The organism is Catenulispora sp. EB89, assembly GCF_041261445.1.
Classification (GTDB): Bacteria; Actinomycetota; Actinomycetes; order Streptomycetales; family Catenulisporaceae; genus Catenulispora.
This window is the reverse complement of the sequence record NZ_JBGCCU010000006.1, coordinates 1-57,671: the sequence shown is the minus strand read 5'-3', so window position 1 is coordinate 57,671 and position 57,671 is coordinate 1. Positions and strand designations below refer to the sequence as shown.

44 protein-coding genes and 1 pseudogene (1 of these 45 running past the window's edge) are annotated in these 57,671 nt (G+C 68.5%); 23 read left to right on the top strand and 22 right to left on the bottom strand.

The genetic code is table 11. From position 1 onward, the window contains the following. The 6 genes in view from mftF to mftA are tightly spaced (at most 59 nt apart) and all read right to left on the bottom strand, a layout consistent with a single transcriptional unit that may run on beyond the window. A protein-coding gene (mftF, locus tag ABH920_RS14940) for a mycofactocin biosynthesis glycosyltransferase MftF (protein ID WP_370349563.1) crosses the window boundary here: on the bottom strand, positions 1-962 show its 5' portion. The gene continues 481 nt to the left of window position 1, outside the view; the window shows 962 of its 1,443 coding nt (coding positions 1-962); the start codon lies at positions 960-962; its stop codon lies off the left edge, out of view. Next, a complete protein-coding gene (gene mftE, locus ABH920_RS14935) occupies positions 949-1,698 on the bottom strand; it encodes a mycofactocin biosynthesis peptidyl-dipeptidase MftE (RefSeq protein WP_370349562.1) in 750 nt (249 codons plus the stop codon). Before mftE ends, mftF begins: the two co-directional genes overlap by 14 nt. A 59-nt stretch (positions 1,699-1,757) precedes the next feature. Then, entirely contained in the window at positions 1,758-2,939 is a 1,182-nt protein-coding gene (gene mftD, locus ABH920_RS14930) for a pre-mycofactocin synthase MftD (RefSeq protein ID WP_370349561.1), read from the bottom strand. 58 nt (positions 2,940-2,997) lie between these two features. Further along, the gene (mftC, locus tag ABH920_RS14925) at positions 2,998-4,248 is read right to left on the bottom strand and encodes a mycofactocin radical SAM maturase (protein ID WP_370349560.1); all 1,251 of its coding nucleotides are present in this window, start codon (positions 4,246-4,248) and stop codon (positions 2,998-3,000) included. After that, positions 4,245-4,526 carry a mycofactocin biosynthesis chaperone MftB gene (gene mftB, locus ABH920_RS14920; RefSeq protein WP_370349559.1) on the bottom strand — a complete coding sequence of 94 codons (282 nt, stop codon included), beginning with the start codon at positions 4,524-4,526 and terminating at the stop codon, positions 4,245-4,247. The genes mftC and mftB overlap by 4 nt, the downstream gene beginning before the upstream one ends. A 9-nt stretch (positions 4,527-4,535) precedes the next feature. Beyond that, positions 4,536-4,682: a mycofactocin precursor MftA gene (gene mftA / locus ABH920_RS14915; RefSeq protein WP_370349558.1), complete on the bottom strand. Its 147-nt coding sequence runs from the start codon at positions 4,680-4,682 to the stop codon at positions 4,536-4,538. 1,524 nt (positions 4,683-6,206) lie between these two features. Between mftA and ABH920_RS14910 the strand changes: the two genes are divergently transcribed. The 3 genes from ABH920_RS14910 to ABH920_RS14900 all read left to right on the top strand — a co-directional run bounded on the left by ABH920_RS14910 (position 6,207) and on the right by ABH920_RS14900 (position 10,122). Continuing rightward, complete coding sequence (locus ABH920_RS14910; RefSeq protein ID WP_370349557.1) at positions 6,207-6,845, top strand: integrase core domain-containing protein; 639 nt, start codon at positions 6,207-6,209, stop codon at positions 6,843-6,845. Positions 6,846-7,369: 524 nt separating this feature from the next. Beyond that, entirely contained in the window at positions 7,370-7,729 is a 360-nt protein-coding gene (locus tag ABH920_RS14905; RefSeq protein ID WP_370349556.1) for a hypothetical protein, read from the top strand. Beyond that, positions 7,726-10,122 (top strand): tetratricopeptide repeat protein, encoded by a 2,397-nt coding sequence (locus ABH920_RS14900; protein ID WP_370349555.1) that lies wholly within the window; start codon positions 7,726-7,728, stop codon positions 10,120-10,122. The genes ABH920_RS14905 and ABH920_RS14900 overlap by 4 nt, the downstream gene beginning before the upstream one ends. Before the next feature lie 315 nt (positions 10,123-10,437). Here the strand turns inward: ABH920_RS14900 and ABH920_RS14895 are convergent, their stop codons facing one another. Further along, a complete protein-coding gene (locus tag ABH920_RS14895) occupies positions 10,438-15,117 on the bottom strand; it encodes a hypothetical protein (RefSeq protein ID WP_370349554.1) in 4,680 nt (1,559 codons plus the stop codon). 293 nt (positions 15,118-15,410) lie between these two features. On the opposite strand from ABH920_RS14895, the gene ABH920_RS14890 reads away from it, so the two are divergent. From ABH920_RS14890 to ABH920_RS14875, 4 genes are all read left to right on the top strand, one after another. After that, positions 15,411-22,139 (top strand): RHS repeat domain-containing protein, encoded by a 6,729-nt coding sequence (locus ABH920_RS14890; RefSeq protein ID WP_370349553.1) that lies wholly within the window; start codon positions 15,411-15,413, stop codon positions 22,137-22,139. A 97-nt stretch (positions 22,140-22,236) separates the two neighbouring features. Beyond that, positions 22,237-23,145 carry a hypothetical protein gene (locus ABH920_RS14885; protein ID WP_370349552.1) on the top strand — a complete coding sequence of 303 codons (909 nt, stop codon included), beginning with the start codon at positions 22,237-22,239 and terminating at the stop codon, positions 23,143-23,145. 735 nt (positions 23,146-23,880) lie between these two features. After that, complete coding sequence (locus ABH920_RS14880) at positions 23,881-24,048, top strand: hypothetical protein (protein WP_370349551.1); 168 nt, start codon at positions 23,881-23,883, stop codon at positions 24,046-24,048. Positions 24,049-24,205: 157 nt separating this feature from the next. Continuing rightward, positions 24,206-24,730, top strand: a complete 525-nt coding sequence (locus ABH920_RS14875) for a hypothetical protein (RefSeq protein ID WP_370349550.1) — start codon at positions 24,206-24,208, stop codon at positions 24,728-24,730. A 495-nt stretch (positions 24,731-25,225) separates the two neighbouring features. Here the strand turns inward: ABH920_RS14875 and ABH920_RS14870 are convergent, their stop codons facing one another. Next, the gene (locus ABH920_RS14870) at positions 25,226-25,696 is read right to left on the bottom strand and encodes an integrase core domain-containing protein (protein ID WP_370349549.1); all 471 of its coding nucleotides are present in this window, start codon (positions 25,694-25,696) and stop codon (positions 25,226-25,228) included. Between ABH920_RS14870 and ABH920_RS14865 the strand changes: the two genes are divergently transcribed. Further along, positions 25,577-25,939 (top strand): hypothetical protein, encoded by a 363-nt coding sequence (locus ABH920_RS14865; protein ID WP_370349879.1) that lies wholly within the window; start codon positions 25,577-25,579, stop codon positions 25,937-25,939. The two genes, ABH920_RS14870 and ABH920_RS14865, sit on opposite strands and share 120 nt — an antisense overlap. Before the next feature lie 327 nt (positions 25,940-26,266). Here ABH920_RS14865 and ABH920_RS14860 read toward each other — a convergent pair whose 3' ends face one another. Both ABH920_RS14860 and ABH920_RS14855 read right to left on the bottom strand, forming a co-directional pair. Continuing rightward, complete coding sequence (locus ABH920_RS14860; RefSeq protein ID WP_370349548.1) at positions 26,267-26,440, bottom strand: hypothetical protein; 174 nt, start codon at positions 26,438-26,440, stop codon at positions 26,267-26,269. Positions 26,441-26,788: 348 nt separating this feature from the next. After that, positions 26,789-27,268, bottom strand: coding sequence for an integrase core domain-containing protein (locus ABH920_RS14855; protein WP_370349878.1), 480 nt, complete (start codon positions 27,266-27,268; stop codon positions 26,789-26,791). A gap of 989 nt (positions 27,269-28,257) precedes the next feature. Here ABH920_RS14855 and ABH920_RS14850 point away from each other — a divergent pair. Beyond that, the gene (locus tag ABH920_RS14850; protein WP_370349547.1) at positions 28,258-29,145 is read left to right on the top strand and encodes a hypothetical protein; all 888 of its coding nucleotides are present in this window, start codon (positions 28,258-28,260) and stop codon (positions 29,143-29,145) included. Between the two features lie 400 nt (positions 29,146-29,545). Here ABH920_RS14850 and ABH920_RS14845 read toward each other — a convergent pair whose 3' ends face one another. From ABH920_RS14845 to ABH920_RS14820, 6 genes are all read right to left on the bottom strand, one after another. Further along, positions 29,546-30,652 (bottom strand): SPFH domain-containing protein, encoded by a 1,107-nt coding sequence (locus tag ABH920_RS14845; protein ID WP_370349546.1) that lies wholly within the window; start codon positions 30,650-30,652, stop codon positions 29,546-29,548. Positions 30,653-30,655: 3 nt separating this feature from the next. Next, positions 30,656-32,893, bottom strand: a complete 2,238-nt coding sequence (locus ABH920_RS14840; protein ID WP_370349545.1) for a hypothetical protein — start codon at positions 32,891-32,893, stop codon at positions 30,656-30,658. Beyond that, positions 32,890-33,651 carry a hypothetical protein gene (locus ABH920_RS14835; protein ID WP_370349544.1) on the bottom strand — a complete coding sequence of 254 codons (762 nt, stop codon included), beginning with the start codon at positions 33,649-33,651 and terminating at the stop codon, positions 32,890-32,892. The genes ABH920_RS14840 and ABH920_RS14835 overlap by 4 nt, the downstream gene beginning before the upstream one ends. Positions 33,652-33,680: 29 nt before the next feature. Next, complete coding sequence (locus ABH920_RS14830; RefSeq protein ID WP_370349542.1) at positions 33,681-34,184, bottom strand: Pycsar system effector family protein; 504 nt, start codon at positions 34,182-34,184, stop codon at positions 33,681-33,683. A gap of 84 nt (positions 34,185-34,268) precedes the next feature. After that, on the bottom strand, positions 34,269-34,928 hold the full coding sequence (locus tag ABH920_RS14825) for a Crp/Fnr family transcriptional regulator (RefSeq protein WP_370349541.1): 660 nt from the start codon (positions 34,926-34,928) through the stop codon (positions 34,269-34,271). A 19-nt stretch (positions 34,929-34,947) separates the two neighbouring features. Continuing rightward, positions 34,948-35,517, bottom strand: a complete 570-nt coding sequence (locus ABH920_RS14820) for a hypothetical protein (protein ID WP_370349540.1) — start codon at positions 35,515-35,517, stop codon at positions 34,948-34,950. A 184-nt stretch (positions 35,518-35,701) separates the two neighbouring features. Here ABH920_RS14820 and ABH920_RS14815 point away from each other — a divergent pair, with 184 nt between their 5' ends. The 11 genes from ABH920_RS14815 to ABH920_RS14765 all read left to right on the top strand — a co-directional run bounded on the left by ABH920_RS14815 (position 35,702) and on the right by ABH920_RS14765 (position 50,394). After that, the gene (locus ABH920_RS14815; protein WP_370349539.1) at positions 35,702-36,424 is read left to right on the top strand and encodes a Crp/Fnr family transcriptional regulator; all 723 of its coding nucleotides are present in this window, start codon (positions 35,702-35,704) and stop codon (positions 36,422-36,424) included. A 516-nt stretch (positions 36,425-36,940) separates the two neighbouring features. Continuing rightward, the gene (locus tag ABH920_RS14810; protein WP_370349538.1) at positions 36,941-37,339 is read left to right on the top strand and encodes a GntR family transcriptional regulator; all 399 of its coding nucleotides are present in this window, start codon (positions 36,941-36,943) and stop codon (positions 37,337-37,339) included. Next, positions 37,336-38,235 carry an ABC transporter ATP-binding protein gene (locus ABH920_RS14805; protein ID WP_370349537.1) on the top strand — a complete coding sequence of 300 codons (900 nt, stop codon included), beginning with the start codon at positions 37,336-37,338 and terminating at the stop codon, positions 38,233-38,235. Before ABH920_RS14810 ends, ABH920_RS14805 begins: the two co-directional genes overlap by 4 nt. After that, positions 38,232-39,275 carry an ABC transporter permease subunit gene (locus ABH920_RS14800; protein ID WP_370349536.1) on the top strand — a complete coding sequence of 348 codons (1,044 nt, stop codon included), beginning with the start codon at positions 38,232-38,234 and terminating at the stop codon, positions 39,273-39,275. Before ABH920_RS14805 ends, ABH920_RS14800 begins: the two co-directional genes overlap by 4 nt. Positions 39,276-40,196: 921 nt before the next feature. Next, on the top strand, positions 40,197-42,263 hold the full coding sequence (locus tag ABH920_RS14795) for a ricin-type beta-trefoil lectin domain protein (protein WP_370349535.1): 2,067 nt from the start codon (positions 40,197-40,199) through the stop codon (positions 42,261-42,263). Between the two features lie 208 nt (positions 42,264-42,471). Then, positions 42,472-43,887: an ABC transporter substrate-binding protein gene (locus ABH920_RS14790; RefSeq protein ID WP_370349534.1), complete on the top strand. Its 1,416-nt coding sequence runs from the start codon at positions 42,472-42,474 to the stop codon at positions 43,885-43,887. A gap of 108 nt (positions 43,888-43,995) precedes the next feature. Beyond that, positions 43,996-45,039 (top strand): carbohydrate ABC transporter permease, encoded by a 1,044-nt coding sequence (locus tag ABH920_RS14785; protein WP_370349533.1) that lies wholly within the window; start codon positions 43,996-43,998, stop codon positions 45,037-45,039. Continuing rightward, a complete protein-coding gene (locus ABH920_RS14780; RefSeq protein WP_370349532.1) occupies positions 45,036-46,019 on the top strand; it encodes a carbohydrate ABC transporter permease in 984 nt (327 codons plus the stop codon). Before ABH920_RS14785 ends, ABH920_RS14780 begins: the two co-directional genes overlap by 4 nt. Positions 46,020-46,077: 58 nt before the next feature. After that, on the top strand, positions 46,078-48,141 hold the full coding sequence (locus ABH920_RS14775) for a glycoside hydrolase family 2 protein (RefSeq protein ID WP_370349531.1): 2,064 nt from the start codon (positions 46,078-46,080) through the stop codon (positions 48,139-48,141). Positions 48,142-48,224: 83 nt separating this feature from the next. After that, positions 48,225-49,277, top strand: coding sequence for a LacI family DNA-binding transcriptional regulator (locus ABH920_RS14770; RefSeq protein WP_370349530.1), 1,053 nt, complete (start codon positions 48,225-48,227; stop codon positions 49,275-49,277). 199 nt (positions 49,278-49,476) lie between these two features. Further along, a complete protein-coding gene (locus tag ABH920_RS14765; RefSeq protein WP_370349529.1) occupies positions 49,477-50,394 on the top strand; it encodes a DUF72 domain-containing protein in 918 nt (305 codons plus the stop codon). Positions 50,395-50,501: 107 nt separating this feature from the next. On the opposite strand, the gene ABH920_RS14760 is transcribed toward ABH920_RS14765, so the two are convergent. From ABH920_RS14760 to ABH920_RS14740, 5 genes are all read right to left on the bottom strand, one after another. Next, on the bottom strand, positions 50,502-50,969 hold the full coding sequence (locus ABH920_RS14760) for a VOC family protein (protein WP_370349528.1): 468 nt from the start codon (positions 50,967-50,969) through the stop codon (positions 50,502-50,504). A 107-nt stretch (positions 50,970-51,076) separates the two neighbouring features. Further along, positions 51,077-51,835 (bottom strand): class I SAM-dependent methyltransferase, encoded by a 759-nt coding sequence (locus tag ABH920_RS14755; protein WP_370349527.1) that lies wholly within the window; start codon positions 51,833-51,835, stop codon positions 51,077-51,079. A 267-nt stretch (positions 51,836-52,102) separates the two neighbouring features. Next, positions 52,103-52,774, bottom strand: a complete 672-nt coding sequence (locus ABH920_RS14750; RefSeq protein WP_370349526.1) for an HAD family hydrolase — start codon at positions 52,772-52,774, stop codon at positions 52,103-52,105. Positions 52,775-52,781: 7 nt separating this feature from the next. After that, entirely contained in the window at positions 52,782-53,747 is a 966-nt protein-coding gene (locus ABH920_RS14745; protein WP_370349525.1) for an LLM class F420-dependent oxidoreductase, read from the bottom strand. 248 nt (positions 53,748-53,995) lie between these two features. Continuing rightward, entirely contained in the window at positions 53,996-54,487 is a 492-nt protein-coding gene (locus ABH920_RS14740; RefSeq protein ID WP_370349524.1) for an SRPBCC family protein, read from the bottom strand. 482 nt (positions 54,488-54,969) lie between these two features. On the opposite strand from ABH920_RS14740, the gene ABH920_RS14735 reads away from it, so the two are divergent. Both ABH920_RS14735 and ABH920_RS14730 read left to right on the top strand, forming a co-directional pair. Then, positions 54,970-55,209 carry a hypothetical protein gene (locus ABH920_RS14735; protein ID WP_370349523.1) on the top strand — a complete coding sequence of 80 codons (240 nt, stop codon included), beginning with the start codon at positions 54,970-54,972 and terminating at the stop codon, positions 55,207-55,209. Between the two features lie 132 nt (positions 55,210-55,341). Then, a pseudogene (locus tag ABH920_RS14730) lies at positions 55,342-55,518 on the top strand (winged helix-turn-helix domain-containing protein); the annotation flags it as partial. 46 nt (positions 55,519-55,564) lie between these two features. Here the strand turns inward: ABH920_RS14730 and ABH920_RS14725 are convergent. Then, positions 55,565-56,821 (bottom strand): alpha/beta hydrolase family protein, encoded by a 1,257-nt coding sequence (locus ABH920_RS14725; protein WP_370349522.1) that lies wholly within the window; start codon positions 56,819-56,821, stop codon positions 55,565-55,567. 132 nt (positions 56,822-56,953) lie between these two features. Between ABH920_RS14725 and ABH920_RS14720 the strand changes: the two genes are divergently transcribed. Next, a complete protein-coding gene (locus tag ABH920_RS14720) occupies positions 56,954-57,511 on the top strand; it encodes a MarR family winged helix-turn-helix transcriptional regulator (protein ID WP_370349521.1) in 558 nt (185 codons plus the stop codon). The last annotated feature ends 160 nt before the right edge of the window (positions 57,512-57,671 follow it).

Sequence of the window (57,671 nt, the reverse complement as noted above, 5' to 3'; positions counted from 1 at the left end):
GCGGGCGCGATGTTCTGTGGATGGCGCGTGGCCAGGGGGTGGGCACCGGTGCCGTAGAAGGCTTTGCGCCGAAACCAGGAACCGAGGCCGGTCCGGTGTTCGTGCGCGGCGGTGGCTCCCGGCTCGTACCTGATCCGCCACCCGTCCCGGACCGCACGCCAGCACAGGTCGACGTCCTCGCCCACCCGCATCCGCTCGTCGAAGCCGCCGAGTCCGGTGAGTGCCCCGACCCGGGCGACCATGCAGGCGCTGGGGACCCAGGAGACCGGCGTGCCGGGGAAGACGGCGGCGGGGAACGCGCCCAGGTCGAGGGACGAGCGGATGCTCTCGTAACGGACCAGCCAGCCGGAGGCTCGCGTGGTGGCCAGCGCGACGATCCTGGGCGTCGCCAGGACGACGAGGGGGTCGGCGAAGTGCCGCAGCAGGGTGGGGACGGTGTCGGCCGACACCACGACGTCGCAGTCGACGAACACCACATAGGGGGTGGTGACCTGCCCCAGCCCGACGTTGCGGGCGCCGGCCGGTCCGACGTTGACGGTGAGCGGCACCAGCTGCGCGCCGTGCGCGGCCGCGACGGCGGCGACGGCCTCGGGGCGCCGGGAGGCGTCGTCCACGACGATCACCGGGTAGCCGTCGGGGATGCTCGCCAGGAGCCGGTCGAGTTGCCCGGCGCGGTCGTACGCCGGGATCACGTACGTGCAGCCGGGACCGTCTGCGCCGCCCGGAGGGTGCGGCGGCAGGGCCTCGACCGCCGGATGGGCCAGGCCGGTGCTCAGCAGGCGGTCTGCCAGGACCGCGCCCGCCCGGTTTCGGACGTGGAGCGTGCGTCCGTCCAACAGCGGAACCGCCCGAGGGCTGAGCCGGATCAGCCGGGTGCGGTAGCCGCCGAGGAGGGCCCGCCCGCCGTCGAGGACCCGGGTGCGCCGGTCGAGGGTGACTACGAAGCCGTCAGGAAGCGTCATGCGCGTGCCGTTCTCCCAGCGGTACGGGACCGACGAGGCAGCCCCCTGAGTCCGTTCCGCCTTCCGCGATGCGGTGGGCGAGGGCGGACACCATGGTCTCGAACACGGCGCGTCCCTTCTCGGGGGTGGCTCCGGCAGGGTCGCCGAGCACGCCGGAGGGCGACACCGCCCGGACGCCCCGGGACACCAGCTCGGGCATGATCTCGGCGAGGGGCCGGGTGTCCCCGGCGACCGCCGCGGACAGCCGGACGTCGTCGGGGGCCAGATACAGCATCAGGGAGGTCTCGGTCTGTCCGGCGTGCGCGTCGCCCCCCGGGATGTCGCAGCCCAGCCACGATACCTCGTGGCCCTCGGCCCGCAGCCGGCCGACGACCGGGACGAGGGTGGGCACGTTGCCGCCGTGGCCGTTCACGAAGACGATCCGGTCCGCCCACAGAGCCAGCGAGCGCACGGTCTCCACCAGGACCAGGCGCAGCGCCTCGTGCCCGATGGAGACCGTCCCGGGAAAACCGGCGTGCTCGCCGCTGGCGCCGTACGCGATGGTGGGCGCCAGTAGTACTGGATGCCGCGGTTGCTCTGTCATGAGCAGCTTGGCCGCGGCCACGGCCAGCCGGTGGGCGATGACGCTGTCCGTGTTCAGCGGCAGATGCGGGCCGTGCTGCTCGGTCGAGCCGATCGGAACCAGCACCAGCGCGCCGACCGGGACCTCCGGCCAGACCATGCGGTCCAGTTCCATGGGCGGTTCCATGGGGGTGGCCTGTTCGGGAGGGGGCGCTGACATCGTCGGCCAGCCGGTCACCGCGCCGCGCCGGCGGCGAGGCGGAAGCCGTCGGGGACGACCAGGTCGTCCGGGCCGAGTTCGTGGACTGAGGAGTGACCGAGCCCGAGCACCGCCGAGTCGAGCCCGCCGCGCAGGATGTCCAGGACGTTCTCCACGCCCGCCTGCCCGTTGGCGGCCAGGCCCCACAGGTAGGCGCGGCCGATCAGGACCGCACGCGCCCCGAGCGCCAGCGCCTTGGCGACGTCCCCGCCGCGCCGTACGCCGCCGTCGAGGAGGACCTCGATCTGGTCGCCGACCGCGTCGGCGATCGCGGGCAGCAGTCGGATGGTGGCCGGTGTGGTGTCCAGGTTGTTCCCGCCGTGGTTGGAGACCGAGATGGCGCTCACGCCGGCGTCGACGGCCCGCCTGGCGTCATCGACGCGCGTCACTCCCTTGAGCAGGAATGGGCCGCCCCATTCCGTACGCATCCACTTGACGTCCTCCCAGGTTGGCGGCGGGGTCTGCATCCACTCGTAGTAGGCACCGAAGAACGTGGGGGCCGCTCCGCCGGGCGGCCGGAGATTGGGGACGGTCAGGTCGGGGATGTGGCGGGCCTTGGCGAAGTTCCACATCCAGCGCGGGCGGGGCAGGATGTCGGGTGCGAACCTGATCGCGGTCCTGAAGTCGATCTTCTCTGGGATGGCCGGGCTGCCCCAGTCCCGGCCGTGAGAGAAGGACCAGTCCAGGGTGACGATCAGGGCCTTGGCACCCGCGGCCCGCACCCGCTCCATGCGCTGCACCATCGCCTCACGCGTCCCGGTCCAGTACATCTGGTAGAAGAGGTTCGCGTTGGCGTCGCAGACCTCTTCGACCGGCTTGCCGGCGAACGAGCTCAGCCCCATGATCACATCGCGGTTGGCGGCCGCGCGGGCTACCGCGACCTCGCCGTCGGGATGGACGGCCTGCACGCCGGTCGGCGATATCAGCACCGGAAGGGAGGTCGGCACCCCGAGCACGGTCGTGGACAGGTCACGGTCGGCGTGATGGCCCACCACCCGGGGGGCGAAGCCCAGATCGGCGAAGGCTTCGAGGTTGTTGGCGATCGTGCGGCCCCGTTCCGAGCCGGCCACGAGCGCACCGTAGACGCTGCTCGGCAGATACTTCTTGGCACGGCGCTGCGCCTCGGCGACGGTTTCGAACCAGGGAATCCTGCCCATGCGGCGGTACTTCCTTCAAGGGGACGTCACGAAGAGGGGATGTTCCGCAGCGCACGTGTCACCCGAGGCGCACCCCGGCCAGCGGGTTCTCTGCGCAGGCGCTGACCGGCGGGTGGGCCACGTCTGGGCGACGGGTGAGCGTGAGGTCCACCGGGCCCTGCCGCCGAGCGGGGGAGACGCGGTGGGAGTGATCGCCGGAGGGCCTGGGGAGATCACCGCCGTTGGCCGGACGCTGAGCCAGCAGCTGCTCGCCGTACCCCTGGACGCATTCGGGGTCGGGGCCGTCCAGTGGCAGCCCGGTGAAGAACTTCGCCGCCATGCAACCGCCCTTGCAGGTGTCGTAGAACGTACAGGAGGCGCAAGCGCCGCCGGTCTGCGGCTCCCGCAGGCTGCGGAACAGTTCCGACTCCCGCCACACGTGGGCGAACCCCCCGCGCTCGCGGACGTTGCCGGCGAGGAACTCGTCGTGGATCGCGAACGGGCAGGCGTACACGTCGCCGACCGGGTCGATCAGGCACACCACGCGACCGGCACCGCACAGGTTCAGGCCCGGCAAAGCCTGTCCGTACGCGGAAAGGTGGAAGAAGGAGTCGCCAGTGAGCACCTGATCGCCATGCGACACCAGCCAGTCGTACAGCTGTCGCTGTTGCTCCGGCAAAGGGCGCAGCTCGTCCCAGACGTCCGCGCCGCGTCCGGAGGGGCGCAGCCTGGTCAGCCGCAGCTGGGCGCCGTAGCGGTCGGCGATGGCCTTGAAGGCGTCCATCTGCGGGATGTTGTGCCGGGTGCACACCACGGAGAGCTTGAAGTTCTTCATCCCGGCGGCGGCCAGGTTGCCCATCGCGCGCACCGCCGTGTCATACGACCCGGGGCCGCGCACCGCATCGTTGACGTCGGCGGTGGCGCCGTCGAGGGAGATCTGCACGTCCACGTAGTCGTTACGGGCCAGTCGCCGGGCGACTTCGGGGGTGATGCGCACGCCGTTGGTGGAGAACTTGACGCCCACGCGGTGGGCGGTGGCGTAGTCGAGCAGCTCAAAAAAGTCGGGGCGCACCGTGGGCTCGCCGCCGCCGATGTTGACGTAGAAGACCTGCATGGCCTCCAGCTCGTCGATGACCGCCTTGGCCTGCGCTGTGCTCAACTCGCGCGGGTCGCGCCGGCCGGAGCTGGACAGGCAGTGGGTGCACGACAAGTTGCAGGCGTAAGTGAGTTCCCAGGTCAGGCAGATCGGTGCGTCCAGGCCGTGCTCGAAGAGGTCGACCAACCGCGGCACGGGCTGCGCGGGCCTGGATGTCTGCGGTGCCGTGGTCATGGTTCCTGAGTCCTTTCGACGACCATCGACGACTGGGCGAGCGCGGCCAAGGCCCGCCCGTAGCGGGGCAGATCGGCGTCGCCGACACCGACGGCCGAGCAGGCCGCCCGCGCGGAGGAGGATTCCGCGAGCGTCTGGACGATCGCCAGCAGCGTGCGGTCCTTCAGAAAGGACAGCTTGCGGGTGCCGAAGTGATACAGCAGCGCACCGAAAGGCTCTGGCCGCACCGAGACCTGCGGGTGCAGGTCCCAGGCACGGTCCAGGTCCAGCGAGGTCATGGACACGGTCTAGTAGACGCCGCACATGCCATCGATCGAGACCTCCTCGACCAGCGCATCGCCCTCGAAAAGCAGCACGTCGGCCTCGTCGACCGCGTCGGGCGACGTGGCGTCGGCGGTGTCCTGCCCGGTTTGGACTGAGTCTGTCTCGTTCACGGATTCTCCCCGGTGGATGCGGACGTACACGCACGTGGACGCCGGCTTTGGATGTACACGGACAGAAACGAATGCGGACGCGGCCACGGGGCGCACGACCCAGGACCCGTGCAGCGGGTCGCAGGGCAGGAGCATGACAGAGCCCGAGGCGCACGATCTGCCCTCAGCCGTACCGCACTCGTCTCAGTGTATTGGCATGCCGTGCCAAAAGGAAGGTGCTGCTTTTCGCGGTGCCGCCGTCGCCCAGGCCGGAAGCATGTCCGCGAGTGGCGCGCGAGGTGGGGGCATGGAACCCCGGATATCGGATACGAGAGACACTTGGATCGTGGGGCTCAGGTGGCCAGGAGCTCCTGGCGCATGGCGTGAAGCAGCATCCGCCGGAGTTCAAGGCTGAGGCGGTGGCGTTGTATCGGTCCAGACTCGAGGTGACGATCGCGCAGATCGTGGCGTTTGACTCAGTCCTGCCGCTGTGTCATCTGGCCTGGCATTCATCTGCCAGTGCCGAAATTGGAACATCCGGGAGACGCTGCTCGATCTCGTGAGCTTCTCCAGAGAGCGCAACTTAACCAGCTGGAAGAAGGTACGGCAGGAACTCTTGCGGGACGGCGTTGACCAACTCACCCTGGAATTCCTCCGCTCGCATGGGCCGCAGGAATGGTGGGGCGAATGGTCGCCTAGCCCACCGCGGCGCAAAAGGCAGCGCGAGCAAGAACTAGCTGCCAAAGTCGAATCGCTCGAGACAGAGCTGGACATGCTCAAAGAGCAGCTAACTTCGCAGCAAATAAGCAGCACAACGATACAAAAACCAGAGACCTAACATCGCCGCCCGCCGGTAGATCGTCTGGACTACCGACCTCGAATCGGAATGCCCAAACGTGTCAGCCGTCCCCGACTCCGGTGACGACGAACGGCGTTCCGGCCCGTGAATCGAGCAGCAAGCCGCCATTATTTCGCGAGGTCCTTCTAGCAAGAGTGAGATATGCGAACACGGCCGCGCACCGGGGCTCGAATCCTATAGGGCCCGGAAATACGATTGCGCCTGTGACCTGGGCACATGCGGCCTTCGATTGTCGAGCTGTGATCCTGGCTCGATGTTCCTGTCTGTTGCGTACCGTGTAACGCGCCGTGTCCTGAGTTCCGTGGCGGTCTTGCTCCGCTGTGAGGTATCCAAGGACGCCGAACTGCTCGTTCTCCGGCATGAGAATGCGGTCCTGCGCCGTCAGATTGTCAGGGTCCGCTACGAGCCGGCCGACCGGTTCTGGTTCGCGGCACTGTCCTCGCTGATCCCGCGCCGCCGCTGGGCCGAGGTGTTCCCGGTCAGCCCGGCGACACTGCTGGCCTGGCACCACCGGCTCGTCGCGCGCAAGTGGGACTACAGCGCCCGCCGGAGGCCTGGCAGGCCACCGACCGCAGCGGCGGTCAAGAAGCTCGTGCTCACGATGGCGAAGGACAATCCGACGTGGGGCCATCGCCGGATCCTCCGGCGAACTGGTCAAGCTCGGCCACCGGATCGCATCCTCGACGGTGTGGGAGATCCTGCACGCGGCCGGAATCGATCCGGCCCCGCCGCGTTCGGGCCCGACGTGGAAGCAGTTCCTCACCGCCCAAGCCCACGGCATCCTGGCGATCGACTTCGTGCATGTGGACACGATCGGGCTGAAGCGACTCTATGCCCTGATCCTTATCGAGCACGGGACCCGTCAGGCCCATCTGGCCGGGGTGACCGCGAACCCGACCGGGGAGTGCACCACCCAGTCCGCCCGCAATGTCCTGATGAACCTCGCCGAGCGCGGCAAGGAGTTCAAGTTCCTGATCCGGGACCGTGACACCAAGTTCACCGACGGGTTCGACACGGTGTTCGCAGACGAGGGGATCCGGGTCTTGAAGAGCCCGCTGCGGGCACCAAGGGCGAATGCGATCTGCGAGGGGGTCATCGGGGAACTACGCCGCGAACTGCACGACCGGATGCTGGTAGTCAACGAAGAGCACTTGCGCCGGACGTTGACGACCTACCTGGTTCACCGGAACGAAGCCAGGCCGCATCGCGGGCTCGGCCAGTTGACCCCGGTGCAGGCCGAGACCGGGCCGCCGGCTCCGGTCAACCTCGCGGACTACCGGATCCGCCGAAAGGCCGTCCTCGGCGGACTCACCCACGAGTACTAGATCGCCTCCTGACCGCACCCCACGCTCCCCACCAGAGAACCGGAGATCAACCCCAGATTCGTATTTCCGAGCCCTACAAGGTCAGACGCAACAGCACAACACAACCGGCCATCATGCCCGAGACGTCGCTGCGGCCACAGGACGAGATTCGGTGCCGGGATCACAACAATCTTACCAAGCCCGCATATGGGGCTGACCTGCACGGACGAGGTATTCGGCAGACACGGGTCAGCCTTCGATGCTCCTAGGCGAACGCGCGCGGCTAGGGCCTGCGGCTCGCCCGCCGGAACATCAGGAACGGACAGATGATCGCAAACGAAGACCCGCGAAACGAATGATCAAATACTTGATAGTCCTGAGTCATCCAGGTTGACAGGGAACCACCTGTTGAATGACACGGCCGGATCTGTCCCGAACATTTCAACTACGCCGCAGTAAAAGATCCGAATGGCGGGAATCCCGCATAGAGATCGAACAGCTCGATGTGGATTTCGATCAAGTAACAGCATGCGAGAATCAAAGGTATGGGTCGTGCAGCAAAGGCGCTGGCAGCCATCAGCCTCATTATTATCGGAGCGGGACTGGCCGTCTTTTTATGGCATCAGGGGCTGGAGCGCGCAAGCTTCTGGGCAAGCGTGCTCGCACTCTTCCCGACGATCATCACTGCGATTGCCGGCGTCTGGGCCGTACGGCTCGCCATCCCTGACCGCCGACGATCCGCAGACCAGGAGCCGGGTTCCGCCAGCGGCTACCGCGAACCCGGGGAACCGTCCAGCCGTAAAACGGTTATCCACGTCAAGGCCAAGAGAGATTCCTACGCTGCGGACACGATGAACGTTTACCAGGGGCGCCCCGAGGAGCCGGAGGCGGGTGAGTCAAAGTGACCGGCAGCAGCTCGCGATCACATGAAGACGCGAGCGATATTCACATTCACGCCGAACGCGACGCCATTGTCGCCGACGTAATGCACCTCCATGTGCCGCCGCCCGCGCCACTGCCAGTACCCCGCGAACTCCCGCTCGACGTATCCGGGTTCATTGGCCGCACCACCGAACTCGAACTTCTGGACCAGCTGCTCGCTGCCGACCATGACAAAGGCGCCCCAGCGGTTGTCATCACGGCTGTGTCGGGCACCCCCGGCGTCGGCAAGACCGCTCTCGCCATCCATTGGGCGCACCAAGCCAACGATCGTTTCCCCGACGGCGTCCTGTATACGGACCTGCGCGGATACGACTCGAATGATCCCGCATCGCCCGCTGAGGTCCTGGCGGCCTTCCTGCGCAGCCTCGGGCTGACCGGCAACCGGATTCCCGATGAGGTGGATGAACGCAGCGCACGATTCCGCTCGATGCTGCACGGTCGACGCATGCTCGTGATCTTGGACAACGCGCATGACGTCGAGCAGGTCCGCCCGCTTCTTCCCGGCGCCGTATCCTGTCGGGTCATCGTCACCAGCAGAGACGACCTCAGTGCCCTGGGCGCGGGGCACGGCGCGAAACAAGTCGACCTGGACCTGCTGCCGACGGCCGACGCGGTGCAGCTGCTCCGCACGGTGATCGGTGAAGAGCGGGCCCAGGCGGAACCCGACGCCGTCGAGCTCCTGGCCGAATACTGCGTCCGGCTGCCGCTGGCGTTGCGCATCGCGGCGCAGCTCGCAGTGCGGCACCCGGCAGTCGCCTTGACCAGGTTCACGAGCGAACTCGCCGACGAACAACGCCGGCTGAGCCGTCTCAAGGCCGGCGGAGACACACGCATGACGGTCCAGTCCGTCTTCTCCTGGTCGTACCGCTATCTCTCGCCGATCGAGGCGCAGGCGTTCCGTCTTCTGGGTCTGCATCCGGGCCGCGGATTCGACGCGTTCAGCGTGTCCGCGCTTCTGGAAACCGGCACCGAGGACGGCCGGGATCTGACCGAGACCCTGAGCGACGCAAATCTGGTCCAGGAGACGAGAGCGGGCCGATTCCTCATGCACGATCTGCTTCGGGCCTACGCCAGCCGGTTGGCCGCCGAGTTCGACTCCTTCGACGCTCGGAAGGCGGCACGACAGCGCCTGTTCGACTACTACCTGCACACCGCCACGGCAGCGACCGTCATGCTCTTCCCCCATGAGCGGCGCCGATTGGCGGATCCGCCGTCCTCGGCTGATCCGGCGCCCCGCTTTGCCGGTCCCGCGGAGGCGAAGGCATGGTTCGACGCCGAACGCCCCAATCTCTTGGCGATCAGTGCTCACTCGGAAGAATACGGCTGGTCGTCAGGCGAGGAAGAGCTGGCCACCGCGGTCCGCCGGTACCTGGAGACCGGAGCGCATTACACGGAAGCTCTCACCATCCACGGCAACGCTCTGGAGTGCGCGCGTCAGCGCGACGACAGAGAAGCTGAAGCACACGAACTCAACAGCCTGGCGGTCATCAAACTGCGCCAAGGCCGCCTGCCCGAATCCCGCGACCTCAACCTCCAGGCCCTGGCGATCTTCGAGGAACTCAGGGACCGGGTCGCGCAGGGCGCTGTTCTCACCAACCTGGGCAGCGTCGAGCTGCGCCTGGGCAACGGGGCCACGGCGGTCGACCACAACCGGCGGTCCCTCGCGCTGCGCCGTGAGATGTCGGACCGCCTGGGAGAAGGCCATGCTCTCAACAACCTGGGTTTCGTCTTCATCCGTCTCGGGCTGCTCGAGGAGGCTCTTGACGAGCTCCAACAGGCGCTGGTGATCTTCCGCGAGCTCAAGGTCCCCACCGATGAGACCATCACCCTGGGAAATCTGGGCACTGTCCATCGCGAATTGGGACGCTACGACGAAGCCCAGTCGAACTTGCAAGCGGCACTCGAGATAAGTCGGGAGACCGACGATCGCGCCTCCGAGGGCGACGTGCTCAAGGACATGGGACTCCTCCTCCACGATATGGGCCGCGATGACGAAGCTGTGGTCCACCTGGAGCGGGCCTTGACCTTGAGCCGAGAGGTCGGGGACCAGAACGGGGAACTCGAGGCACACAACGGGCTCGGCGAAGTGCTGCTGCGGCAGCATCTCCATGAGCAGGCCTGGTCCCATTTCGCCGCCGCGCTCCCGATGGCAGCCGGCTCAGGCGCGCGGTACGAACAGGCCCGAGCTCTCGCAGGGCTCGGGCATATACTGCGCGCGACCGATCGCATCCCCGAGGCCCGGCGGCACCTGCAGCAGGCCCTCGAGATCTATGTCGGCCTCGACGTGCCCGAGGCCGACCGGATTCGCACCTACCTCGCCGATCTCGACGGAAGCGAGGCCTCGGCAAAGCCCTGACTTCGCGGGCCACACCGCCCCCGTCCCTCACCGCTGGAACTGCGCGGCCTGCATCGAATACAGCACGCTGTACCCGCCACCGGCAGCCATCAGCTCCTTGTGGCTGCCGGTCTCTACGACGCGGCCGTAGTCGAGCACGTAGATGTGGTCGGTCTGGCGGGTGGAGTTCAGGCGGTGATTTTCTAGGTCGTATCGATCACACCCGTGTTGTTGTCTCGCTCTCCTGAAGAGAGGTGCCCTGTGGTGGTCAGAAACTCGACCAGTACAGGCCCTCACCGGATCCGGTGAGGGCCACGGCCTTACTTACTGTCAACGTCAGCCGCGTACACCGCCCGTCGGGGAGATCACCATCGGCTGAACGGCGACCGTGCTCGTCGGCGCCGGCGGCGAGACGGTGTTCGTCAGGTACTGCTGCGCCAGGGCGCTGTAGTACGAGTCGTCCGGGTTGCCGTTGTAGAGGTCCGCCGTGTTGACGGTGGTTCCCAGGTCGGTCCCGTTGTTGCTGACTGCCGCGGCGAAGTCGATCGCGCCGTCTGCGTTGCCGTTCGCGTAGCTGCCGCTGGTGGCCTTGGTCAGGATCCAGGCGTTGACCGCCTCGCGCACATTCTCCTGAGCGGAGGTCAGCGCTGTGGCGTTGGGCGGGATCGTCGCGACGTAGACGGTGAGGAGGCCGGCCGCGTTGTTGATGTTGACGTTGTAGTCGGTCGCGTCGTCGGTGTAAGCGTGCCGGACCTGCTCGCTGAGGGCGGACAGCTTGTTCTCGATCGTCGTCGCGTCGCCTCCGGCCAGGATGTCGCTCATGCCGGTGGAGATCAGCACTGTGCGGACGTTCGTGTTGTCCAGGATGTTCCGGTCCGCCGGGTTCAACGCGGTTGGCGGCGAGGTGTTCGTCGTGCTGGTCGACAGCGCGGGCAGCAGGTTGTTCGACGCGTTCCAGCTGTTGGTGCCCTCGCTGAGGACGCCGTAGGGAACGACGCCGCCGTTCCCCGCGGCCAGCTTGCCGGCCAGCACGTCGGACAGGTGGTGCTGGCCGTCGCCGCTCGCCGAGTCCGAGTTGACCGTCTGGTCGCCGTAGAGCACCAGCGAGCCGAGGGTCGCCCCGTCAGAGGTGACGTCGATCCCGGACAGCCAGTCCAGATTGGTGATGGTCGCGGTGAACGGCGTCCCGGAGGCGTCCGCCGCCTGGTCCGAGCCGGCCGTCGCGGTCCAGCTGGTGTTCTGAGCGGAGCCGTGGCCGACGACGTCGCCGTCCGAGGCGCTCAGGTGTAGCGACACCAGCAGCGTTTCCTGGCCCGTGGTGGGGAAGTTCAGCGAGTCGCTGACCGCCTCGCCGCCGGCCGGGATGGTGACCGTCTTGCCCGCGTTGAACAGCACCGGCGTCGGCGTGCCGACGGGCACCGCACCCGAGCTCTGCTGGGCCACTGTGACGTCGTCGAAGGACACCGGCACGCTGCCGAGCGCGTTCGACAGGTGGAGCCGCAGGCTGGTCCCGGCGACCGAGATGTGGACCGGCATGCGCACCGTCTGGGCGCCGAGGCTGCCCAAGTGGCTGTCCTGAGCCGCGGCGAAGGTGCCGGTCCAGTTCTGCGCGTCGGAGGTGTCAGTGTACGAAGACGCGCGGATGCCGATCGCCAGGATGTGCAGCGCCGGCTGGCCCGGCAGCGTCTTGTTGGTCACCACCGGCAGGCTCACACTCGCGATCGCCTGTCCCGGACAGGTCAGCGGCACGCTCACCGCGAACACCTGCGGCGAGGTGCTGTCCTGGCCGCTGGGGTTGTTCCGGTTCGCGAAACCGATGACGTGCTGCGCCGCGCTACCGGCGGTCCAGTCCGGGACGTCGTCGATGGTGAAGGGCTGAGAGACGGAGCTGTTGCAGGCGTTCGCATAGGTGATGGTGCCGCTGGCCCCGGTGACCGCGCCGTTGGTGCCGAAAGCCAGGAACTCCACGGCGTTCCCGCTGTTCGAGTAGGTGCTCGGCACGTTCACGGTCTGCCCGGACGACAGGATGTTGTCCGCCTTGCCGATCGCGTAGTTCGGCAGCGTCATCGGCGCGCCGTTGACCGTGATCGAGGCGCCTGGCTTCCATCCGGCGGTGGTGAGCTGCGAGGAGGAGAAGCTCTCCCCGTAGCCGTCGGCGTCCGCGGCCAGGTGGTTCGAGTCGTCGCTGATCGCAGTGTTGTCCTGGCAGCTGCTCAGGTCGGTGATCGTGCAGGTGGCGCTCATCGGTGCCAGCCGCAGCACGTCGATGCCGTTCTGGTAGCCGGTCGAGGCGCTGTTCTTCCCGGTGACCGTGAGCGTCAGGGTGTGGATACCCGCGTTGAGCTGAACCGCGGCGCCCGCCGCGTTCTTGACCGGGCCGTAGTCGTGGTACGACGTGGTCACCGTCGAGGCGTAGGCGTCGTATCCGGTCACCAGGGTGTCCTGGGTCGACGCGCCCTGATCCAGCGTCAGCGTGTACTGGCCGTAGTCCGTGCCCGACGTGAGGTTCGCGCCGATGTCCCAGTAGCCCGTGGACGGGACGTTGAAACTGTACGTCACCGTGTCACCGACCGCGATGTGGCCGGATCCGTTGGCCAGCATCACCTGGTTGCCGTCGGCGAACCGGATGTTGCAGCAGGTGCCCTGGACCAGGACCTCGCCGCCGCCGGTGAGCGTCGCGTGTGCCGCCGGCACCGCGACGGTGTTGCCGTTGCAGGCATTGACCGCGCAGCCGTTGGCCAACTGGTCGCCGTAGGCGTAGCTGGGGGAGGTGAGGCCGGCATAGAACAGGTAGGTGGCCTCAGTCGCCGAGGTGTTGCCGGCCTGGTCGACCGCCTTGGCGTACAGCCGATGCGGACCGACCGTCAGTGGGCTGAAGGAAACGGTCGCGACGCCGCCGCTGATCGGTGCCCAGTAGTCCTTGGCCCGGGTGATGGCCCCGTTGCTCCAGGTCGGCGGTGGGCTGGTCTGCGACCACGCGGTCGAGCCGAGGTCGCCGTCCAGGGAGAAGATGAACCCTGCGACGTTGTCCACGCCGTGCGTGGTGAGGGTGAAGTTACCGGTGTCGGTGTACGAGGCGCCGAACTGGTTGGCCGGGAACTGCGCCGACTCCACCGAAGGCGTCGGCGGTTGCGAGGTGTCGACCGTGAACACCTGCCAGGGTGACCAGGCCGTCCACATGCCGCCGCTCTCGCTCTCGATCACACCGCGCCACGCGTAGGTGCCGTCCGGCAGGCCGCTGTGCGTGAACGCGCCGCCGCTGGCCGAGTACGCGGAGAACATGCTGTTCGCCACGTTGGTGGTGTTGGTGTTGTTGGCCCAGTTCCAGATCTCGTAGCCGCTGCGGACGTTCTCGCCGTCGCTGTCACCGCCGGTGACCAGCATGGTCACGTTCGTGGAGTTGACGAAGGTGCCGCCGGGCCCGGTGACTTTGGGCGTGGTGGTGTAGGTCGAGTTCAGGTAGGGGGCCCGGTAGTAGGTCACGGACCACGACGTCTTGGTCGGGTCGATGCGCTTCCACTGCAGCTCGTTGGACTCGTCGGCCGCGTCGACCTCGAAGTCGCGCTTGCCGCCGCCGGCCGCGGTCACCGCGGCGGAGGTGACGGTGAACGCCACCGTCCCCGCTGCGCAGCCGGAGGTGCCGTGGCCGGCGCACGTGTTCACCGCGGTGACGTAGGTGGAAGCCGAACCGGACGGCTTGTTCGACCAGTCGAGGTTCGACGGGAAGTCCGGGTCCAGCCAGATCTGCACCGGTTCCGTCGCCGAATCGGACGACCAGGTGAAGTACGGATAGAACGTCGCGGCGGTGACGTTCGCGCCCTGGAAGCCGCTGTCGTTCATCTCGAAGTACGAGCGGGAGACCGAGCCGCACCAGCTGCCGCAGCCGGACCAGTTGTCCAGGCCGAGGTCGGCATCGGTGCCGCTGGTCCACTTGCCGCCGTTGGAGTTGATCGAGGCCCAGGCCACCACCGAGGGGTTGCCGGACCAGGCCGGGTCGATGAACTCCGGGAACGAGCTCGCCGGGCTGGACAGCAGCGCGTGGCTCGGGGTGACCGTCAGGCCGCCGCCGTCGAAGGTGACGCCGAGCGGGGCCACGTGCGCCGCCGAGCCGGGCTGCCGAAAGTCGGAGCCGATGCCGGCCGGTGCCGCGGCATGGGCGTCCGCGGCCTGGCCCGCGGACTTCACGGCGGGGGCGGCGGTCGAGGAGTCCCACATCGTGGGGGTGTCGGTCTTGAAGACCGTGGTGCCCTTGGCGTCGACCGCGGCCTCGGTTCCGTCGGGTGCCGTGGTGAGCGTCAGGCCCTTGGTGGCGATGCCGAAGTGCAGCTGAGCCAGGCCTGGATCGGCGGCGGCCGCCGCGGTCTTGACGATCAGCACCTCGCCGAAGCCGTCCGGCCGGGCGGTCATCGCCAGGTCGACACCCGGCAGCACCTCGGGATAGGTGGCGGTGTCCCCGACGACCGTGGGTGCCGGCAGGGTGCCCGGCCAGCTGATGGCGATCTGGCCGCCGGCCCGCGTCATGGTGACCAGCGGTGTCGAACCGCCGCCGGAGAAGGCGACGTCCGCGTCGGTGGCGCCGGGGGTGAAGGTGCCGTCGGCGCGGCGGGCCAGCACCGTGTTCACCGCGACCCATTTCGAGCCCTGACGGACGCGCACCGGGGATGCGTACTGGGTGGCGGTGAAGGTGCCGTCGGCATTCGCCAGCGTCTGAGAGGTCTCGTCGGTCAGCGCGTCCACCACGACCGGCCTGCCGGCGGCCTTCGCCTGGGCGGAGGCCGACCGCTCGGCGCTGAGCACCGCGGGGTCGGCCTTGGCGGTGGGCGAGTCGCCGCTGGGCCGGGTGCCGGTGGCCGCGGCGACGGACGGGGTCGACGCCGACGGCGGGTCGGCGGTCTGCGCCGCCCACGCGGCGGTCGGCAGCAGCGTGGCGGACAACGCGGCGGCGCCGGCCACGGCGCTCGCGCGTATCAGTCCAAGATGGCGGTCTCGGCGGCGTGCGCGCGCAGAGCTGGTCATGGGTTCCCGTTTCTTTTCCAAAAGCAGGAGGCACCGTCGGAGACGGAGATTTGTGTCACGGCATTCTGGCCGAAGACCGGCCCCGCGCAATAGTGCCGCCGGAGCCTTTTCCAAGTCGGCCCCGAAGCCGCCGAATCCCGGCTTGATACCAGTTCAGACCCAACAAGGATGGAGGGTCCGAATTCTCCTAGGTGATCGCCGGGCTCGATCACGATACTGTCACTTCGAAAAATGCGGGGCGGGTCTCCGCGGCGGTCGGACAGATGCACCATTCAGGAGAAAAGGAAACCAGAGTGCTGTCAATTCGACAGAAGGGCCGCCGCCTGTCGCGGGGGCTCGCCGTGGGCACCGTGGCCGTGGCGCTGGTCGCCACGCTCGGTGGTCCCCAGGCTGCTTGGGCGGCCAAAGCCAAACCAGTCCCGCACGCGCCCCCGTCACCCGCCGAGAAGCAGATCCCGCACGCGCTCGCGGTCCCCGGGAAAAGTGCGCCGGCCAAGGCTTTCGCGAAATACGACCCGGGCGTCGCCTCCACGCTGCCCGGCGCCGGAACCGCGACCGTCGACCTGACGACCGACCCGTCGACCCCGGCCGGTGCCGCTGCCGCTGCCGCGACCGGCATGACCGCGGCACGCGTCGCCGCCGTCGCCAAGACCACCGGCGGCACGGTGCACCCGGCCGGCTCGCTGCCGATCTCCATCATCGCGGCCGCTCCCGCCGCCGTCCGTTCCGCAGCGACAGTAGCCGCCGGCACCTCCGCCTCGGCGACCTCGCCGGTGCTGTCGAAGGTGACGGTCAGCCTGGCCGACCAGCAGACCGCGCAGGCGGCCGGCATCCACGGCGTCCTGTTCGGCCTCGCCCCGGCCGACGTGAACTCCGGCTCGGGCCGGGCCACGGTCTCCGTCGACGACTCCTCGTTCAAGGCCGCGTTCGGCGGCGACTACGGCGCCCGGCTGCACCTCGTCGAGCTGCCCGGCTGCGCGCTGACCACTCCGCAGCTGGCGCAGTGCGAGCAGCAGACCCCGCTGGCGCCTGTCGGCGGAGACGCCCTGACTGCCGTGGTCACCGTCGGCCAGAGCACCGGCGGCAACCGGTCGGCGGCCATGGCCGACGCCGCGTCCACCGGCAGCCACATGGTCGTCCTGGCGGCGACCTCCTCGCCGGACGGATCCGCGGGTACCTACTCCGCGAGCACCCTGAGCCCGGCCGGCACCTGGGCGGCCGGCGGCAACACCGGCGGTTTCACCTACTCCTACCCGATCCAGGTTCCCGCGGCGATCGCCGGCGGAACGCCCACCGTGTCCCTGTCGTACGACTCGTCCTCCCAGGACGGCCGGACCGCCGGGACCAACAACCAGTCGTCTTGGCTCGGAGACGGCTGGAGTTCGGCCGACTCCTACATCGAGCGGTCGTACAAGTCCTGCAGTGACGACTCCGGCTCCGGGGCACCGCAGTACTCCGGCGACCAGTGCTGGGCCGGCCAGGACCTCACGCTCTCGCTCAACGGCCAGTCCACCGAGATCGTGTACGACGACACCACCAAGACCTTCCACGCGCAGGCCGACTCCGCCTTCGAGAAGATCGAGCAGCTGACCGACTGCACCAACGGCACCTACAACAACGAGTGCTGGCGCGTGACCGAGGACGGCGTCCAGTACTACTTCGGCCTCAACCACCTGCCCGGGTACACCGGCGCGGCCGGCCAGGCGACCCAGTCGGCCTGGACGGTCCCGGTCTACGGCGCCCACTCCGGCGACCCGTGCAACGCCTCGACGTTCGCGGCCTCCTCCTGCCTGCAGGGCTGGCGCTGGAACCTCGACTACACCGTCGACCTCCACAACAACGCGACGGCGTACTACTACCAGCCGGAGACCAACTACTACGGCGCGGACATGAAGAACACCGCGGTGCAGTACACGCGCGGCGGCTATCTCACCCGCATCGACTACGGCATCACCGCCTCGACGGTCTACTCGGGCACGGCGCCCGAGCAGATCGTCTTCGGCACCGACGAGCGCTGCATATCCGGCACCCCCAGCGGGAACACCTGCGCGGACTCGCAGTTCACCACCGCGAACGCCGCCTACTGGCCGGACGTGCCGATCGACCTGAACTGCGCCTCCGGCTCGAACTGCACGAACCACGGCCCCTCGTTCTGGAGCCGCAAGCGTCTGACCTCGATCACCACGCAGATCCAGGTCGCCGGCAAGACCCAGCAGATCGACAAGTACGCCTTCTCCCAGTCCTTCCCCGACGGCGGCGACCACGCGCCGACGCTGTGGCTGGACAGCATCCAGCGCACCGGCCTGGACACCTCCGGCGGCGGCACCGGCTCGGTGACGAACCCGGCGACCTCCTTCGACCCGCCGCTCCAGCTCGCGAACCGGGTCGGCACCATCGCCAACCTGCCGGTGATGTACCACGACCGGATCCAGGACATCAGCACCGAGACCGGCGCGCAGATCACGGTCGCCTACAACCCGGCCACCTGCACGCCGAGCACCGTGCCGACCGACCCCTCGACGAACACAGCATCCTGCTACCCGGTCTACTGGACCCCGCAGGGCTCGCCGAACCCCGAACTGGACTGGTTCCAGAAGTACACCGTCCACTCGGTGCTGACGCAGGACCTGCACAACGCCAACCAGGACGGCACCTACCCCGAGCTGCTCACCACCTACGCCTATGACGGCGGCGCGGCCTGGCACTACGACGACAACGAGATCGTCAAGGCGGCGAACCGCACCTACGGCCAGTTCCGCGGCTACCAGACGGTCGAGACCCGGACCGGCGACCCCGCGGTCTTCCACATGACCAACGGTGCCAAGGTCAACGACCAGCTCACGCTGACGAAGACCACGTACTTCCGCGGCATGGACTCCGACACGCCGTCCGGGAGCGGCGGCACCGCCGTCAGCCTGACGTCGCAGGACACCAAGCACACGGTCAAGGACAGCAACGCGCTGGCCGGCCAGATCTTCGAGAAGGACACCTACACCGCCGACGGCGGCACGCTCGACACCGCGAGCGTCACGCTGCCGGTGGTCATCGGTCCCACGGCGTCCCGCGCCCGGACCGGTCTGCCCCCGCTGACCGCGCAGATGGTCCACAGCGGCAACGTCTACACCAGTGAGGCCGTCTCCTACGGCCAGCGCAACACCGAGTCCGACGTCTTCTACAACACCACCCTCGGCCAGGCCACCACCGGCATGCCGATCCAGAGCGACGACCGCGGCGAGCCCGGCGCGGCCGGCAACGTCGCGCGCTGCACCTGGACCCGGTACGTCGAGAACACCGCCGAGACCCTCGTCCTGCCCGCCGAGTCGATCACCACGGCCCAGGACTGCTCCTCGGCGGGAGCGACACCGTCCGGCACGCTCATCTCCGACACCCGTACCTCCTACGACGGCAACGCCTTCACCTGGGACGGCGCCAGCGGCGGCACCGCCCCGACCAAGGGCGAGGCGACCACCAGCGAACAGGCCTCGGCCTCGGCCAACGGGGTCGCCACCGCCTACCTCGTCGCCGCACGCACCAGCTACGACGGCTACGGCCGGACACACGTGGTAACCCGCACACCGAACTCCACCGCGCCGGGCGGGGCGTCGTTGGCGCAGACCACGACCACCACCTACACCCCGGCCACCGGGGCGCTGCCGACCACCGTCAGCACTCAGACGCAGGTGACCGCCGGGACGACCCCGACCTACCAGACGGTCACCACGACCATGGACGCGGGCCGCGCCCTGCCGGTCGAGAAGATCGACGCGGCCGGACTGAAGACCGACCTCACCTACGACCCGATGGGCCGGCTCACCGCCGTCTGGGAGCCGAACGAGTCGAAGGCCGCGTCGCAGAGCGCGAACCTGACGTACAGCTACGCGATGTCGAACACCGGCCCCACGGTCATCACGACGAACAAGCTGCTGGACAACGGCACCTACGCCGCCAGCGAGACCCTGTACGACGCGATGGACCGGGTCCGGCAGACCCAGTCGGCCGGCGAGAACAACACCACGACGGTCGTGGACACCCAGTACGACTCGCACGGCTGGACCGTCCTGACCAACAACGGCTACAGCGTCTCCGGCGCGCCGGCCGCGGCACTGATCTCGGTGGCCCAGAACAGCCTTCCGGACACCACGATCACCGACCACGACGGGATGGGCCGGGCCGACCTGGTCAGCAACGAACACGACGGCGCCACCCCGGCCGGTGCGACCACGACCACGGTCTACACCGGCGACACCACGACTACCGTGCCGCGCACCGGCGGCGTGGTCACCCGCTCGGTCACCGACGCGCGCGGGCAGCAGACCGAGCTGGACCAGTACACGACCGCCCCAACCGTCGCCGGCAGCGCCGCCGCGGGGTACACCGCCACCGGCGGGACGCCCAGCGCGACCAAGTACACGTACACCCCGGACGGCAAGCAGAGCGGTATCACCGGCCCGGACGGCTCGGCCTGGTCCTTCGCCTACGACCAGCTCGGCCGCAAGACCCAGCAGAGCGACCCGGACGCCGGAACCGTCAAGTACGGCTACGACGACGCCGGCGACCTGGTTTCGAGCACCGACGCCCGCGGCATCGAGCTCGACTACACCTACGACCTGCTCGACCGCAAGCTCACCGAGACCGACAAGCACCTCGGCGGGTTCCAGGTCGCCGGCTGGGTGTACGACACCCTCCAGGTCGGGAAGCTGACCTCGTCCACGAGCTACGTCCAGGGCGTCACCGGCGACTACACCATCGCCGCCACCGGATACACCAGCCTGGGCCGCTCGACGGGGACGAAGGTCACCCTGCCGGCATCCGAGGCGCCGCTGCCGACCAGCTACACGACCTCGTTCTCGTACTCGACGAACGACCAGGCGCTGACCGGCCAGGTCGACCCGCGCACCATGGGCATGGCCGGGGAGAACATCACCTACGGCCGCGACGCCCTGGGCAACCCGACCAGCACCACCAGCTCGGCCGGCACGTACGTCAGCGGCACGGTCTACACCGACTACGCCGAGCCGAGCCAGGTCACCTACGGTCCCTCGACCAACCCGGCCTGGGCGACGTACACCTACGACGACCAGACACGCCGGCTCACCGACCTGCTCGTCAGCCGTACCCAGGCACCCGGTCCGGCCGTCGACGACACGTCGTACACCTACGACGAGTCCGGCAACCCGCTCTCCGAGACTGACAAGCAGTCCGAGACCGGCCAGACCGTCACCGACACCCAGTGCTTCACCTATGACGCGCTGGACCGGCTGACCCAGGCCTGGACGGCCGCCGGCACCTGCCCGGCCGAGGGGACGAACCCGACGTCGGCGACGGTGGCCTCGGGCACCGGCGCGTACTGGCAGACCTACGGCTACGACGCGATCAGCAACCGCACCTCGGAAACCGATCACGCGGTCAACGGCGCGACGGCGGACACCACCACCGGATACACCGACTCCTGCACCGGCACCGCGGCCCAGTGCCCGAACGGCACGCAGCCGCACACGCTGACCAAGACCAGCACCACCGGCCCGGCCGGCAGCGGCAGCACGGCGTTCGGCTACGACGCGCTCGGCGACCTGACCAGCCGCACGCCGAGCACCGGCGCCGCGCAGTCCCTGGTCTGGGACGACGAGGGGCGGCTGTCCTCGGCGACGCAGGGCACGAGCGTCACCAAGTACGTCTACGACGCCGACGGCAACGAGCTGCTGCGGCGCGACCCGGGCCAGACCACGCTGTTCGCCGGCGACACCCAGATCGTCGTCAACACCTCGGTCACCCCGAACGTGCTGCTCGGCGCCATCCGCACCTACACCACCGGGGGAACGCCCGGTACCGCCGTGGCCATCCGGTCGAGCCTGCCCGGCGGCGGGCTGGACTACCTGTTCACCGACCCGCACGACACCGCCACGCTGTTGATCGACGCGACCACGCAGGCGGCTTCCCGCAAGGAGTACACGCCGTTCGGGCAGCTGCGGGCCACCACTGGCGCGACCTGGATCGACCCGTCCCGCGGGTTCCTCGGCAAGGCGGTGGCCACGGCCACCGGCTACACCGACGTCGGTGCCCGCAAGTACGACCCGGTCCTGGGCCGGTTCATCAGCGCCGACCCGGTGTTGGAGACCGCCAGCCCGCAGCAGCTGGGCGGCTACGCGTACTGCGGCGACAACCCGGTCACCAACTCCGACCCCAGCGGTTTGATGCTGATGATGGACGGCGGGGGCGGCGGGGGCGGAGGCGGCTCGACGTCCTCGTCCTCGTCGGGCGACGGCTCGGAGACCGACGAGCCGACAACCTACGACGACCCCGGCAGTAGTAGCGAGCCCTGGTACAAGATCTGGTCGCCGCGGCACGACACCGCGGTCGGGATGGCGCAGGAGTGGCTCCAGGCGCAGAACCCGAACGACACGGTCGACGTCAACGTCCGGATCGACGGCGGCTCGGCCAAGGGCAACGGAAACGTCGGCTGGGCCGACATCGTCGAGTGGGGCCCGGACAAGGTCCAGGTCTGGGAGGTGAAGAACGGCGGCGGTGCCGCCGAGGCGGCCGGTCCCGCGCAGCTCGACCGCTACATGCAGCAGCTGGCCGAGATGATGGACGCCCACGGCGACCACCGCGCGGTGGTCACCGGCGGCGACATCCCCGAGCTCGGCCCGAAGCCGAACATCGGCAACCCCTCCGAGCTGATCACCTGCCGGTCCTCCTCGACCGAGCCGGGGATCATCACCTACTCCACCACCAAGCTCAAGCCCGGCGATCCGGTTCCGGACCCCGTTCCGGTCCCGGTGCCCAACCCGGCCCCGGCCCCGGCCGGCCAGAAGGTCAACCGCCCGAGCTGGGTCACCGTGAAGCCGCTGTGGTCCCCGACCCCGGGGCTGGTCCCGCAGGCCCCGGCGCCGGGCAGCACCGGCAACGGCTTCCAGGTCACGCCGAACGAGCAGGAAGGCGTCGTCGCGGGCGGAGCCGTGGCGGCCGGCGGCGTCACGATCTGGGAGCTGCTTGGGGCTCTGGGGGTGATCGCGCTAGCGTAGCGCCGACCACGCCGGTCACCCCGGTGACGGTGGTGACCGGCATGCTCCCGGAACCGGCTCGACGAGCCACTGGCGAGGAAAGAGACAGGCGTTCGGTATGGGTGCTCTACGTGTCAGGTTCGAACTCGACATCGAGGACCCGGGTGCCGAGCGCCTGTCCCATCTGGTCGGCACCTGGCTGGACGGCGGCAGCACCGCCGTCGCCGCCCAGCACCGCCGACGCCTCGACGAAGGGCCGGAGCTGTCCCGCAAGGCGTTCACGTCCGCCATCCCGTGCGGCCCGGCCTTCGGGGCATGGGGACTGCTGGCCCTGGAACGCACCACCGCGCCGAGGAAAAGCCTGCGCATCCCGACGACCGCCGCCGTACGGTCCCTCCCCGGCCGCGTCGACGACGCACTCACCAGCGCCCGCATCGCCCTCTACACCCTCGACGCACAGGGCTACCCGGAAACCAGCCACATCGACATGTGGGTGATCCGCAACCCCAAGGCCCCGCAGACCCTGGCATTCATGTTCGCGGTGCCCGAATCAGACCTCGCGGACCCCGCCATCGAGAAAACCTGCGTCGACTTCCTGCACAGCTTCGCCGAACAGGTCGACCCGCTGTACGGCGAGACCGCCTACGACGACGGCATGCCGGGAGCGAAGACCGTGATCGAGACACTGGTCGGACCCCCATGGCGGTCCTACCGAGACACCCTTCCGACCGCACGCCGGCAACTCCGCGGCTACGGCTGGCTGACGGTGGTGCCCCGAGAGCTGGTGCCGACGGTCGGCGGCATCGCCGGGCTGCGGGCATCCGGCGCTTTCGCCGAGGTGGCCCCACTACCTTCCGGAGCAGTCTGGCTGCGGGCGACCGAACACTACGGCGACTACAGCGGCGAGAGCGCCGAGGCGATCGTGCGCGCACTCGCGCCGATCTTGCCGCCCGGGCTCCCAGACCTCCGGTTCGGGCGTACCGGAGTGCCTTACAAGGTCGCGTTGGTCGATCCTTCGACATTGTGAGGTTGAGGGCGCCGAGAAGTCTGTCCATGCAGGTCAGGCGGTGTTCGCGAAGGACGCCGCCGATGCGGTCGCGTCAGGTGACGTGGAAGCGGGCGCAGCGGCGCGGCCTGGCCGAGAGCTTGGTGGGGTCGGTGAGCCTGGTAGAACGCCTGTAGTACTCCTGAATCCCGGCCACTGCGCCTGAATCGGTGTCCGGTCTGCTCGAGGTCCGCGGCGAAGTCCCGTGCGAGTTGTGTAGCCCAGGCGCCGGTCGGGTGATGGGTCACGCCGAGCAGGTGGACGCTGCGGGTGGGTTCAAGGACGATGTCGCGATCCATGGGGCGCCTTGGTACTGCACCTGCGCCTGGCCATGGACTACGAGTCGAACCCGGCCTCGGCGGAGTCGCTGGTTGTCCACTGGTCGGCCATCGAAGACATGACCCGCCGGCTGACCGATACCGCCACGCCAACCTGGCGCGATGCTGGACCCGGAGGGTTCTGCGATGAGTTCGTTGTTCACCATGCTCGAGGAGCGCGAGGCCGACGCACGTGCCGCCGCTGAGGAGCTGCGCGAGCAGGTCGGCAAACTGACCGAGCAGCTGGCGGCCGTCTAGAACGAGCTGTCTTGACTGGCGATCTGCCGCGAGACCGCGCTGTCCGTGGGCTATATCGAGCCGGACGACGTGGTCGACGGGGTCGACGCAACGATCGCTCAGCCGGCGTACCGGCAGATCCTGGCCGAGTTCGAACGGGCCGATGGCGGCCTTCGCGCCCGGGCAGCTGTGCCAGATCCTGGACGCCGACGCCGAGCCGAAGCACCGCGAGGGCGTGCGCTCCCGGCTCGAGCGCCTGGCTGGACGCGGCATCCTCACGGAGACCGAGCCGGGTATGTTGGCCCTCGCATCAGCAGGCTGGCACGGGTGATGCCTCGACCACGGCGACGCTGAAACGAACGACTCGCGTGGTTATGGCTGGCTGGCGCTACTCGTCCGGGCTCTGACCGGACAGCCCGGGAACCTGCGGGTAGGTCAACGCGTCTAACGGAGGATTTCGACGAGATCCCCGGACACGGAGGACCCCGATGCGTGCGCTGGCCGCTCGACTGCGATTCTTGCCGCCCGTCGCCGCAGCACTGGTCCTTGCCGCGTGCGCGAACGCGCCAGCGGGACCGTCCCACCAGGGTGAAGGCCCCGCGGCGACATATCGCGGCCCGGTGACCCGGGCGGTTGACGATCCGGAGGCCGGTATCGTCCTCGACATCCCCCATGCGCAGCCAAAAGTGCCATGGCAGACCGTCTACAACGGCTGCGCGTCAAGCAATGGGACCTGCGACCTGTCCCGAGACCTGACGATCGACCTCGCCGACGCGACCACCCCGAACTCGGGCCAGGCCAATCCGGACGGATCCATCGCCCCGATGGTGGACCACCGGCTCGCCTATGTCTTCACATGGAATGGACTGCCGTGTGTTGCGGCAGGAGGGGCAATACGCGCAGCGAAAAGCACAGCCGCTCCGGCGCCTGTGAGGCCGAGCCAGTGCACGAAGATAGTCCTGGCAGACGCGACTACCGGCGCCTTCGTCTACGAGACCGAAAGTTCCAGCTAGCGCGGGGATCTTCACACAACGCCCTCTGAGGGGGCCGGGGCACAGCAGTGTGCTCCGGCTACCTGACATCATCGACGGCAGCAGCTCGGCGGAGGTCACTGACGTCCTGCGGGCGGCCAGGATCATGCCGAGTAGGACCAGGCTGATCGTGCTGAAACGACGCGCCGACCGCGAAGGCAGCAGTCTTCTCACGCTATTTGAGCTGCGTGTCACCCGAGTTCGGTAGGCGGTCGTCTTCGCGAACGGCTTGCCGCCATCGCTTTCGACCGTGGTCGACTCCGGTGTTCCCGGGCCGAACAGCAGACCCGCGACATGGGCGCTCGCGACCTGGTCCATGTGCGAGAAACCCCAGTCGACCTTGTCGTCCTGGTAGTGGTTCTTGGTGTTGTTCTGCTGCATGTTGCCGAGCGGGATCTGCCAGGCCACGATCGGTTTGCCGACCGTCTGCGCCCATCGTGTGGGGCTCGGAAATGCGAATCGGAGGTTGGCCTGCCGTCAGGTGGCGATCTGGTACTCGTGGATGAGTCCGCCGAGGATGGTCTTTCGGCGGATTCGGTAGTCGGCGAGGTTGATCGGCGTTGGCGGGCCGGTCTCGGCTTGGGCCGGGGTCAGCTGGGCGAGCCCGCGGTGCGGCCTGGTCTCGTTCCGGTGGGCGAGATAGGTCGTCAAGGCGCGGCGTAGGTGGTCTTCGTTGATGATCAGCGTCCGGTCGAGCAGTTCGCGGCGTAGCTCCCCGATGGTCCTTTCGCAGATCGCGTTCGATCTGGGAGCGCGGGGCGGATTCGGGATACGGATTCCGAGCACCGCGGCGCGCCGTGGATCACCGACGAACCGCGCGACTCGCTGCTGGCCCTGTACCAGGCCGGCTGGGCGCACAGCGTGGAGGTCTGGGACGGCGAGGAACTGATCGGCGGCGTCTTCGGCACCGGCATGGGAACGATCTTCAGCGCCGAGTCCACCTTCCACCGCCGACCCGGCGCTGGCAAGGTCGCCATCGCCGACCTCGGCCTCCGCCTGGCCCGCACCCGCCCCGAGGCGCCGATCGACGTCCAGGTCCCCAGCGACTACTTACTCGACCAACCTCGGTGCCGCCCCGCTGTCGCGAACGGAGTTCCTGGCCGCCGTGGCCGACGTGGACCTGCCCCTGGCGCCGGCGACGGGTGTCTTTGCCAGGCATTCGGTCTGACGGATGAGGGAGGGGATGACTGAGGGAGCGGGTTTTTACGGCTGTGAGGGGTGCCCGGGTCCTGGGTTGAGGACCCGGGCACCTGCGTCCCTGAGCGACTTGCGGTACGGAGCCGACGGCGGACCCTCATTCCCGCACCGTCGACGCCGATTGATCAGATCGCGGTGGCAGCGGAGGACGTGGTCCCGTCCCCAGCCCAGACCGAGCGGATCCGCCGAAAACGGGTCCTTGGCGGACTGATCAACGAGTACCAGCCTGCCGCATAATAGCCCTGCTCAACCCCGGTGGCCGGGTTTCAAACACCACAGGCCCGCCGCATGGTGACGGCACCGCTGCGATGCCGCGGCTGTCTACCGCCGGCGGCCGCGGGTGTGCCACGTGGTGCCGACGCCGAGCAGGTGCAGAGCCAGCGCGATGAAGCCGAGCAACATCAGGCTCGTGGGATCGAACCAGATGTTGGTCGAAGTACTACTGCCGTGGATGAAGTACGCGATGCCGAACAGTACCGCCGCGATGATGCCCATGGATGCGCCGCCTCTCGGTGAATAGGACTCAGGACCGGCACCCGGTACCCAAGCATTCTTCTTCCAACCCGCTCACACGTTCGCATTTTTGGCGGCGTATCGGTACGGACTAGACCATCTTCACCGCGGTGGGGTGTAGCCGGTCGCGGACGGCCGCTGAGGCTGCGACGGACCTCGATCCTTGCGACTGCGGATGCATCGCCTTCGGAACGGCTCATTCTTCAGGTCGCAACCTTCGTGCTTGGGCGGCGCAAGAGCGCATACCGGCCGAGGGCGCAAAAGCCTGTGGGGTTCCAAAACCTCGCATGGGGTCTGGCCTGGCAGTTCTGAATCATCGTCACAGGGTTCTTATGATGCCCGGCGGTACTCGTTGATGAGGCCGCCGAGGACCGGTTCGCGGCGTACGCGCTGCGCTGGGAACGGGATGATGTTCGCGTCGTCGGCCGGGGCGCGGAGGTTCAAGGTGCGGTGGGGTTGTGCGGTGTTGTAGTGCCGGGCGTAGCGGTGAAGCACGGTCCGTTGGTGGCGTTCACTGAAGATGAGCATGCGGTCGGTGCACTCGGTCCGGGCGGTGAGCACGAATCTTTCCGCGTACGCGTTCATTTTCGGGGCCTGTGGGGCCGATTTTTTGACTTCGATGTTCTCGCTGGTGAATACGGCGTCGAGCGCGTCGGTGAACTTCGCGTCTCGTTCCCGGATGGGGTGGTGGAACTCGCCGGCTCGCTCGCCAAGATCGGGGATGAGGCTTCGGGTGCACTGCGTGGCCCACGTCGAGGTGGGGTATTCGGTGATGCCGAGGATGTGCACGGCGCGGGTGCCGACTTCCATCACGAAGAAGACGTAGCGGTGGTTTGTTAAGGCGGGAGGTAGAGGTTCAGGCCTTGTCCTGTGCCGAGGGCGTTGATCAGGGCTTGGAGGTCCGGTGAGGGGGAGCTCGTGTGACCAGGCTCGCTTGGAGTTGGTCGGCCTGCTCGATACGTAGCTGGCGGCGCGAGGGCTTTCAGCGTCGGAGTTGACGCCGTCGATCGCGCGCGAGTCACTGGCCGCTCGCCGAGAAGTCATCTCGCATCGGGTGCCGACGCTCCGGGGGGCTGGAGCCGTTGTTCGAGCTCCTGCGCGGGCTGGGGGTGGTCCCGGTTGAGGACGATACGACCGGCCGCGTGGAGGCCCTGATTGATCGCTATGGCCGATTTCTGGAACGAGATCGGGGTCTGGCCCCGCTTACTGTCGTGCGCTATCAGCGGATGGTGAGACGTTTCCTGTTGCGAAGATCCTCAGGCGCCAGTGGCGAGGATGGGACGGACGGGCTGCAGGCGATCGAGGTCCACAGCTATCTGCTGACGTGCCGTTCGCGGCTGAAGGCTGGACTCCGCCAAGCGCGAGGTCGCAGATCTGCGATCACTTCTGCGGTTCCTGTATCTCCAGGGCCTGACGGAGCTGCGGGCAGCCTTCCTGCCGGAGCAGGTCGGCGATGTGGTGGAGCCGGTAGGCGGGGCGGACCGGGACGTAGGTGTCGACGTAGGTGCCCCAGCCCGTTTTGCCGGTGGCTGCGTCGTAGACATCGCCGACGAACTTGAACGGAGCCTGTACGCCGGTGACGAAGCCGCTGGAGAACTGGTCCCACTGGTGGCTGAGCCAGTCGAAGATGTCGTTGCCGCTGGGGTCGGCCAGGTAGGTGGGGGTCGATATATGTCAAGATATTAATGCATGCGGCTCAGTTGAAGTGTGCCGAGCCGGTAGTGATCGGGCTGTCGCCAGCGGGGCATTGCAATCGGATCACGGCCCGAAGTTGCATTAAGGCAATTCAGGCATATGGGGTGGGTCCCGTGATCAAATGTTCGCCGTCATCGGACCGCGCGGACTTCATCAGCTCCGCTGGCGGTCTCATCCTGCCAGCAGTGGAGTCTTCAGTGCGCGCCAAGAATTTCGGGCTGGCTGCGGCGGCCTGCCTGGTCACCATCGGCGCGGCAGCGTGCGGCTCGTCCAGCGGTAAGTTCTCCAGCGCCAGCGCCGCAGGCTCGTCGAGCCCCGCATCGGCGACCGCATCCACTGCGTCGGCGGCCGCGCCCGCCACGTTGGCGCCAGTCACGCCGACCACGACAGAGAGCGCTCCGGCCCTTTTCACCGACCCGCAGCTGCTGGACGCCCTCCTGACCCCCTCCGACTGGGGCAGCGGCTGGAGTCATACGAAGGACTTCCCGGTAACGGGCACCTCCCTGACCGGGGGAGTTGACCAGCTGCCCAACCTGGACTGTTGGACGGTGACCGACGGGGAGGCTACGCAGATCGGGAGCTTGGCAACGGCGCAGGATCTGGAGATCGGCCCGAACGAAGATACCGCCCACCAGATCGCAGACCAGTTCGTCACGGGCGATGCGGCCACCATGATGAGCGAACTCGCCAAGAAGATCGACGACTGCACGACCTTCACCCACACCCCCAAGGACAATTCGACCACGTACACGGACAAGGCGAGCCAGAAGGCCGTGCCCGGTCTCGGCGACCAGGCCATCAAGACCACCGTCTACGATGACAGCCCGGCGTGGGGCAAGGACGTCTCGGTCGAGCTGGATGTGCGCTACGGGGACGTCGTGGTCAGCGTGATATACGACTCCACCGATTCCAGCCGTGCCCTCGGCTATAACGTGGCCGGCAAGGTCAAAGCCATCGCCGCCAAGCTGAAGCTGAAGCCGACCGGCACCTGATCGGTAGCTACTCAGGCGCCCCGCCCACAGACGCCAACGGCAACGTCGAGTCCGACAAGGCCCTCACCGCACGCCGCGCCTACACCCTTCAACACACCCCGCGGCACCAGCAACACCACCACCACACCGTGAAACCAGACCTTCCCCGACGACCACACCTTCCTCGGCAAAAACCACAGACACCACCGCAAGACTCGTCGATATCGGGGCACGCAAGTACGACCCGACGACCGGAGAGTTCGTCTCCGCAGATCCGGTAGTCCAGCCAGCGAATCCTGTGGGGCTCGGAAATACGAAGCTGGGCGTGACCTGCGGTCCTCTAACGCAGGCCACTAACAAGAGCTGTCCTGGGGCGCGCCATTGGCACCTCAATAGGCACGCCCCGAGGAAGAAAGCCGTACTAGTCACCTTCGCTCGACGGTGTCGCATCGGACACGACCAGGTTGTCCGACTGAGGCTGCGCGTCCAACTCGGGGATGGGAGTCTTGCGCGCCCGCTTGCCCGGAGCGACGACGCGCTCCATCGCCTGGTTTGGGGCCTGGGGCGGGAGCACCGCGCTTGTGGACTGCTGAAGCCAATCCAGTGCCGCCTTGGCCTGATCGGAAATCTGCCAGCGCTCGATCGTGCCTTCTTCCAGCAGCTTGTTGACGAACTCGATGGTCAGGCGCTGACCGGCCATCTCCTGCTGGCGCACGACGTTTGCCACGGCGGTCAGTTCTTCGGGGTTCTGCGCGACCTGGAGTACCGCACGGTCGATGTCGCCGGCGGCGAAGGCCTCGCGGTAGAACCCCATCCGCTGAGTCAGGACCGCGTTCTTGTTGGTCTCCTGAAGCATCCGCAGCTCCTGCCGCAAGCGCTCGGCCTCGATCTGGTGACGTAGGTCCCGTACTTCCTCGGCCTGCGTGAGCCGGGACTTGTCCGGCAGCACCGAGACGATCGTCCTGGTCCACAGCCCGTACTCCCGGCCGATGTGCCGGGTGCTGCCTGATCGGGCCAGAGCGGCGGCCAACTGGTCGGGGTCGTTGAAGTCCAGCGACTCGCCGATCAGCCGGCCGTTGATCGCGGCCTCGGCGTCGGCGGACCGGTCCACGTCGTACTCGCGGGCGATGCGCCGCATTTCCTCGGTGATCACCGGCTGGATCAGCGGGCGGATGTCCTGGAGCTGGTTGCGGACGACCAGAGAGGGGTCCAGAACCCGCCACTCGACCGTCACCGTGGCACGGAACGCGAAGGTGTCGTCCTTTCCCGGCAGATCTACTTCGAATTCCAGGTGGCGCACGCCGAGATCGATGTCGTAGACGGACTTCACCCGGCCCCGGAACAGGCCGGTGGACCTCGTGTGCTGCCATACCACCGAATGCGCGCGGTCGTGCGGCCAGACGATCCGGTGCTCCCCACGTGTGGTCACATGGACGTGCGCCATGTGCGCGGTGACCGGTTCGGCCTTGCTCCCCAGGTATTGGCGCAGTGCCAAGATCGGGCTGAACTCGTTGCGGACGTAGTTCACGTTTCATCCTTTCTGTTTCATCGCCGTGGTGCCGACCGCGGCCAGCACGGCCTGTGCGACGGGTGCCGTGAGCGGTTCGTCGAGGTTTCCGACGAGCGTGTTGACCAGATCGACGAGCCTGGCCGCGTCGTCCTCGTCGTCGATCAGGGCTTGCAGGAACGCGCACAGCGGCGCGAGTAGTTCGGTGGACTTCTCGGCGGCCCGGATCCAGTCCCCGATCTCGTCCCGCATCGATGCGGAGACCAGCGTCGACGACAATGCCTGCCACACACACTCGACCAGCCGGCGTCCCAGTTCGCTGTCGACGCTTGCGACGGCGACGAGCAGTGGCCAGTCGGCCCGGGACTGGTCGGCCAGCATTGCGCGCGCCGCCGGCGGCACCGGGAGGTCCTCGATGGCCGGAACTTGACGTACCCGCAGGTCGCCGAGGCGGAGTATCGACAGCAGGCCCAGGAACCGTGCGCCGATCCTCCGGTCGCCGATCCAGCCGTCCACCGCGGACACCACCTCGGTGAACCAGCCACGGCTGAACAGATCAGCGACCGACTGGCTGGCGATCAGGACGAGTTTGCCGTCCTCCCAGACCCCGATCCGGTAGACCAGACGCAGTACGGATGCCACGTCCGACGTGCCGTAGCTGAGAGCCACCGCGGCGGTCCACATCACCTCCGCCCTGTCGGTGCGGGCCCACGTCCGCAAGACCGTGTTCACGGCCGCGCGGGTGTTCTCGTCCCGTGCGGCCTGGTTGAGGGCGGTTGCTGCGACGAGGCGCTGCTTGACGTCCTTGGACCTGGACCACACCTCGATCGCTTCGTGGTAGCAGTAGGCGAAGTCCCAGCTGGTGACCAGGCCGATCGCCAAAGCCGCGCGCATCCAGAGGTCCGGCCGCCGGTCCTGGCTCAGCTTCTGGAGCCAGGACAGGACGGGGCGCCGCAGGTTCGGACGGTCGCTCCAGACCGCGGCGAGCAGCCGCACCGGCAGCCGGTCGTCGCGGTAGGTGATGAACGTGGCCGGCACTGCGGCGTCGCCGAACCACAGCACGCCGTCCCGCAGCCGGGCCCGCGTGGCGGCCATCCGGTGCTCGTCGATCGGGACGAAGACGTTCCGGCCCGGTTCCAGGCGCGGATTCGCGGTGGTGAAGAGCTCGAACGCCAGACGTTCCGCCGCCTCGGCGACCAGATGGGCTGGCGAATCGTTCAGCACTGCCAGGCTGACCCGGAAGGCGAACTCCTCGACCGGGGCGCGGTTGCGGTGCAGATCCACTCCCTGGGGCAGATCCCTCAGCCAGTCTTCGATCCGCGTGTCGATCAGTTCGCTCCAGGAGGCCAGTGCCTGCTCGCGATCGCACGCACCGTCCGCCAGCCGGGTGATCAGGTCGGCCAGCCACACCTCCTCAGCCGGACCGGGATCGGTCCCGAGCAGGTCCCACAGCTCCGGGTCCCGGCTCAGTGCGGTCATGGCCTTGCGGAGGTCGGTTTCGGTCCGCCGCGCGTCGCGGCAAGCCGCTTCGATGCGCGCCGTCACGACCGAGCCTTTGGACGGTGCCAAGTGGTCGTGCATGTACACGGTGTTGTCGCCCGCCATCCAGGCAGGTGGCAGTAGGACGCAGTACGCATTCTGCTGCCGCATCGTCGCGGACAGCCGGTCGAGGGTGGCTTCGTCGAGTCGGTGATCCGGGCTTTGGATTTCGGCGAGATAGCCGTGCCCGCCCTCGATTCCGTCGCCGCTCGTGTCGGGCAAGCTGTCTGCGGCAAGCCACGCGACCCGGCCGGAGGTGATCTCGTCGAGCAGTTTCAGGGCGGTAGTCGTGCGGCCGCTTTCCGGCAGACCTCGGACGACCACGACGTGCCGTTCGATCAGGGTGCTGCGTATTTCCGGGTCGTTGGGGGCGTCGGCGTACCAGGACGTGATGTGGGCGAGGTAGTCGGTGCGGACGGGTCCGGACATGAGTTGGCGCCTGGTCGGCGTGGCGGCGTATATGTGCATGCCGCCCGAAATCGTCGCGCCGCCGATCACGCCGACTGAGCCGGCCGCCGACACGTTGCGCTGGAAACTCTCGAAGGCCCGGTTGGCGGCTATGGCGTCCGGGGCATCGCGCGCTTCGAAGAGCGGGTCGGACCGGGCGGCGCGGACTTTGTCCTCCGGGGTGGGTTCGACGTGTTCTGCCTCTTGCTCCGCAGCGTCGTCGTCTCTGGCCCCGCCGCCGTCGGATTTGCTTGGCGCCTCGGCTTCGTCACTCATCGGGAGTTGCCCGAGCCGCCGACGGTGAACGGACCGTGCACGGTGGCCTCACCGATGACGCCGACATTTCCGCCTGAGACGGTGATGTTCTGCTGGCCGACGTCGTCGCCAACACGGTCGGCCCCGGTACGGGGGCTCGGCATGTCGCCCGGCGCCGTCTCAGTGTGTTGTGACATCGGCACTCGGGCCCACCCCGGCAGGTGCAGCCAGGCCGTGGTGTCCGTCTCTTTCACCTGAAGCCTGATCCGGGAGAAGGAGGCCGGCTCCAGACCCCCACCCCGGTGCCGGACGACCTGGTCGTAGACGACCTCGGACACGATCACCGCCAGCGGGGCGGACGGCGTGGCGCTGAGTACCCGCTTAGCGGCCGGGGCGTCGGCCAGCCGCGCAGTGAAGTCCAGCGCGACCCCGGTGTACTCGTTCAAGCTGGGGTGCAGTTCGCCGGCGTGGGCGGCAAGCCGCACCTGAACAGGTCGCTCGGCCTGCTCGTACACGCGCCGGAGCCGGTTGTGGAAGGCGCCGAGCCAGGACCCAAGCACCCGGGATTTGGCGATCTCGGCGCCGAATTGGAGCATGGCGCCGTCGCCGAGGTCCTTTACTCGCACCTGGCCTGCCGGGATGGCGGCGGTCTCCAGCGCCGCGGTGCAGCAGTCGTCCAGTGTCTGGCGTGCGACGATCTTCTCCGGATTGGTCAGTCCGGCCGAGCCTTGGATGTCGTAGACCACAACGAGGTGGTGCAGCGCTTCTTCGGTGGACATGATGTTCGTCTCCTTGCTTGTGGGTCTTTCTATGACAGGGCCGAGCCGAGCGCGCTCATCAGAGCACTGAGTGCGAGCAGCGCCATCGCCATCTGGATCATCCGGAATTTCGCCACGGCGATCCGCCCGAGGACGTGGCCCTGCGCCAGTAGCCAGTCCTCGCCGTCCGCGGCAGCGGCGTCCACCAGGGAGCGCAGTCGATCAGGGTCGTACTCCTCTGGCAGGTCGTAGAAGGAGACCGCATGGGTTCCCGGCGCCGCAGAACACAGCCGGGGCCGGACCGCAGCGGCCAGTGCCAGCACCGCGGCCACCCAGCTGAGCCGGCCCGCGGCGACGAACGTGCCGACGGCAGCGTGGAACGTGCCATGGTGTACCGCTCGCCGGGGATCCAGGAGGGCTACCAGGGCGATCGAGGCGGCACCGAGCGCGGCAGCCTTCCGGTCGGCCCGGTCGATCGCGTTCTCTGCTTGCTCTATGAGGTACCGCGGAGCCGACGGCAGAGCCGCGGCGGCGGAACCGGTCGATGCCGGCATGAGGCCTCCCTATGTCAGATCTCTGATGATGGCAGCCGGTGACCACATCCTGCGGCCCGAGTGACAATGTCGCAGTAGCCGAATTCACAGTTCCGCGATCGCCGCCAGCGCCGCGCGGTCGACGACGGTGATTTGTCGGCCCGCAGTGACCAGTACGCCGCGGGACCGCAGGGCCGCCAGGCATTTGGCCACGGATTCCCTTGTGGCGCCGATTGCCGCGGCGAGTTCCTGCTGGGGCAGCCGGACGGCCGGCGTGCGGCGTGGTCCGTCCTGGTCGAGGGTGACGAGCAGCCGGGCGAGTCGCTGCGCCACCGGGAGCGTGGCCAGATCCCGGCTGTGTGCGTCGATGGCTCGCAGGCGCAGCGCCATACCCCTCAGCAGGGCGACGCCGGCGGCGGAGTGGTTTGCGAGGAACCTGTGGAAGCACGCGCTGGACACGACATGCGCCTCCAGCGGGGTCAGTGCGATGACCGTCGCGTTGTGCGGACCTCCGTCCAAGACGCTTAGCTCACCGACGACGTCGCCTGGGCCACAGAGCGCGAGTAGGAAGGCTCGGCCGTTGGCGGCGTCAGCCCGGACGGCGGCCCAGCCGCCTGAGATCGCGAGCACGAAGTCGTCGGTGACGCCCTGCTGGATCAGGCGATCAGCCGCGTCGAAGTGGCGGCGAGTACCCACCGCAAGCAACGCCGCGCGATCAGCCGGAGGCAACCCCGACAGCAGTGGCTCTCGGGCCAGGATTCCCATCGTCTTGTGCCCTCCACTCTTATCCGGTGTGACCCCGGCGATTTGGCTCGTCGTGCTCCGGGAATGCCATCACCTCGTTGGCCGGCCACAACCAGGCATCTGCGTCCGGTATGTGGTGCCAGGCTCCCGCCAGCCCCTCGGCGAGGAGTTCACTGTGCAAGCCCGGCGGCACGACCACCATGAGCCCCGGGTCGCCGTGGTGGTGCCCGGGCACGAATCTCGAGGCCGCCTCGGCTACCGCGGGGTGTGACACGAGGCTCCGCACGCGGCGCAAGCCTGCGCCGCCGAACCCGTCGCCGACGATCCACACGAGCCCGACGTCGAGGGCCAGCAGGATGAACGGGAACCGCCTGTTCGTCCCCAGCGAACTCAGGTACACGACTGCGATGAGGTCCCTGATGAGGTGGAAATCGTCCATCCCCGGCGGTGCGACGGCCACCTCGCCGTCCGAGGTGGCCGCCACGTAGAGACGGTCGAACGCTGCCGAATGCACAGCCGAGGCCAGCAGCCCCGGCTCCGCACCGGCGACGGCGACGCACAACCGCCGGGTGCCAAGGCTCGTACCGTCCTCAGAGGAGCCGTCCTCCATGCAAACCCTCCTGTCGGTTCCGGGCCGAGCCTTCCCCTCCGCCCGCCGACAAGAATCGCGCGGCTCTGGGCCCGACAAACCGTCGAAGTATGGGTTCTGCGATATTCGCTGGCGTGATTCGCTCGGACCGTCATCCTCACCCTTGCCGCTGGCGCACAATGGGCAGCGATCCGAAGGGAGAACCATGGGCTCAGACGGCACGGCGCACGCTGCGGACGGCACGCCTTCGGGGACCTGGGTGTGGCCGGCGAACACCTTGCTTGGCGGGCTCGATCCGGACTCCCGGGACCTCCTGCTGACACTGGGCAAGATGGTCCAGTACACCTCCGACCGGATCATCCTGCGCGAGACCGACCAGTCAACGTTCGTTCTCGTCCTCCTGGACGGTGTGGTCAAAGCCACCGGTCGTGCCCAGGACACCCGGGACGCGCTGCTCGCCGTCCGGATCGGCGGCGACCTGGTCGGTGAACTCGGCGTGCTGGACGGCCGGCCCCGCTCCGCCACGGTCACCAGCTGCGGGGTCGTCGTCGGTCGGCTGGTGACCCGCGACGACTTCATAGCGTGCCTTCGCGAGAACCCCCGCGTTGCCGAATCCGTGCAGCGCTCAGTCGTCGGCAAGCTTCGCAGTGCCAACAGCCGCCGCATCGACTTCGCCGGCAGCGACGCCCGCACCCGCGTCGCCCGCGTTCTGTACGACCTGGCAGTGACCTACGGCACCCGAGAGGGCGACGGGGCGTTCGTCGCCTGGCCGTTGACCCAACCCGAGTTGGCGACCTTGATAGGGGCGGCCGAACCCACCGTGCACAAGGCGCTGCGCGATCTGCGGGCAGCCGGGGTTATTGCCACCGGCTACCGACGCTTACGCATCAACGATCTGGACAGACTCCGGGAGGTGGCGTTCTCCTGAAAGAAATCCGGGTCTGATCCGATAGCTGCAGGTTCGAATCGTGCCGAGGGTACCTTCTGGCCCAGCGTTCAACCGCCAGTGCCGACCTCTGCTTGCGCCCGGAGGTGGACGTTCCTAAGCGCGGCTGAGGACTCCTTCTCTGAACCTTCTCTGCGCGTGCTGAGCAAACATGCCGAGCAGTTCGCGTTGTACAGCAGAAGATGAACCGCCTCCGCTCTTGTGCAGAGCCAGCCGTAGGACAGGCAGATGACGGTGTGATGACGGACGTAGCGACTCCGTCCGCTGCGATTACGCGGCTGCTGGAGAGCAGCCTTGACCGCGCGACTGGCTTGGCCTGGCCCGCGGACAAGACCCGACCCGGCTTTGCCGCGGAGCTGGCCCGACGGGATCGCGCAGTTCACTGAACCGCGAACGCCGGGCAGTCGACTCCGCCGGGCCCGCCTTACCAGGGTGGTTGACACCGTTCCACCTGGAGTGGTCCCATTCCCCTAGGACACTAGTTGAATGGGAGTAAGGGTGATCGAGTTCCATCTCGACGCGCGCTCCGGCATTGCCCCCTACCTGCAGATCGTCGGGCAGGTGCGCCAGGCGCTGCTGCTCGGCCTGCTCTCGGAGGGCGACAAGCTGCCCACAGTCAAGGAGGTGGTTGCCAAGGTGGCGATCAACCCGAACACCGTGAGCAAGGCCTACCGCGAACTGGAGCATCAGGGCTTGGCCGCGCCGAAACCGGGGGTGGGCACCTTCATTACCCGGTCCCTGGGCCAGGCCTCGCTCGCCGAGCACGGCCCGCTTCAGCAGGAGCTGCGCACGTGGCTGGCTAAAGCCCGCGCCGCAGGACTGACCGGACCGGGCATCGAGGCGATGTTCCAAAGCACTTTCCGTGACAGCGCCGAAGGGGAGAAAGAGGAGAGATGAGCGCCATATTGCATGCCCAGGGGCTGGGTAAGAGATACGGCCGGCGCCAGGCACTGGCTGAATGCACCCTGGAGATCCCGCCGGGGCACGTCGTCGGACTGGTCGGGCCCAACGGCGCGGGCAAGTCGACCCTGCTGAAGATCGCCTGTGGGACGCTCGCGCCGACAACGGGACGGATCGAGGTGCTCGGGGAGCAGCCCGCCGCCGGCCCCGCGCAGCTGGCGCGGGTCGGCTACGTCGCCCAAGACACCCCCACGTACGCGAACCTGTCCGTCGCCGACCACCTGAAACTCGGCGTCAAGCTCAACCCCCGCTGGGATGCGAAACTCGCGCAAGCCCGCATCGAGCAGCTCGATCTGGACCCGAAGCAGAAGGCGGGCAGGCTGTCCGGCGGGCAGCGCGCCCAGCTTGCCCTGACCATCGCCGTCGCCAAGCGGCCGGAGCTGCTCATCCTCGACGAGCCGGTCGCCAGTCTCGACCCGTTGGCCCGCCGCGGGTTCCTGCGTCACCTGATGGAGTCGGTGGCGGAGAACGGCACCAGCGTCATCCTGTCCTCCCACCTGGTATCCGACCTGGAACGCGTCTGCGACTACCTGGTCGTGCTGGTGGCCTCCCGGGTCCAGCTCGCCGGCGAGAGTGAGGACCTGCTTGCCCAGCACTACCGGATCGTGTGCACCCGACGGGAGGACACTGACTTGCCTCCCGGACTCGAAGTGATCTCCGCGGAGCACACCGACCGGCAATCCACGTTCATCGTGCGCCACCAGACCGAGCTTCCGCCCGGGGACTGGGTGGCGGAACACCTCGACCTGGAAGACCTGGTACTGACTTACATGGAACGTGCCGCCGGCCCCGGCCGCTCCACCACCGCCCCCACGGCCGGAGGCGTGCGATGATCTGGCTCACCTGGCGCCAGTTCCGCGCCCAAGCCCTGGCAGGTGTGGCCGTCCTGGCCGCCGCCGCCGTCTACTTCGTGATCGCTGGCGGCCAGCTGCGCCACACCTACACCGCCGACCTGGCCTCCTGTGCCCCGCAGAGCAGCTGCGACAGTGTGCTGGGCCAGCTCCAGTACCACTATGACGCCGCGTTCAACCTCACCGAGCTCTTGGTGATCGTCGCCCCGGCGCTGATCGGCATCTTCTGGGGCGCCCCGCTGATCGCCCGCGAACTGGAGACCGGCACCGACCAACTCGCCTGGAACCAGAGCATGACGCGCACTCGCTGGCTTGCATTCAAAGTCACCGGCGTCGGCGCCGCCTCGATCGCCGTCGCCGGGGTGCTCAGCTACCTGGTGACGTGGTGGGCCGGACCGTTGGACCACATCACCGGCAACCGGTTCGCGGCGATGACCTTCTCCTCGCGCGACATCGTCCCGCTCGCCTACGCCGCGTTCGCCTTCGCCCTGGGCGTCACGGCCGGACTCGTGCTGCGCCGTACCATCCCGGCCATGGCGGTGACGCTCGCGGTGTTCGTCGGTATCCAGATCCTCGTGCCCGCCGCCATCCGGCCGAACCTGCTGCCCTCCACCACGACCACCTTCCCTATCAACCAGACCACCACCAGCCAGGCCACCGGTATCACCGGCACGGCCGGGAACTTCCACTTCGAGGGCGTGGGCGCATCGCCGGGTGCGTGGGTGCTGTCGGCCCCACCGGTGGAGAACTCCGCCGGCCAGGTGGTCTTCATGGACAGTTACAGCAGCTGCTTCCCGGGCCCAGGCTCGAGTCCGCACCCGGCTCCGGGCGCGACCAAGGCCAACTTCGACGTCTCCCAGATCGGCGCCTGCCTCGCCGACCACGACCTGCACCAGAGCGTCACCTACCAGCCCGGAAGCCACTACTGGCCACTCCAGTGGACGGAAACCGGGATCTTCCTCGCCCTCACCACAGCTCTGACAGGCACCTGCTTCTGGCGGATCCGACGCCGCCAGAACTGACCGACAACTAGAACAGCCGGGCCGGGAGTGTCCTCCGGCCCGGCCGCGCACTCTCCCACGAGGACACTGAAAAGCTGGTGCGGCAGTTCGCCGGGTAGCACGGGGCGCCTGTGATCAGCGGATATCTGAGGATGCGAGTTGCTATCGCAGGCGGGCGCCGCAGAACCGGGCCGTTGTGTGGTGCCTCGGCGGCCCGGTCGGTGAGAGTCAGCATGACGTTCCTCCCGGTACTGATCGTCGGATTGCGCGCCGTTTCACCTCCATGATCCCGGGCAGCCGGACGGGACGAGCTTGCGAGGAGGAACGATCATGTCCATCACCGCACCGACCCGCATCGGGAATCCCGGTTCGGCCCACTTCACCGACAGCCCAGCCGCTGACACCGTCCCGCCGGCGCCGGCACCCCCGGCACCCCCGGCGCGCCCCGACCGCCCCGATCCGATGCCTGATCCCGTGCCTCCCGTGCCGAGTCCTCCGGGCCCCGGGCCCGAGCCGGTTCCGCCTCCGGCGCCCGTGCCGCCGACGCCACGCCCGACGCCCGGTCCGCCGCAGCCCTTCCCGGAGCCCACCCCGCCGACGCCCGGCCCGGTTCCGAGCCCCGATCCGCTCCCGGAGCCCGCGCCGAGTCCGGCCGGACCGCCCGGGCTGTCGCTGCCGTAGACCGACGGCACGACCCGGAGAACATCTCCTCCTGACGGCGCCGAAACCGCAGGTCAACCATGCTGGCTGGGTAGCCGGCCAACGCTGGCAGGCCTGGTTTCGGCGCCGTCCGCGCGTGCTGCGCCGTCCTGTTCCCGTGAGGCGACCCATTGTGGTTCGCCTCGCACGCCGCTACTGTCACGCCTACCCATTCTGCAACGTTGCATTAACCCCGATCGCCTCTTTGCATCGTTGCATCTCCGGTGTCATGAAGGAGTCCGCATGGTTCGCAGAACAAGACTGCTCGGCCGCCGCCTGACCGCGGCGGCGGCCGCGTTGCTGGTCGTCCTGGGTCTGATCGGGGCGCAGGCGGCGTTGGTGACCGCCCCGGCGTCCGCGGCGGCGACCACCGGCGTGCTGTACGCGCCGAACACCTCGGCCAATCCGAGCGAGGACGCCAGTTACCCGCGCGTCATCCGGCTGGCGAACAGCGGCTCGGCGAACGGCACCGTGCTGGCCACCTTCTCCCATTCGGGCGTCGGCTCGACGAAGGCGAACTTCCCGATCTACCGGTCCACCGACAACGGGCAGACCTGGTCGTCCTCGCCGATCGGGACGGTGACGGACACCGTGCACGGCTGGGACCTGGACGGACCGACCCTGTACGAGCTGCCCCGCGCCGAGGGCTCGCTGCCGGCCGGCACGCTGCTGGCCGCGGGCACCGCGTGGAACCACAACGACTTCACCCAGCAGGCGATCGAGGTCTTCGTCAGCACCGACCACGGCGCCACCTGGACCTACCGCAGTTCCTGCACGTCTGAATCGGGGATGGCGAACACCGAGGGCCACGGCATCTGGGAGCCGGACTTCGCGGTGGCCGGGGACGGGAGCCTGGTCTGCTACTTCTCCGACGAGCGGCCCTCGACCAACAGCTACAACCAGGTCCTGGCGCACGTGGTGAGCACGGACGGCGGGGCCACCTGGGGGAGCGAGGTCTACGACGTGGCCGTGCAGGACGGCGTCCAGCGCCCGGGCATGACGACCGTGGTGAAGCTGCCCAACGGCACCTACGGCATGACCTTCGAGGACTGCAAGGCCGGCTTCGACCCGGACACGGCGTGCTCGGTCTACTTCAAGACCTCCCCGGACGGGGTGAACTGGTCGCCGGTCTCAGGCCTCGGATCCCTGGTCCAGACCGCCGACGGCCGGCACTTCCTGCACACCCCGGAACTCGCCTGGTCCCCGATCGGCGGTCCGAACGGCACCCTCCTGGTGTCCGGTCAGCGCCTGGTCTCCGGCGCGGACGGCTCGATCACGAACCAGGACGAGTCCGGGATCGTCCTGCTGGCCAACACCAACCTCGGCTCCGGTTCCTGGACCGAGACCACGGCCCCGGTCAGCACCAATCCGACCGGCGGCTACGACTCCGGCGAGACCGGCTGCGCCGGCTACAGCTCGCCGATCCTGCCGTCCGTCTCGGGCTCGACGATCCTGTACCTGGCCGGGACGCACATCAGCAACGGGAAGTGCGAGGTCCAGTTCGGAACCGACGTCGCGCCCGGCCCGACCGGCAGGATCACCGGTCCCGGCACCGCCGGCAAGTGCCTCGACGTGAACACCAACACCTCGACCAGCGGCAACGCGGCCCAGCTGTACGACTGCAACAGCACCGGCATCCCGGGGCAGCAGTGGTCCGTGGAGCCCGACGGCACCGTGCGCGCGTTCGGCAAGTGCCTGGACATCGTCGGCGACGGAACGGCCAACTTCAGCAAGGTCGAGCTCTGGGACTGCGGTCCCGCACTCGGTCAGCAGTGGCGCGAGCAGGCCAACGGCTCGCTGCTCAACCCGCAGTCCGGCCGTTGTCTGGACGACCCGCAGGCCAACACCGCCAACGGGACCCAGCTCCAGATCTACGACTGCAACGGCCTGTCCACGCAGCAGTGGACGATGCCGGGCGCGCCGACCGCGGCCATCACAGGGCCGGGCACGACGGGCAAGTGCGTCGACGACAACACCAACACCCCGACCAACGGCAACGCGATCCAGCTGTGGGATTGCAACGGGGTGCCCGGCCAGCAGTGGTCGGTGATGCCGAACGGCACGCTGCAGGCCTACGGCAAGTGCATGAACATCGTCGGGAACGGAACCGCGAACTTCACCAAGGTCGAGCTCCGGGACTGCGACGGCAGCGGCGGCCAGCAGTGGGCTCCGCAGGCGAACGGCTCGCTGCGCAATCCGCAGTCCGGCCGCTGCCTCGACGATCCGCAGGGCAACACGGCCGACGGCACGCAGCTCCAGATCTACGACTGCAACGGCCTGTCCACCCAGCAGTGGACCCCGGCCGTCTGAGCCGTCTGAGCCGTCTGAGCTGGAATCGGAGAAACAAGCCGGTGGCGCTTGCCGGTCCTCGGGCCGGCGAGCGCCACCGCGCGGACTCGCCGCCGAAATGTGATCGTCATTCCCTTGCAACGTCGGCAAGGACGGGGATAGCCTCTCTGCAACGTTGCAGAGGTGCCGGAAAACCTCCATCTATCGAGTGAGAGAGAGCGTGGTTGCGATGGGCAAGTCCCGAGGCGGCGCCGGCATCGTCGGTCGTCGTGCGATCGGTCTGGCGGCCGCGGTGCTCGCGGTGGTCCCACTGGCGGCGTGCGGCGGCTCCACGTCGCCCGCCGCGGCCCGGGGCGGCTCCGTCGGCGGTGCGTCCGGCGGCGCGTCCGGCGGTACGTCGGGCTCCGCCGCGTCGGGTGCCGGATGCGCCGCCGGCGCCACCCCGCTGACGTTCTGGAGCTGGACCACCGGCTACGACCTGGCGGTCGCCGAGTTCAACAAGACGCACCCGGACGTCTGCGTCCAACTGCAGAACGCCGGCGCCACGACCGCCGAGTACGTGAAGCTGAACGACGCGCTCAAGGCGCACACCGGAGCCCCGGACGTGGCCACGATCGAGTACTTCGAGCTGCCGTCGTTCGAGATCACGCACAGCCTGGTCGACCTGTCGCAGTACGGCGTCGGCTCCTCGCAGCAGGACATCGCACCGGTGGCCTGGTCGCAGGTGTCGCAGGGCTCGGCGGTCTACGCGATGCCGGTCGACCTCGGCCCGCTCGCGCTGTACTACAACGAGAAGCAGCTCACCGGCGCCGGCGTGCCGGTGCCGACGACCTGGGCGCAGTTCGCCGACGCGGCGGACAAGCTGCACGCCGCCGACCCGAAGGCGGCGATCACGAACTTCGACCCGGCCGACATCCAGCCCGTGCTCGCGCTGATGCAGCAGTACAACGCGTTCCCGTTCACCTACAGCGGCGGGGACTCCCTGGGCGTCAACTTCACCGGCCCGGCGCAGACGGCGTTCGCGAACTACTGGCAGGGCCTGATCGACAAGCACGAGGTGACCACGGCCGCCGACTTCTCCCCGGCGCAGTGGTCCAACCTGGACAGCGGCGCCAACGCCGCCCGGCTGAGCCCGGCGTGGGGGCCGGTGGGCATGCAGCTGAGCATCAAGCAGACCGTCGGCGACTGGCGCGCCGCGCCGCTGCCGCAGCTCCAGGCCGGTCAGAGCATGTCCGGCAACTGGGGCGGCTCCTCCCTCGCCGTGATCGCGGGCAGCAAGCACGCCAAGGCCGCTGCCGAGTTCGTGCAGTGGTTCGGCGGCTCGGCCGACGCCTGGAAGATCCTCAGCGGTCCGGTCGCCGGTGCCTTCCCGGGTTACCTGCCGCTGCTGAACTCGCCCGCGCTGCAGGACGCCACCCTGCCGATCTCGGGCAGCTCGAAGCCGAACGCGGTCTTCGCCACGGCCGCGCAGAACATGACCGCGGCGCAGTGGCCGCCGATCATGACGGCGGCGGCGACCCAGTGGACCTCCACGTTCGCCGGGGTGACGAAGGGCACTGAGACGCTGCCGCGGGCGTTCCAGACCTTCCAGCAGCAGATGGTGAAGTACGCCAAGGACCAGGGCTTCAAGGTCACCGGGAGCTGACCGGACACCGCTCGCCGGCGCGGCCCGCACCGCGCCGGCGCGACCCGCGAGGCCCGGCGAAACCTCCCACACACCTCACGACCTCCGACGGAAGGAAAGGACGAGCCCATGGGTCGGCAGACCATTCGCGAGGCGCGGCCTGCTCCCGCCCGCGCTGTCGGCGCCGACGACCAGGTCGCCGCCGACGACGCCGGGCACGCCGTGCCGGCCGGATCCGTCCGGACCGGGCGGCTGCGCCCCACGCGCCGCACCGGCCGCACCGGCCGCACCGGCGGCAAGGGGCGGGGCCGCCAGTGGCCCGGCGCGGTCTTCATCGCCCCGCACATGGTGGTGCTGGCCCTGTTCATGGTCGTCCCGACGATCTACGCCATCTACACGAGCCTGTACACCAGCCGGCTCATCGGCGGTACGCGCTACTCGGGCCTGGCGAACTACCGCACGGTGCTGAGCTCACCGGAGTTCTGGGACGGTGTGCGGCGGGTCCTGGTGTTCGCCGCGGTCCAGGTACCGCTGACGATCGCCGTCGCGTTCTTCTTCGCGGCGATCTTCGAGGCCGGCGTGGTCCGGTTCAGCCGCTTCTTCCGCACCGTGTTCTTCGTGCCCTTCGCCGTCCCCGGTGTCGTCGCGGCCGTGATGTGGTCGTTCCTGCTGCTGCCGGTCTTCGGTCCGTACTCCAAGGCGATGAGCTGGCTCGGGTTCGGGCACGTCGACTTCTTCTCCTCGGGGATGATCCTGCCGACGATCGTCCTGATCGTGCTCTGGGAGTGGACCGGCTACAACATGACGATCCTCTACACGTCCCTCAAGGCCGTCCCCCGGGAGATCACCGAGGCCGCGGTGGTCGGCGGGGCCTCGCTGACCACGATCATCCTGCGGATCAAGCTGCCGATGGTCCGGCCGACGATCGTGATGCTGCTGTTCCTGAACATGGTCGGCGCCCTGCAACTGTTCACCGAGCCGTCGATCCTCGCGGCCTTCCAGCCCCAGGCGATCTCGTACGGCTTCACCCCCTCGCTGTACGTGTACAACACCGCGGTGGGCAGCGGCGAGTACAACCTCGGCGCCGCGGCGGCCGTGCTGTTGGCGATGATCATCGGCGCGATCTCGCTGGGTGCCTTCGCGGTGCGCCGTAGGAATGGAGAGTTCCGATGAGCACTGACACGGCAGCACGCGCTGTCTCGTCAGGTAGCGCGTCTTCCCCCGATGCGTCCCGCGCGGCGCGGAAGGCCGCTCGGCGAGCGGCGGCGGCCCGAGAGAGCGTGCCGGTGCGCCTTTACGGGCTGCGCCGTGGAACGACGACGCTGCTGACCCTGGTGTGCGCGGGCTTCGCGGTGTTCATTCTGGCGCCCCTGGTCTGGCTGCTGATCAACTCCACCAAGACCCAGGCCAACGTCTACCAGAGCTCCGGCTTCTGGTTCGCCCGCCCGTTCCGGCTGTTCCAGAACCTCGCCGGTCTGGGCAAGAACATCAGCGGCGCTGGAGTCTATCTGCGCTGGCTGGAGAACACGCTGCTGTACGCGGTCGTCGGCGCCGTCGGGGCCACCGTGTTGTCGGCGCTGGCCGGCTACGGGTTCTCCCGGTTCCGGTTCCGCGGCGGCAACGCGCTGTTCTACCTGGTGATGTCCACGCTGCTGGTGCCGATCACGTCGATCGCGCTGCCGCTGTTCCTGGTCTACGCGAAGGTCGGCCTGGTCAACTCGGTCTGGGGCATGATCCTGCCGAGCATGGTCTCCCCGGTGGGCATCTATCTGATGCGCACGTTCATCGACGCCACGGTGCCCCAGGACCTGCTCGACGCGGCACGCATCGACGGGGCGGGCGAGGTGCGCGTCTTCTGCCGGGTTGCGCTGCCGCTGATGGTGCCCGGACTGCTCACGGTCCTGCTGCTGACCGTCGTGGCCGTGTGGAACAACTACTTCCTGCCGCTGATGCTGTTCAGCCGCAGCGACCTCTACCCGCTGACCGTCGGCCTGTCCTCGCTGTCGCAGGCTGCGGAGACCGGCACGAAGGCCGAGCTGGTCCCGGTCCTCATCACCGGCGGCCTGGTCACCGTGCTGCCCCTCATCGCGCTGTTTCTGATCCTGGAGAAGTACTTCCGGGGCGGGGCGTTGCAGGGCAGCGTCACCGGCTGAGCTGTGGCACACCGATCTTTGTCATCACTCGTATGTCGCAAAACCCGTTGGAGGGAAAGTGTCTCTCGTCCGCCCCGAGTACCCTCGGCCGCATTTCGACCGCTCGCACGCCTGGACCAGCCTGAACGGCGCGTGGGATTTCGCTCGGGATGGTGAGCGCGGGCCCTGGTCCGAGCAGATCGTCGTGCCGTTCGCCTGGGAGACCGAGGCCTCGGGCGTGGGTGCGCACTGGCTGGAGTACGGCTGGTACCGGCGCGAGATCTCGGTGCCGCGGGACTGGGCCGGCCAGCGGGTCGTCCTGCACTTCGGCGCGGTGCACCACCTCGCCACGGTGTGGGTGAACGGCGTGTCGGTGGGGGAGCACGAGGGCGGATACACCCCCTTCGAGTTCGACATCACCGACGCGCTCGACGGCGGGTCGGACGCGATGGTGATGGTCCGGGTGTGGGCGCCGGCGGACAAGCGGGAGATCGTCCACGGCAAGCAGCGCAGCATCCCGCGCGACGACTACGACGACTGCGCCTTCACCCCGAGCAGCGGCATCTGGCAGCCGGTGTGGCTGGAGGCCCGCCCGGCGACCCACGTGTCGGGAGTCGCCCTGGCCCCGGCCGACACGCTCGACGCGATCACGGCCACGGTTTCGGTCGCCGGACCGCACAGCGTGGGCGCTCGGGTCGAGGTCGGGATCTCCGGGATCTCCGGGATCGTCGGCGCGTCGTCCGTCACCGTCGAGGTGACCGACCCGACCGCGCCGCTCCAGGTGACGCTGCCGATCGACGCACCGCGCCGGTGGAGCCCCGACGATCCACACCTGTACGAGGTCGAAGTGCGGCTGGAGTCGGCGGACGGCACCGACCGGGTGGCGTCCAGTACCGGGCTGCGCCGCGTCGAGGTGCGCGGGGACCAGATCCTGCTCAACGGCGAGCGCCTGTACGTGCGCGGCGTGCTGGACCAGGGCTACTGGCCGCGTACCGGCATCACCGCGCCGGACGACGAAGCCTTCGTCACCGACCTCGAACTGGCCCGCACGGACGGGTTCAACCTGGTCCGCAAGCATCTCAAGCTGGAGGACCCCCGCTTCCTGCACCACGCGGACCGGCTGGGCATGCTGGTGTGGGCCGAGCCCGCCAGCACCGGCATCTTCACCCCGGACTCCGTCGCCCGCTTCGAGGCGCAGATCGAGCCGATGGTGCGCCGCGACGGCAACCACCCGAGCATCGTGATCTGGGGGCTGTACAACGAGGAGTGGGGGCTGGACTGGGACGTCGTGGCGGACCCGGCGAAGCAGGAGGCGGTCCGGCGTGCGTACGAGCAGCTCAAAGAGCTGGACCCGAGCCGCCCGGCCGTCGACAACTCCGGCTGGTCGCACGTGGCCACCGACCTGGTCGACTGGCACATCTACGACGAGACGCCGGCCGGCTGGGCCGCCAAGATGCGCGCCCTGCTCGACGAGGGCGCGGAGAGCTTCCCGGTCGGGCTCGGGCCCGGCCGGGTCGTCGACAAGGTGCTGATGGCGGCGAAGTCCGGTCCGACGCCGGAGCTGCCGAACCTGAACAGCGAGTTCGGTGGCGGCAAGACCAGCGTGGAGCGCGGGTGGAACCTGCGCTGGCAGACCCTTGAGCTGCGGCGTCGCGACATGCTGTCCGGCTACGTGTGGACCGAGCTCTACGACATCGAACACGAGATGGCCGGCATCCACACCTTCCACCGCGAGGACAAGGACACCGGGGCGAACCGGCCGGACGCGACCAACGCCGATACCGTCGTCGTCCCCGAGCTCAGCCCGGTCGCGCCGGGCCGGGACGTGGTCGGCGTCCGACCCGGCGGCGAGGTGGCGTTCGACGTGCGGATCTCGCATCACGGCGGTTCGGCGGTCGAGGCGGCGGTGCTGCCGGCGTGGAGCGCGGCGCTGGGGGACTACGACGCCGACGCCGTTTCCGAGATCGCGCGCGGAGGAGGGCCCTGGTTGCAGAATACTGTCAAAGTGCATCCCTTCCGGCTCAGCGAGCCCCTGCGCATCACCGAGACCATGCCCGCGGACCGCGCCGCCGCGCGGCTGCACCTGCTGGTCGTCGCGGCGGGACGGATCATCGGGAGCACCGTCGTGGACGTCACGGGGTAAGCCGCGTCCCGAGCCGGCCGGCTCTGCATCGATGCATCGTTGAACTGGAACCGCCACATCACGCTTCACGGGAGGAAACCGCGATGACCACCCCTCGTCTGCGCGACGTCGCCGAGCGCGCCGGCGTGTCGATCCGCACCGTGTCCAACGTGGTGAACGGGTACGCCCCGGTGTCGGACGAGAAGCGGGCCCGGGTCGAGGCGGCGGTGGCCGAACTCGGTTACCGGCCGAACCTGACGGCCCGCAACCTCAAGAGCGGCCGCACCGGGATGCTGGCCCTGGTGGTCCCGGAACTGGACGTGCCGTACTTCTCCGAGCTGGCGCGCGCCGTGGTCACCAAGGCCCGCCAGCACGGGTACACCGTCGTCATCGACCAGACCGACGGCGAACCGGACCGCGAGCGCGAGCTCATCATGGGCGACTCGCTCGCGGCCATGTTCGACGGCGTGATCCTCAGCCCGCTCGCCCTGTCCCAGGCCGACCTGGCCCAACGCGACCCGACCAGCTCCCGCCCCCTGGTCCTGCTCGGCGAGCGCATCGCCGAGAGCGCCTACGACCACGTCGCCATCGACAACGTCGAAGCGGCGCGCGCGGCGACCGAGCACCTGCTGGACCTCGGCCGCACCCGCATCGCGGCCGTCGGCGACCAGCCCTGGGAGACCGGCGAGACCGCCCAGCTCCGCACCCGCGGCTACCGAGAGGCGCACCAGGCGCGCAAACGCAAGGTGGACGAGTCGCTGATCGTCACCACCCGGCGCTTCCACCGCTTCAACGGCGCCGAGGCGATGGCCGGCCTGCTCCAGCACCCGAAGGGCCCGCCGGACGCGGTGTTCTGCTACAACGACCTCCTCGCCCTCGGCGCGATCCGCACGCTGCTCACGCACGGCGTGCGGGTGCCGGAGGACATCGCCGTCGTCGGCTTCGACGACATCGAGGCGGGGCGGTACAACACGCCGTCGCTGACGACCATCTCGCCGAACAAGGCGACCATCGCGTGGCTGGCAGTGGATCGGATGATCGCCCGGCTCGGCAAGCGGTCGGACAGCGGGCCCGTGGAGTTGTGGGCGCCGTACGAGCTCATCGTCCGCGAGAGCTCGGGTGGCGCTCACCCGGTGGCAGGGGGTTCTCAGGCGTAGGAGGCGCTCTCGTCGGACGGGTAGTAGTACGGGTCGAGACCGGATAGGGGATCGCTGGCAGAGCTCTGCCAACCTCGTCCGTCTCCGATCGGACGTCCTGAACAACGAGGCTACGGCACCACCAATGGTCACGGCGCGCGTTTGACACCGGACCTGCTGGACATAGCGCGAGGCCATCGCGACCGGGAGGTTATGGAGTATGCGCATCCTGACAGGCACCGCCGGATGGGCCGACGCGAGTCTGATACGAAGCGGCTGGTACCCACCGGGGACGAGGACCGCGGCGGGCCGGCTGCGCTATTACGGCAGCCAGTTCCACCTCGTCGAGGCCGACGCGCCGTACTACGCACTGCCGAGCGCGGCGACGGTGACCGGATGGATCGACGCGGTGGCGGACGGTTTCACCATGGACGTCAAGGCCTACTCGCTGCTCACCGGCCACCGTACCCGCGTCGCGACCCTGCCCGCCGATCTCAGGACCCGCATACGGGGTCCATGGCTGACCGCGTCGTCGGCCCCGGCCGAGCTCGTCGCGGAACTCTGGCGTCGATTCCACCAGACGTTCAGGCCATTGCGAGAAGCCGGAGTCCTCGGACTGGTGCTCCTGCAGTTCCCCCCGAACTGTCGAGCGGACCCCGCCGGCTTGGCGTCGGTCCGGGCCGCGCTGCGGCAGTGCGGATCCCTGCCGGCGGCTGTGGAGTTCCGGCACGCCTCCTGGCTGGAACCGGAGCAGCGCGAACAGACATGGAAGCTGCTGCGCGACCACGGCGCCGCGTATGTGTGTTCTGACATGTCCCAGTCGCATCCCGCCGCGGTACCTCCGCTGCTCGCCGTCACCGCGAACCGAGCCGTCATCCGGCTGCACGGCCACAGCGCCGCCTGGTCGCGAGGCGGCAAGGAGGAGCGCTACCGCTACGAATACTCGGCCTCCGAACTGGCCGCCTGGGCCGAGCGCAGCCGCCGACTCGGTGAGGCCGCCGAGGAGGTGCATGTCGTGGTGAACACGTGCTGCGCGGGAACCGCGCAGCGGGCCGCGGCGGTGCTGCGCGATCAGCTTGATGCGTCGGAGGCTGGGTCGGGAGGGCTCCCGAAGACGGAGGTGGGAGAGGGAGGCTGATTGTGTAGGCGGTGGAGGGCTGGCTGCGGTTGTGCGGGTCCTTGGGCAGTTGCGGGACCGTCTCGCCGCCTCGCCGTCTCGCCGCCTAGGAACAGGAGCAGGCGTTTTCACGCTGTGGTTCCTGTCTCCGCGGATTCTGCGGCGTCGCCGCTGACGAAAATGCAGAACAAGTGGCCGCTAGGGTCCGCGTAGACCCGGAGCGGCTCCTCCTGGTCGTCCGACCTGTCGTAGCGCAGGGTGGCCCCGAGTGCCAGTACGCGTTCGTGCTGTGCTTCGAGGTCTTCCAACGCCGGGACGTCCAGGTCCAGGTGGTACTGCTGCGCCACGCCCTCCTCCGGCCACGTCGTCGCCGGCAGCTCGTCGACCTGCTGAAACGCGATGGCCGCCGCACCGCGCGGATCGTTCAGGACGAGCCAGTCCTGTCCGCGCGGATCGGGCTCGCCGGGTGCCGGCGGCTCGTCGCCGGGGCGGTAGGTGAAGCCCAGGAGCTCTCGGTAGAACTCTGCGAGGCCGCGCACGTCGGGGGTGTCGAGCACGACTTGGCACCACCGCGGGTATCGCTGGGTACTGACCATGGCTTGACCTCTTTCTCAACAGGTGACGGACGACCGGGCCGTGGACGCCCCTGCGCCAGTCGGCGTGGGGCAATGAGGAGATGAGGTCCTGGTGCAGGCGTGCCCGGTCATTGGCTGAGCGGTGTCGCATCGAGCATTGCGTGGACGAGGTCGTCCGTCGTCGCGCTCACACAGAATCCGGCCTCACGCAGTTCGGCTTGGACCACCATGGCCGACGCCGGCCACATCGTGAACTCCTCGGATGCCCTGCGGACGACCTTGTCGTCGCGCTTCACTCGATAGGAGTAAGTGACTGACGTCAATCCACGCTCCGGACGCATACAGACTTGTGCGCTGTAGATGTCAGGCCCGACTCGTACTGGTGGCAAGTCCTCGATGGTCGGGCCATCCGGAACCGTCGGCGGAGGCGGTTCGAGCAGGAGGAGTCCTCCCGGGACCAACGCCGCCGCCGCGGCGCGCCACAGCGCTCGTCGTACCGGGGGCGGGACGACGCCCGCGATGTTCGAACACACCACGAGATCCGCCGCCTGGACCAGGCCGGCTTCCTGGAACGGGACCGAATGCACGGTCACGCGGGCGCGGACGTCGGCGCCAAGGCCGGCCAGGCGCGTCAGAAGCGCCACCCGCATGGGTGCCGACGGCTCGACGGCGTGGACCGGGGCCGCCGACCGTGCGAGGAGCACCTCGGTGCCGATCCCGGTGCCGGCGCCGACGTCCACGACGCCGACCCGCGCGCTGCGCGCCGCCGCGGCGAACCGGCGTTCGGCCAAGCGGCGATCGGACTCGGCCTGCAGGATGTCGTAGAACTCCGCGGTCACCGAGTACGGTTCGACCTCGAGGGGCGTGTCGTGCCGATCTTGAAGCATGACCGCCTCATACCCGGCAAACGGCGTCATGTGCGGATCGGAGGCAAGCTGCCGAGGTCTCGTTCTTGCGGGGTCAGCAGTATCCACGCGTCACGCCGGTCACCTGCTGTCACGCCGCGATCATCAACTCACTGAAGCGCGAATCGTGATCGCGCGGTGGCACGCTGATTCTTTCTGCATCCTGTATCCGGTCTTCGGGCGCTGGAGGCGCCTGTTTTGGCGGGACGTGGCTTATAGATAACCCACCTGAGTGAGCAGGAGCGCCGGCTAGGCCAACGGCGTCCGGTCGAGCCCGTCGAGCAGCTCACTGATCGAGGCGAACACCGCGGCGGCCCCGGCCTCACGCAGCTCCTGCTTCGAGAAACCGCCGGTCAGCAGCGCGACCGAGGCGATACCTGCCCGGCGGGCGGCCTCGCAGTCCCAGGTCGAGTCGCCGATCATCACCGACCTCCCGGCATCCGGAACCTTCTCCAGCGCCGCGCAGATGATGTCCGGCTCCGGCTTGGCGGCCTCGACGTCGGCACTCGACGTCGCCCCGGCCAGCAGGTCGTCCACATCCAGCATCGAGCGGAAGTGCTCCAGGTCTTCCTTGCCGGCCGAGCTGGCCAGCACGACCGGGGTACCCCGGTCGTGCAGCACCCGCACGAGACGCCGCGCGTCGGGCATCAGCTCGACCTCGCCGATGAGCTCGTGGAAGTGGCGGCTGTGGTCCTCGCGTACCTCATCGCCCACGTCACGCTCGGCGTCCTCTCCCGCCACGGCCGCGACGAACTGGTCACCGCCCATTCCGATGTGCCGGTGCAGGTGCCAGATCGGCAGCACGATCCCGTGGTCGTGGAACGCCCGGTACCAGGCGATCGCGTGCTGGTAGTTGGTGTCGACGAGGGTTCCGTCGAGGTCGAGGAGTGCGGCCGTGGCCGTCTTCGAAGCAGATGTCACAGTCGCCTCACAGCTCGCGCAATGCCGGGATCAGTGTCTTCTCGGCCCAGGCCAGGAAGGGCTGCTGGGCGTCGCCTCCGACCTGCACCAGCGCCACCTCCGTGAAACCGGCGTCGGCGTACGGCCGCACCGCCTCGACGAAGTCCTCCACCGCGTCCCCGCACGGGATCGACTCGGCGACGTCCTCGGGGCGGACGAACTGGCTGGCCGCGTCGAACCCCGCGGTCCCGGGCAGCTCGGCGTTCACCTTCCAGCCGCCGCCGAACCAGCGGAACTGCTCGTGCGCACGGGCCACGGCCCGGTCCCGGTCGGTGTCGTAGCACACGGGGAGCTGGCCGACCTTCGGCTTGCCCCGGCCGCCCTCGGCCTCGAACATCGACACCAGGTCGGACTTCGGCTCCACCGCGATCATCACATCCGCCAGCCGGCCGGCCAGCTCGCAGGAGTTGCGCCCGGACACGGCCAGGCCGATCGGCGGCGGGGTGTCAGGACGGTCCCACAGTTTCGCGGCCTCGACCTGGAAATGCTCGCCGTGGTGCGTCACGTAGCCGCCGTCGAACAACCGCCGGATGATCTGGACCGCCTCGGTCAGCATCTCCTGGCGTACGCTCGCCGCCGGCCAGCCGCGCCCCACCACGTGCTCGTTCAGGTATTCCCCCGAACCGAGTCCCAGGCGGAAACGCCCCTGCGACAACAACTGCACCGTCGCCGCCTTCTGCGCCACCACCACCGGGTGGTACCGGAAGGTCGGACACGTCACATACGTCATCAGCGGGATCCGCGAGGTGGCCTGCGCCGCGGCGCCCAGCACACTCCACACGTAAGGCGCGTGCCCCTGCTCGTCCAGCCAGGGGAAATAGTGGTCGGACGCGACGGAGAAGTCGAAGCCCGCCCTTTCGGCGCCGACGAGGTCCTCGACCAGCTGTCGAGGACCGGCTTGTTCGGTCATCATCGTGTAGCCGATCTTGATCATGCACTCGCTGATGCCCCGGATAAGACGGAGGAAACGGTCGAACACGGTGTGCTTCCGAACAAGGCGCGGAGGTTTCACCACACTCCACCTGCTGAGCCGCCAGCACTGGCCTCCGCCAGGGCATGACGCATGACGCATGACGCATGACGCCCCGAGCCACAGCAGCAGACACGCTTCGGGCTCGGTCACCCCCGCAGCGGGGGCGACCGAGCCCGAAGGTTTCTCCATGTGCTGCTACCGGAGACGGATCACATGGGGTCGCGTCCGGTCGAGCTGTGCTGTGTCTGCGGGCCGACCTCGCCGCGCCAGGCACCGGTTTCGGTGTTGCGGTCCTCGATGAAGTCCTTGAACCTTTGGGCGTCGGCCTTCACCTGGTGCGTGTCCAGTCCGACGGCGCTGCCGGCCTTCTCGGCCAGTCCCGTCGGCTCCCACCCCAACTGGATGGTGACGCGGGTATGGGTGTCGTCCATGCGCTCGAAGCTGACGTTGCCGGCCTGCTGGACCTCGCCGGCCACGGTCTTCCAGCTGATGCGCTCGTCGGGCCGCTGCTCGGTGATCTCGGTCTCGAACCCGCGCGTGACACCGCCGACCTTGACCACCCAATGATTGTGCAGGTCGTCCAACTGGCGGACCTGTTCCACCCCGTTCATGAAATGCGGGAAGGACTCGAACTGGGTCCACTGGTTGTAGGCGGTGTCGATCGGGACGGCGACTTCCACAGACGCTTCAACGGTGCTCACAGGTCACACTCCTTCTCTTCGCCGATGACGGCGGCCTCAGTACGCGACCACCGAGGGCAACGAGGCCTCCGCCTGCCCCGTCGCTTCTGCCTCAAACGACGCTTGCCGGTCAGTCCGACGGCACCCGCGGTGCGGACCAGACGGCGTCCGAGCGTCTGCGTCCGGCATTGATCATGACGACTGCGCCGGATCCGGTGGCGCGTCGTGCTTGCAGGCCATGGCGCTCTTCTCGTCATCGCCTGTGTGAGCTTTGGGGGACGTTATTAACACCGAGCCAGAAACTCCGAAACGCGAGGCCCAAGCAATGGTCGTCGAGGAGTACGGCGAGGGCCACTGGATCTTGCTGTGGAACGAAGAAGAAACCAGACGTCCCCGGTAGCAAGGGTGGCACCGGTGGCAGGGTTCTGCATCGGTGCGGGGCGGGTATCAACCTGGGCGGGGTGGCGATCGTCCGGTGGGCCGCCTGATCCTGGAGGCCCGGCATGGCCAAGTGGGACCGCGATGGCACCGAGGAGCTATTGCGCAAGTGGCGCCGGCAGGAGAAGCGGCGCAAGCGCGTGGCGTTCTTCTTCAGACCGGTCAGCTGGCTGTTCAAAGGGTCGCCCGGCCTGGCCATGATCTTTGTTGCCGCATTCGTGCTGGCTTTGGCTTTCTTCCTGGGCGCGCTCGCAGGATCGTGCCAGCCGCCGTGCAGAAATACCTGCGTCCAGGGTCCCGGCTAGGCTACTGACCTTGAACGTGTACTGACAGGCTTGATCCCTGCGGTACGTCGTGGATGTGAGCAGGTCCGGTTGTCCGCGATCGACTTTTTCCAGACCGGTGACGACAACAAGGCCGCGGCCAAGGCGCTGCGGGTGTCAAACGGCGAGCGGGGCTTGTACTCCAAGGGACCGGCGTCGCTGCCGAAGTTAAGTCTCGGCGCAGTTCACAAGTCCTCCACGATCCGCGGGGTGCGGGGCCTGACGCGCCGTAACGGCTGGTCCTGGCAAACTTCGGCGCGTCGCGCTGTCGAGCGGGACGAGGCGGCGATCGAGTCGTGGAAGTTTGTTGGGAACCTAACCCTGCCGACTCCGGGCTTCAGGCCCGTGCCGCCAGCGCCTTCTCGATCCAGGCGTGGATGGCCGGCTCGGCGGCGGGTTCGCCCATGTGCGCGCGGCCGCCCAGCACGATCAGGTCCGTGCCGTCGCCCCGGGTTCCCGCCAGGATGCTGTCCTCGATCGGGAAGATCGAGTCCTCCACTCCGTTGATCACCAGCAGTGGGCACGCCGGCGAGGCCAGCACGTCGGCGTCGGCGAGGCTGAACCGGTGGGCTTCGGCGGCGTAGGCGGCGACGGCCTTCGCAGGGTCCGGATCCCGGTAGCCGAACTTGTGCGCGAGCGCGTCGGCCAGAGCGAACGGGAACTCCATCTGGTTCTGTGCGCTGATCCACTCGGCGTCGAACATGTGGTGGTATCCGCCGCCGTGCGCCACTACCGCGAACAGCCGGTCGGCGTGGGTGTGCGCGATGCGCACCGCATGGTACCCGCCGGTGCTGACGCCCCGGGCGAGGATCGTGCCGGGGTCGAACCCGAACTCGGGGGCGCTGGCGACGATCCAGTCGAGGATGCTGCTGATCAGCCGGCCGTCCGACGTCGGGTCGTTCGGCGCCGCCGGGCAGTCGCCCGTGCCGGGGATCTCGAAGGTGAGCGTGGCAAGGCCGCGGTCGACGTGCGCCTGGATGGCCGCGGTCTGGTCGGTCCGGTAGCCGTCGAGGCCGCAGATGTACAGCAGGACGGGCCACCCGGCGGCCGGCCGCGGCCCGCCGGGCACACGCAGGTAGGCCGGGATGTCGCCGGCGCGGTCGCCGGCGGCGATGTCGGCGTGCCGGAACGGGATCGCGACGGGGATGTTCGGCGGGTCCAGCAGTTCGGTGCCCCGCTCGTAGGCGGCTTTGCCCTTCTCCCACGCCTGCCGGCCAAGCGGTGAGCGGACGACGGGGACCCGCGCTATCCGGTAGACGGCTGCCGCTCGCAGGAACAGTTCCCGCGCCTGCTCGTTCGAGCCCTGCTTCGCAGCTTCCTGCGCGGCGAGGGTGAGACGGTCGCCGACCGGGAGGAACGGCGCGGCGTAGTCGTCCGGCCGGTACAGGATGCCCGGGTCGTCGCCGGAGACCGCGCGCAGCTCGGCGAAGATCGGTTCGAAGTCCTGCAGCCGTCCGTCGCCGAACGGGTAGATCCCGGCGGCGCACGGCTGACGCCACTTCTGTGACCACAGCGCCGACACCGACTCGTGGTGCGCGAACACGGGGAAGCCGTCGCGCAGAGCCGCGGCGGTGGACTGGACGTGGAACGGCATGGGTCCTCCTCCAAAAATACTTCGTGCTCGAAGCAATCAAGACCCTAACTTACTTCGGGCGCGAAGCAAAGTGCTCTCCGGCGAGACTCACGCCATAGCAATGGTTTGAGTTCGAAGCGCTATGCTGGCCGGATGAGCCAGAGCCGCCCGGACCCCGGAACCGAGGCCCGGCGCGGCGACCGGCACGACGACGACGGGCCGCTGGATCCGGTCGAGCTGAAGACCCTGATCGCGCTCATGGACTCCGTCAACCTGCTGCACTTCCGCCTCGAACAGCAGCTGCGCGCCACGGCCGACATCAGCTTCGTGCAGTTCCAACTCCTGGTCCGGCTGCGCGACGCGGGTGGGACGCAGAGGATGACCCAGCTGGCCGACGGCGTCGTCTACAGCCGCAGCGGAATGACGTACCAGGCCTCGCTGCTGGAGAAGCTCGGCCTGATCACCCGCTGCCCCGACCCCGCCGACGCCCGCGCCACCGCCGTCGCGCTGACCGACGCCGGCCACGCGGTGCTGCTCGACGTCCTGCCGGGGCACGTGCAGCTGGCCCGCCGCCTCCTGTTCGACGCACTGACCGGCGACGATCTGCCCCAGCTGGCCGAGATCATGACGCGGGTCGGCGACCACCAGCGCGCCCAGCCGCCCCGCTCAGCCGATTCGCTCCGGCGCCGCGGCGACAACGCCGAAGCCTGACCTTCTCGTCAGCGGGCTTCGACCGCCTACTCCGCTGCCGCCACGGCTTCGGCGAGACCGCGTCGGCTAGAGAGTTCTCGCTGCGGGTGTTACGGGGGTAGTGGATCAAGTCCAGTCTTGGCGAGGAGTCCGGCCAGGAGTCCGGGTCGGTACTGCATGC

Coding starts and splice junctions, on each gene's coding strand:
- mftD (WP_370349561.1), bottom strand. CDS start 2,939: ATGGGCAGGATTCCCTGGTTCGAAACCGTCGCCGAGGCGCAGCGCCGT.
- ABH920_RS14725 (WP_370349522.1), bottom strand. CDS start 56,821: ATGCCGTTCCACGTCCAGTCCACCGCCGCGGCTCTGCGCGACGGCTTC.
- ABH920_RS14895 (WP_370349554.1), bottom strand. CDS start 15,117: ATGACCAGCTCTGCGCGCGCACGCCGCCGAGACCGCCATCTTGGACTG.
- ABH920_RS14760 (WP_370349528.1), bottom strand. CDS start 50,969: ATGGTCAGTACCCAGCGATACCCGCGGTGGTGCCAAGTCGTGCTCGAC.
- ABH920_RS14840 (WP_370349545.1), bottom strand. CDS start 32,893: ATGAGTGACGAAGCCGAGGCGCCAAGCAAATCCGACGGCGGCGGGGCC.
- ABH920_RS14720 (WP_370349521.1), top strand. CDS start 56,954: ATGAGCCAGAGCCGCCCGGACCCCGGAACCGAGGCCCGGCGCGGCGAC.
- ABH920_RS14815 (WP_370349539.1), top strand. CDS start 35,702: ATGGGCTCAGACGGCACGGCGCACGCTGCGGACGGCACGCCTTCGGGG.
- ABH920_RS14825 (WP_370349541.1), bottom strand. CDS start 34,928: ATGGGAATCCTGGCCCGAGAGCCACTGCTGTCGGGGTTGCCTCCGGCT.
- mftC (WP_370349560.1), bottom strand. CDS start 4,248: ATGACCACGGCACCGCAGACATCCAGGCCCGCGCAGCCCGTGCCGCGG.
- ABH920_RS14790 (WP_370349534.1), top strand. CDS start 42,472: ATGGGCAAGTCCCGAGGCGGCGCCGGCATCGTCGGTCGTCGTGCGATC.
- ABH920_RS14785 (WP_370349533.1), top strand. CDS start 43,996: ATGGGTCGGCAGACCATTCGCGAGGCGCGGCCTGCTCCCGCCCGCGCT.
- mftB (WP_370349559.1), bottom strand. CDS start 4,526: ATGACCTCGCTGGACCTGGACCGTGCCTGGGACCTGCACCCGCAGGTC.
- ABH920_RS14820 (WP_370349540.1), bottom strand. CDS start 35,517: ATGGAGGACGGCTCCTCTGAGGACGGTACGAGCCTTGGCACCCGGCGG.
- ABH920_RS14800 (WP_370349536.1), top strand. CDS start 38,232: ATGATCTGGCTCACCTGGCGCCAGTTCCGCGCCCAAGCCCTGGCAGGT.
- ABH920_RS14835 (WP_370349544.1), bottom strand. CDS start 33,651: ATGTCCACCGAAGAAGCGCTGCACCACCTCGTTGTGGTCTACGACATC.
- ABH920_RS14885 (WP_370349552.1), top strand. CDS start 22,237: ATGGGTGCTCTACGTGTCAGGTTCGAACTCGACATCGAGGACCCGGGT.
- ABH920_RS14770 (WP_370349530.1), top strand. CDS start 48,225: ATGACCACCCCTCGTCTGCGCGACGTCGCCGAGCGCGCCGGCGTGTCG.
- ABH920_RS14830 (WP_370349542.1), bottom strand. CDS start 34,184: ATGCCGGCATCGACCGGTTCCGCCGCCGCGGCTCTGCCGTCGGCTCCG.
- ABH920_RS14795 (WP_370349535.1), top strand. CDS start 40,197: ATGGTTCGCAGAACAAGACTGCTCGGCCGCCGCCTGACCGCGGCGGCG.
- ABH920_RS14805 (WP_370349537.1), top strand. CDS start 37,336: ATGAGCGCCATATTGCATGCCCAGGGGCTGGGTAAGAGATACGGCCGG.
- ABH920_RS14780 (WP_370349532.1), top strand. CDS start 45,036: ATGAGCACTGACACGGCAGCACGCGCTGTCTCGTCAGGTAGCGCGTCT.
- ABH920_RS14905 (WP_370349556.1), top strand. CDS start 7,370: ATGGGTCGTGCAGCAAAGGCGCTGGCAGCCATCAGCCTCATTATTATC.
- ABH920_RS14855 (WP_370349878.1), bottom strand. CDS start 27,268: ATGGAAGTCGGCACCCGCGCCGTGCACATCCTCGGCATCACCGAATAC.
- ABH920_RS14860 (WP_370349548.1), bottom strand. CDS start 26,440: ATGGGCATCATCGCGGCGGTACTGTTCGGCATCGCGTACTTCATCCAC.
- ABH920_RS14875 (WP_370349550.1), top strand. CDS start 24,206: ATGCGTGCGCTGGCCGCTCGACTGCGATTCTTGCCGCCCGTCGCCGCA.
- ABH920_RS14745 (WP_370349525.1), bottom strand. CDS start 53,747: ATGATCAAGATCGGCTACACGATGATGACCGAACAAGCCGGTCCTCGA.
- mftE (WP_370349562.1), bottom strand. CDS start 1,698: ATGGAACTGGACCGCATGGTCTGGCCGGAGGTCCCGGTCGGCGCGCTG.
- ABH920_RS14755 (WP_370349527.1), bottom strand. CDS start 51,835: ATGCTTCAAGATCGGCACGACACGCCCCTCGAGGTCGAACCGTACTCG.
- ABH920_RS14765 (WP_370349529.1), top strand. CDS start 49,477: ATGCGCATCCTGACAGGCACCGCCGGATGGGCCGACGCGAGTCTGATA.
- ABH920_RS14735 (WP_370349523.1), top strand. CDS start 54,970: ATGGCCAAGTGGGACCGCGATGGCACCGAGGAGCTATTGCGCAAGTGG.
- ABH920_RS14880 (WP_370349551.1), top strand. CDS start 23,881: ATGGCGGCCTTCGCGCCCGGGCAGCTGTGCCAGATCCTGGACGCCGAC.